This is a genomic window from Halocynthiibacter styelae (assembly GCF_016123485.1).
Lineage (GTDB): Bacteria > Pseudomonadota > Alphaproteobacteria > Rhodobacterales > Rhodobacteraceae > Halocynthiibacter > Halocynthiibacter styelae.
Window position 1 is genome coordinate 342,640 of record NZ_JADCKQ010000001.1, and the last position, 56,225, is coordinate 398,864.

Below are 56,225 nucleotides of genomic sequence, written 5' to 3' on the forward strand. Positions count from 1 at the left end.
ATCCAGATGGCCAATCACGCAATAGATCAATGTGATCATAACCAGGGCCAGCCCCAGCCAACCCAACACCCGATGGATGGCCCAGAGAACCAGCAGTACACCGGCCAATCCGAACCAGACCATCGCACCCCGGGCACGCCCGCCAGCCGCTGCAATGTCACTTGCGAAAATAAGAGGCGTCAGCATGACAACACAGGCGACAAAAGCCAGGCCGGCTCTCTGCCACACAAGCGACCCTGGAAAGCTGAGCAAACAGGTTGATCCAATCACAAAGGCCAGCATGATTGCCCTGTCGTTCGTGAGAATCCAGCCAGGCAGAAGCCCGTAAGCCCAGGGGGATGCGATCAATAACAGAAATCCCCCCCAGATCAGGGCGATCAGAGAAAACAGACGGGGCCGGTCACTGTAACGTATCAACAGATTACCTCTGAACTTTATAGGATCCCGACATCAACAGGCGGCCAGAGCATCCTCCAGCACCGATTTCACAACGGCGCGATCCACATCAGCGGTCACAAAAGCATCGCCAATACTGCGCGCCATGATGAAACGCAGCTGGCCTTCGACCACCTTTTTGTCCTGGCCCATCAGCGTAATCAGCGCATCGGCATCCGGCAGGTCACCGGGAATGTCAGCAAGATCCACTTTCATCCCCATATCGCGCAGATGCGCACGCACGCGCGATGGTGCTTCCTGCGCACACAGGCCCAGACGGGCTGAAGTTTCAAAAGCCAGGGCGCAACCAATCGCAACACCTTCGCCGTGCAGCAAGCGATCAGAATAGCCCGTTGCGGCTTCCAGCGCATGGCAGAATGTGTGGCCCAGGTTCAACAGCGCGCGATCGCCCTGTTCGGTTTCATCCCGTGCAACGATGTCGGCTTTCATCTGGCAGGAACGGCGCACAGCTTCGATCCGCAGGGCTTCATCCCCCGCTGCCAGCGCCGGACCATTCTGTTCCAGCCATTCAAAGAAACTTTCATCACCCAGCATGCCGTATTTCACAACTTCACCGTACCCGGCCAGGAGATCACGTGCGGTCAATGTGCCAAGCACGCCCACATCTGCCAGCACAAGCGATGGCTGATGAAACGCCCCGATCAGGTTCTTGCCCTGGGGTGCGTTAATGCCGGTTTTACCACCAACAGAGCTGTCGACCTGCGCCAGAAGAGACGTCGGGATCTGCACAAAACGCACACCCCGGCGCAGCACAGAGGCCGCAAATCCTGTCAGATCGCCAATCACCCCGCCGCCAAAGGCAACAACGATATCGCCTCGTTCCACCTGCTGATCCAGCAGCCATTCCACAGTGCGGGTGAAATGCGGCCAGGATTTGGTGGCTTCACCTGCAGGCAAGGTCAAAGCTGTCATCGCGATGCCTTCCGCCGCAAGACCGGATTGAAGCGCATCAAGATGCAGTGCCGCGACGTTTTCATCTGTAATCACCGCAACACGTTTGCGTTTCAGAAGCGGTGCGATCTCTGCACCTGCCTGGGCAATCAACCCTGAACCGATCCGGATATCATAGGCGCGTTCGCCCAGTTCAACGCGGAGTGTCTCGATCATGCCGTTCACCTTCTTATTTATTTTCAATCACATCCGGGCGTGTCTTCAGGCAACCAACAACCCGTTCGGCCATATCAGGAATACTGTAATCTTCACGGCTGTCCACCACCAGATCAGCGTTTTGATAATGCGGTTGACGGGCGGTCAGAAGTTCGGTCAGCGTTGCTTTCGGGTCCGGGGTCCGCAGCAACGGACGCGTATCTTTGTGCCGCACGCGCGACCACAGCAGTTCCAGATCCGCACGCAGCCAGACAGAGACGCCTTTCTCAGAAACCACATCACGATTGCGTTCCGCCAGAAATGCCCCGCCACCAGTCGACAGGATACAAGGGCCTTCTTCCAGAAGACGTGAGATGACCTCATGTTCACGATCGCGAAAAAAACCTTCGCCATCCCGTTCAAATATCTCAGAAATTTCCATCTGTGCTGCACGCACGATTTCTTCGTCGCTGTCCATGAAAGGCACGCCCAGAACGTCTGCAACCGCCCGGCCAATGGCGGTTTTTCCAGCCCCCATCATCCCCACCATTACCACGGTTTTCTTCAGCTGCAGCGCCATTCCGGCCATTCCCCGCTTAATTTCACATCTTGTGACACTGAATGACGTGAAATTCGGGAAAAGACCATATATAAGTTGCACAGAGACCACCTGAAGGTGGCAAAAACTGACGATCCCTGGGGGCACACAATGATGGCACGACTGATAAAACTTCTGATTTTTCTGGTAATTCTTGGTTTTATTGGACTACTGGGCTTTGCTTATCTCGGTGATCTGAGACCGGCACAAACCGATGTAGCCGAACCCGTGACGCTGGAAACAAACTGATATGGGCCGCAAAGGCACATCAATCGGCCAGCTGACGCGTGCATGTTCTGTCGTTGCAATTCTGGCGGCAGCCGCACCCGCATTGCAGGCGCAGACAGCGCCCACAGAAAACGGCCCCATGTCCGCCATTGACTGGCTGTCAGATTCTCTTGCGGACCCGCAGGAATTCACGCTGGATGAACCTGCGACATCAACCAGCGCTGCCGTGGAAAGCATTTCTGTCCAAAGCCTTGATGCCCCCAGCCCTGACGCCGCCGGGCTGCTGCCGCCATCTGTAACCGGTTTTCCGGCCCGCCTTTGGGGCAGTGCAGAAACAAATCAGATCATTGAACAGATTGTCACCAGCCCACGCACGCCGCTGCCGGCTTTGTCTGCGCTGCGCCGCGAAATTCTTCTGGCAGAAGCGGCGGCACCTGAAAATGGCAACGGACGTTTGCTGCTTGCGCGCATTGATAAACTTCTTGAACTGGGCTTCCTTGAGGATGCCCACGCCTTGCTATCTTCAATAGAGACACGCAATGCCGATCTGTTCAGGCGTGAATTTGACATTGCCCTGCTTTTGGGGCGCGAAACCGAAGCCTGCAATGACATCCGGTCCGCCGGGGGGGTCGCGCTGTCTTATCAGGTGCGTGTCTTCTGTCTTGCCCGCAATGGCGATTGGAACGCTGCGGTTCTGACGCTGAACAGCGCTGACATTCTCGGGGAACTCAACCCCGGTGAATATGACCTGATTGCACGTTTTCTGGATCCTGAGATGTTCGAAGGTGACCCCGATCTTCCGGTGCCGTCCCATCCTTCGCCGCTGGTCTATCGCATGTACGAAGCTCTGGGACAGCCTATCCCGACCCGCATCCTGCCCCTCGCCTTTTCCCAGGCAGATCTGCGTGAGGTAACCGGCTGGAAGCTGCGAATTGAAGCAGCTGAACGCCTGGGCCGGATTGGCGCTGTGCCTGATAATCGCCTTCTGGGTATCTATACCGAACGCCAGGCCGCTGCCTCCGGTGGGGTCTGGGACCGGGTGAAAATTGTGCAGAATATGGATGTTGCCCTGCGCAGCGGTGACACGGATGCAATCAGCCGACAGTTGCCTGCCCTCATAGAGGTCATGCAGGAGAATGCCCTGCAAAGACCGCTGGCCAATATCTTTGCCCCCAGGCTGACAGAATTGATCAATCCGGAAGTGGATGGCGAAGAAGCGACTGTACCTCTGGTTTTCACTGACGAAAGCCTTTCTCTGATCCGACAGATTTCCTTGTTATCAGACACATATGAAACTGTTCCTGCAGGGTTCAGCCCCACCACCCCAAGGGAAGCCTTCCTGGAATCCCTTGCGCAAGGGCTGCCTGCAGCAGACACACCCGGCGACCCTGCCATTCAGGCTGTGATTGACGGATTTGACGGGGCTGCGCTGACGGCTGCGGATCAGGTGCTTTTGGATGACGGGCGCGTGGGTGAACTGCTTTTACACGCGATATCACGTTTTGGGTCTGGCACTGAAGGCGATCTGAGCCAGGTCACATCTGCCCTGCGGCTTTTACGCAGCCTGGGTCGCGAAGATACCGCCCGCCAAGCCGCCTTGCAGTTTCTTCTGATCTCTGAAAACGGGGCATCTTACTGATGCACCCCTGGATCAACAGTTTTCTGGAAGCCCAGGCTGCAGAACTGAATGCTGCGCGCAATACGCTGGATGCCTATGCACGTGATCTTCAGGATTTCATGACCTGGATGGAAAATCAGGCCTGTGCCCTGGACGATTGCGTCCGCGATGATATTGAAAACTACCTGATCGATATTGACACCCGGGGCCTGTCAAAAGCCACACGCGCGCGGCGTCTGTCTGCGATTAAACAGCTGTACCGGTTTGCTTTTGAGGAAGGCCTGCGCAGCGATCATCCGGCGCTGAAGATCCGGGGGCCGGGTCGCAGCAAGCGTCTGCCGCATGTTCTGAACGAAACCGATGTCAGCAAGCTGATCGGGGTATCAGAAGAATTTGGGCGCACCGCCAGTGATCAATTGCGCAATGCCTGCCTGATCGAACTGCTTTATGCCACGGGAATGCGTGTGACAGAACTTGTGTCCCTGCCCCTGACGGCCGCGCGCGGCAATCCCAAGATGTTGCTGGTTATGGGGAAAGGCGGCAAGGAACGTATGGTGCCGCTGTCCCCGCCTGCCCGTCGCAAAATGGCAGAATGGCTGACAGAAGCGGATCGTCTGAACACAGTGGCGCGCAAAGAAGGCAATCAGGAAGCAAAATTCCTTTTCCCGTCCCGCAATCGAAAAACCCATATGACCCGACAGGCCTTCTTTGTAATGATCAAGGCCATGGCGCTAGACGCCGGAATTAACCCCGATGACGTCACACCGCATAAGCTGCGCCATGCTTTTGCGACCCACCTTCTGGCGAACGGTGCCGATTTGCGGGCGATCCAGGTTCTGCTGGGTCATGCCAATCTGTCAACGACGGAAATTTACACACATGTCCTGGAAGCCCGGCTTCAGGAACTGGTTATGGATCATCACCCTCTGGAAAATGACGGCTGATCCGTTACATTAGACCAAACGAACACCTTCAGGATATTCCACACCATGGAAAACTTCACCTTTGATCAGGCCTTCTGGTTCAGCTGCGCATCCATTGCGTTGCTTCTGCTTTGCTCGGCTTTTTTCTCGGGCTCCGAAACCGCGCTGACGGCGGCATCCCGCGGCAAGTTGCGTGCTCGTGCCGACAAGGGAGAAGGTGGCGCAACCGCAGCTCTGAAAGTGACAGAAGACACCGAACGCCTGATCGGTGCGGTGCTGCTGGGCAATAACCTTGTGAATATCCTCGCGGCATCGCTTGCAACGGCCCTGTTCACCCGGATCTTTGGTGAAAGCGGCATCGCAATGGCGACACTTGTGATGACCCTTCTGGTTCTGGTGTTCGCTGAAGTTCTTCCCAAAACCTGGGCCATCACCCGGCCTGAGGAAGCCGCAGCGCGGGTGTCCCCTGTGATTTCCGTGATTGTCATGGTGCTGACCCCGTTTGTCATGCTCGTGCGGATGATCGTGCGGTTGATTTTACGTCTCTTTGGGATGAAGGACACGGACGGTCAGATGCTTGCGGTCCGTGAAGAAATTGCCGGTGCAATCAGCCTTGGCCATTCTGAAGGCACGGTTGAAAAAGAAGATCGCGACCGGATCCTTGGCGCGCTTGATCTGGGGGATCGCACGGTTGAGGAAATCATGCTGCACCGTTCGCAGATTGAGATGATTGACGCGGATAAAGACCCGGGTGAAATCCTGACACAATGTCTGGAAAGCAATCACACCCGCCTGCCCGTCTTCCGTGATGATCCCGAAAACATCATCGGGGTGGTTCATGCGAAGAACCTGCTGCGCGCGGTCAATAAACTGCGCGATGGTGATGCGTTGAAAGAAGGTGCAATGTCCGGGTTTGACCTGATGGAGGTGGTAAACGAACCGTATTTTGTGCCCGAAACCACCACGCTGGATGATCAGATGCGTCAGTTCCTGCGTCGTCATACCCATTTCGCCCTGGTGGTGGACGAATATGGCGCGCTTCAGGGGTTGATCACACTTGAAGACATCCTGGAAGAAATCGTGGGTGAGATTACCGATGAATTTGACGAAGGTGAAGATCAGGCAATCCGCGCAGCTGACAACGGGAACTACATCGTGGATGGTGCCATGACGATCCGCGATCTCAACCGCGCGGCCGACTGGTCCCTGCCCGATGAGGAAGCCAACACCATCGCGGGTCTCGTGATTCACGAAGCCCAGATGATCCCGGTTCCGGGCCAGGTGTTTTCCTTCCATGGGTTCCGCTTTGAAATTGCGGCGCGGGAAGCCAACCGGATTACAGAACTGAAGATCAGACCATTGGCCTGATCAGCCTGGTGAAAAATTTGACAGGGCTGATCCAATCATGTTTCCGATCAGCTCAAGAACTTTTGCGGTGATATAACCTTTCAGGAAAAGCAGATCACACAACCAGAGAAAGACAAACCCGGCGAAGCCTGCATAGGCCCAGCCGGTAAAATCATTGGTCAACAAGACCATCCCCCAATCTTTCCCGCGCAGGAAAAACCAGCATCCTGCGGCGACAGTACCGACAAGAGCCATCTCAAGCCGCAGTAACAGACTGGCACGCGATGGCTGAAACTTTGCGGTCAGAAGAACCATGATAAACAGCAGTGCATTTGTGCCGGTGAATATCTTTGCATCCAGCAGAAACCCGTTCAGTGCCCTGTCATAGCGCATGTTGATAAAATCATAGACCGATCGCCCGCCCGGCCCTTTGATGGTAAGAAGACGCTCTGCCGTATTCACCGACAGCCCGGCAGGTGCCTCAAGACAAGACTTCCCGCACCGATCTGCAAGCGCGACCGACACAAGCTGTTCTGCATTCTCCGATATTTTTGTCAGAAGTCCGGCATGTTCTTCCGCCTCCCCGGCCAGACGTAGAGCAAGACGTTGGCGCATGGTCAGATCCCGGCGTATTTCATCTGACGGCGGTGCGCCCGCCAGAGACACCAGCCGGTTTTCGACCTCATAGACTGCAAACCGCTGCAATCCTGCATCAATCGTATTGCGCCCAGTCAGAACCGCAAGGAAAGCAAGGGTGAAACCAATCGCCCCCACAACCGAAACCACATAAACAAAATTTCGTAGAGATTTATAATCACTCATTAAAATATCTTTATTTAGGGGCGATTACCGCCCCTTAAACAAGCCCCCGAGGATACCACGCACGATGCGCCGTCCAGTGGTGCCGGTCAGTTCCTTTTTCAGCATAGATCCGATGGATTCACCCCAGTCTTTTTCCCGCGAAGTACGACGACGGGTCTGTTGAACACGGGATGTGGATCGCCCGACAGTTTTGCCGGAATAGCGCCGTGCGGCCCGGAATTCACGTTCGGCCAGAGATGCTTCCTCTTCCTGGCGCTCGGATGCTTCCGCTTCTGTCGCTGCCTTGTCTGCACGCCCTCTCAGGATCTCATAGGCGCTTTCACGGTCAACCTTGTTTTCATATTTCCCGGCCAGCGGAGAGGTCGCAACGAACCCCGCGCGCTCCTGCGCTGTGATTGGGCCAAGTTGCGAAGATGGCGGGCGGATCAACGTGCGTTCAGCCACCCCCGGAATGCCTTTCTTTTCAAGGAAGGATGTCACTGCCTCGCCCACCCCGACCTCACGGATCGCATCTTCGATCTCAAACCGCGGATTGTCGCGATAGGTTTCCGCTGCCAGTTTCAGTGCCTTACGATCACGCGCGGTAAAGGCCCGCAATGCATGCTGCACCCGATTGCCAAGCTGCCCGAGAATATCCTCGGGTACATCCGCCGGATTCTGCGTGATGAAATAAACACCAACGCCTTTGGACCGGATGAGACGCGCGACCTGTTCAACCTTATCAACCAGGGCCTTGGGGGCGTCTTCAAACAGCAGATGTGCTTCGTCAAAAAAGAACACAAGTTTCGGTTTATCCGGATCGCCGACCTCTGGCAGTTCTTCAAACAGTTCAGACAGCAACCACAGCAGAAAAGTTGCATAAAGCCGGGGCGATCCCATCAGCTTATCCGCCGCCAGAATATTCACATGCCCGCGCCCATCGGGCGCAGATTGCATAAGGTCCGACAGGCCAAGCGCTGGTTCCCCGAACAGATCTGCCCCGCCCTGATTTTCCAGAACCAGAAGGCGTCGCTGAATGGCGCCAATGGAAGACGCCCCGACATTGCCATAGCGCAAAGACAGATCTTTCGCGTTTTCCCCGACCCAGACCAGAATTGCCTGCAGATCTTTCAGATCCAACAGGGCCATTCCCTGTTCATCTGCCACGCGGAAAGCAATGTTCAGAATACCTTCCTGTGCTTCCGTCAGCTCCAGCAGGCGGGCAATCAGCAAAGGCCCCATTTCCGCAACGGTCGTGCGCACCGGATGCCCCTGTTCCCCAAACAGATCCCAGAATACCGTCGGGAAGGAACTATATTGATAATCGGAAAAGCCAATCTTTTCCGCACGCGAGACAAACGCATCATGTAACTTGAAATCAGCGCTGCCGGATTTGGCCAATCCCGAAAGATCCCCTTTCACATCCGACAGAAAAACCGGCACCCCCTGGGCAGAAAAGCTTTCCGCCAGTATCTGCAGCGTAACTGTTTTCCCGGTTCCGGTTGCCCCGGCGACAAGACCGTGCCGGTTGGCATATTTCAGAAGGAGTTCCTGCGGTGCCGCATAATTTTCACCACCACCACCTGTAAAGATCCGATCACCGCCCATAATTGATTCCCTCATTTATCCGTTTCATACGAAAATACTCTTTTAACACTTTCATGCCAGTATCTGTTTGTCCGGGTGTCCTGTCCTCGTTCACCCGGCACTTCCTCCCTGTTAGACTGGCCGTGCCTTGTGCACGGTCTTTTTTTTGCCACCTGCCGCCCGGCAAGCTGAAAATCCCAGTCAAAGGCGAAATATTACAGATTCTTACAGATTCACTGTTGACCACTGCACAAGGCACGGATTAGGGTTCCTGCAATAATAAGTCGGCCAGTCCGACAGGGAGAGAGAATAGAAAAAGGGTCGTCTTCGGCCCTTTTTCTTTTTCGTATTTTTTCCTTGAAATCTGCTCTCCGGCAATGGCTTGCCTGGTTCCCCTATTCTTCTGATTTTCCGGCCTGACACTGGCTTTCAGTCATGTTAGATGCAGGTAAATCTATGGAGTAGTGCCAGATGAAAACCATTTTTACACACTTTGCAGCCCTGACATTTGCGGCAGCAATCAGCACCCAGGCTTTCGCTCAGGAAACAACCACTGATGAGGCAGCTGAAGCGGAAGCCGCTGCAACTGCCCAGGAAGCCGCGACAGCGGAAAGCTTCCCAACTGGCACCCCGGTTGCGCCAGAAGTCTATTCCCGCGAAAAACATGGCGACTGGGATGTACGTTGTGTGCGCGGAACAGAAGGCGAAGAGCCTTGCCAGCTGAATATCACTCTTCTGAACCAGGAAGGTGGTCCGGTTGCAGAAGTAACCATGTTCCGTCTTCCGGAAGGTCGCCAGGCAGTTGCTGGTGGTCTGATTTCCGTCCCTCTCGGCACCCATCTGCCGGATGGCGTTCGTATTTCCGTTGATGGCAGCAACCCACTGGGCTTCCAGTTCACAACCTGTGATCCGCAGGGGTGCTTTGCCCGCGTTGGGTTTACCCAGGAAGTAATCAACCGCCTTAAAAACGGTGCAGATGCAGTTGTTACAATCGTACCTGCCGCTGCACCTGATCAGCGCCTTGATCTGCCAATGTCGCTGACTGGTTTCACCGCGGCCTTTACCGCGCTGCCAGTTCCTGCACAGTAAAACCGGGACACATTCCCAAATCAGAAAAGCCACCCAATTGGGTGGCTTTTTACTTGTCAGTTGTACTTTGTTTAAGGTGCCTTACGCAGGGCCAGCACAGCGTTCAGCCCGCCAAAAGCAAATGCGTTCGACAGCACCACGTCAACATTTGCCTCACGTGCAACATTTGGAACAACATCCAGCGCACATTCCGGATCCGGTTCTTCGTAACCGATGGTTGGCGCGATCACCCCTTCGCGCAGCGCCATAATACAGGCCAGAAGTTCCACAGCCCCCGTGCCGCCAATCAGATGGCCGTGCATGGATTTGGTGGAAGACATCATCAGGTGATCTGCGTGCGCACCGAATACATCCGCAACAGCGGCGCATTCGGTTTTGTCATTCGCGGCGGTCCCCGTGCCATGGGCGTTGATATAACAGACGTCAGACGGGTTCAGGCGCGCATCTTTCAAAGCACCGGAAATCGCGCGTGCAGCCCCCTGTTTTGATGGCATCACAATGTCTGACGCATCAGACGTCATAGCAAAGCCAATGACTTCTGCCAGGATCTCTGCACCTCTGGCTTTGGCGTGGTCATAGTCCTCAAAGACAAAGACACCCGCGCCTTCGCCCTGCACCATACCGGAACGACCCAGCGAAAACGGACGACAGGCATCACGGGACATGACCCGCAGGCCTTCCCATGCCTTCACCCCACCAAAGCACAGCATGCTTTCTGACCCGCCGGTCACCATGACATCACACATGCCCGTGCGGATCATCTGGAAGGCCTGGCCCATCGCGTGATTGGACGACGCACAGGCAGTGGCCACGGTAAAGCTTGGCCCTTTCAGGTTGTATGCCATGCTGACATGACTGGCGGCCGCATTGTTCATAAGCTTGGGAACAACAAACGGGTGCACCCGGTTTTTACCTTCCTCATACACAGAGCGGTAGTTTTCATCGAGCGTCTGCATACCGCCGCCGGATGTGCCCAGAACCACACCGGATCGCTGCGCAAGTTCGCCATTAAACGTCAGGCCCGATTGCCCCACAGCCTCACGTGCAGCCAGCAGAGTGAACTGAGTGTAACGATCATATAGTGCGATCTGCTGGCGATTGAATTCAGCTTCGGCGTCGTAATTCTTGACCTGCCCGCCGATCTTAATCGACAGGCGATCCACATCCTGAAATTCCAGTTCAGAAATGCCGCAACGGCCTTCACGAAAGCCTTCCAGCGTTTCCGCAACAGAACGCCCCAGGGAATTGATTGTGCCCTGCCCGGTGATAACCACGCGTTTCATGGTTATTTCTGTTCCGACACAAGGGCGCTGACAGCCTTTGTGATTGAAGCCACGGAAGAAATGTCAAAGTCACTTTCCGAGGGGTCATTCGCGTTAAAAGGCACCTGTATGTCGAAGGCTTCTTCAATTGCGAAAATGCTTTCCACCAGGCCCAGGCTGTCAATGCCAAGATCTTCCAGCGTTGAGGTCGGCGTCACGTCAGAAACCTCCAGAACCGCTTGTTCTGCGATGATTTCAATGACTTTCGCTTCGATCGTGTCGGACATCAATTTTACCTCAATTTACCTTGTCGCAGATTTACTTGTTTTCGTCGGTTTTTGAAACAGTTTCTTGAAGGCTGGCAAAAGCCGTCTTCAGATCCGCAAGTTGTTTCAGCGCCCGTGGCAGACGGCGCAGGCTTTTGTTGATTTCAACCTGAGTTTCCATCTTCACCGCAGGAGATCCCAGGATCACACGGCCCGCAGGCACTTTGGTGAAGATCTTTGAGGCTCCACCCGCCACGACATCATCCCCGATAAAGATGTTGTCAGACGCGCCACACTGCCCGCCCATAACCACACGATTGCCAATCTTTGTCGATCCGGCAATGCCAACCTGGCCGCACAGCAGGCAATCTTCACCCACCTGCACGTTATGGCCCAGATGCACCTGATTATCGAGCTTCGTGCCCCGGCCAATCCGTGTCGCGCGGATCGTGCCGGAATCGATCGTGACATTGCCGCCGGTTTCTACATCATCCCCGATCTCAACGCCGCCCAGTGAATGAATACGGATCCAGGCCTGGCCTGCACCTTCATTGGCAACGTCGCCCTGATCGCCAAGGCTTTCACGGGCTTTTTCCACACCGGATTTCTCAGGCGTGACAAAAGAGAACCCATCCGCCCCGATCACACCACCTGCCTGGGCAATAAACCGATCCCCAATACGCACATTTGCGCCAATGCGAACGCCAGGGTGGATCAAACAGTTGTCACCAATTGTGCTGTTGCGTCCAACCGAAGCATGACTGGCGATCTGCGCATTTTCGCCGATCACCACGCCCGCATTGATCACCACAAACGGACCAATCGCGGCATGCGCGCCAATCTGCGCGGTGGAATCAATCACAGCCGTTGGGTGAACGCCCGGCACAAGATCCAGCCCGTGATCCAGCATCTGTGTCAGGCCGGACATCGCAAATCGTGGACGCGGTGCGAAAATCGCAGCCTTCAACCCCAGCGCCTGCCAGTCCGCCCCTTCCCAGAGCATGGCAACCTGTGCCGCGCCCTGTGACAGACCCTCTGCATATGCAGGGTTCATCGCAAGCGCCAGCGCATCAGCAGCAGCCCCCACAGGTTCAGCGGCATGGGTGATTTCAAAAGAAACAGCGCCGGCGGCTTCAAGCCCCAGCGCTGTTGCAATGTCTTTTACTGTGTGACGCATTCTATTCCCTCTGGGCGGATGATCCGCCCTTTGGGTTTAGTTTTAGCTGCGTTGCGCCCGCAGTTCCACCCCGGCGTTGCTGAGGTGATCCCAGATCTTGCGATCCCGGCCATAAATATCGCGGCGGAAGTTGATGTTGCCACGTGGTTGGGTCACCGCGGTGCGGTAAATCAGATGCACAGGCACCTGGGTTTCCAGTGGCACCACACGTTCCTGACCGCTGTTCAGACGTTCCTGGAAGAAGGCTTCCGGATTGCTCATCTGCGCTGCAAGCAGTGCATAGGCGAAATCAAACGGGTCATTCAGACGGACACACCCATGAGAGAACGCACGTGTTTCGCGGGAAAACAGGTTCTTCGCCGGGGTATCATGCAGATAAATGTTGTACCGGTTCGGGAACATGAATTTCACCAGACCCAGCGCATTCCGGCGTGACGGTGGTTGCTTCAGGTTAAACGGGAAGGTCCGCTCATTATACTGGGTGAAATCCACAGTTGAACGATCCACAGTCTGACCACGGGCGTTCACCAGACGCAGATGGCCGGCAGCCCCCGGGTTCCGCTGCATCATCGGCAGGTATTCGTTGACAGCGATTGAGCGCGGCACATTCCAGGTCGGGTTAATGACCATATGTTCCATGACATCAGAAAACTCTGGTGTGCGACGATCACTGTCATTTGCACCGACAACAGAACGGGTTTCAAAGGTCACCTGCCCGTTATCAATGATCTTCGCCTGGAAATCCGGGATGTTTACCAGAACGTGACGCTGGCCACGATCCTGGTTGAACCAGCGTTCGCGTTCCATCGCAACAAGGATAGAAGACAGACGGTTTGCGGCAGGCGTATTGATTTCACGCAGTGTACCTTCACCTGCAACGCCGTCTGGGTTCAGGCCATGATCAAGCTGGAATTGCTGAACAGCTGCCTGAATTGAGGCGTCATAAGTCTGAGTGCTGGAACGACGGATGTACCCCATGGCGATCAGACGATCACGCAGGGCCACAACGCCTGCCCCACTGTTACCCGGTTCATATTTGGAACCCGGCACAGTTGCCCCCCAGCCGCCACGGGCCAGAAGACGTTCAAAACGGGTCTTTTCTTCCATCAGACGGGTATATTCCGGTGTGCGCGGCGCAAAGCTGCGGAACAGCGCATTCGGTGCGTTTTCGATCAGCGCATTCATCAGCGCCCCGGTGGAAGGACGTGAAATCTCGCGTACAATGCCATCATCAATACGGCGTGGATTGCGAATAATACCGGATTTCAGATCTGTTGCCCAGGCGACATACATCTCTGACAGCTTCACTTCGGCCAGACCACGTTCACGCGCAGAACGCGCGCTGCGCAGCATCGAACGAATTTCATCCGGGTTATAGCGTGACACCGGCAGACCATGGTCCCCGGCTTTGTTCAGCGCAGTCAGAAACGCACGACGACGGGAACGTTCCCGGCCGGAACGCCCTGTCCAGACTGATTCATAATTTCTTGTGCGGTAAAATTCCGCCAATGCATCATCACCAGAGGCTGCTTCTGCAACCGCCTGACGAAATGCTGTATCCTGGGCAGTCGCGGTTGTGGCTGTCAGAGCCGCAACCAGCATCACGGCGCATGCAAAAACGAATGCACGGCCACTGCCGAATTGATTAAGTAAAAGTTTCATTCCTGAACCCCTGTAAGACCCTTACGCAGACTATGGGCTGTATGCGCGAAAATTCTCGGAAATGGAAGCGACGCTGTCCAATCACTTTTGTGAATAGGCCAAAACCCATTGCTGTGTCCCGTTCAACGGGTGTGAAAATACGGGGAAATTCAGGCAGCTTTTCTCATTTCAGCAAATTTCTGCCGGTTTCCCGCCTCTCACGGCAGCCTGAGAAATATGCACTTGGCCTGTGATTCGACTTATGACATAAGAAAAGCGCATCTGGGGATGAGATGAAACTCTGCCAATCCACTGCCATGGAACGCAGACAGCCGGCGAACAGCTGGGGTCGCGCTATTGGTATGGCAGAAAACGACGGGACTGACGGCCTATGGGCAAGATGACAAATTCTGAGATTTCGGGGGCGAAATCTATTCAATTCACCCGACGCGGCGTTCTCGCTGCATTTGCGGCGACTGCAACTGTCGCTTCTCCGACATTTTCCAATGCAGCAGGTATCCTGCGTGGCGCGGGCGATGTGCGTAGAATCCGCATGCATTCTGGTCGCACCGGTGAAACCATCGACACAGTTTACTGGATTGAAGGCGAATATATCCGCGAAGCCCTGACTGACATCAACTACTTCATGCGTGACTGGCGTCGGGACGAAGCCACCAATATGGATACCCGCACCATTGATATTATGGCAGCGGCGCATAATCTGCTGGACGTGAATGAACCCTACCTGATGCTGTCTGGCTATCGCTCCCCTGCGACCAACGCTATGCTGCGCTCCCGTTCCCGCGGTGTTGCGCGTAATTCTCTGCATATGCAGGGCAAAGCCGCAGATCTGCGCCTGAACTCCCGCTCTGTTGGTCAGATGTTTAACGCAGCCAAAGCCTGTGCGGCCGGTGGTGTGGGGCGTTACTCAAGTTCCAACTTCGTGCATATGGATTGCGGCCAGGTCCGCACCTGGGGCCGCTAAGCCCGACAAGATGTAAAACGATCAAACGCCCTCCGGGGCGTTTTTTTGTGTCGGTTTTCCAGAGACATATACGCCCGGCATAACTATAGTTTCCGCAACCGGTTTGGTGAGGAGTATTGATTTGGCCGTTTATATCGTTGGAACACATCCGAATGCCATTGGCGGGCATTTTGCCTGGTCAGAGACAACTCAGAAACGAAAGATAGGACCTGTTCCGGGGCGTTGGTATCCAAATTATTCAGATGATTTCCCCCTTGGACCTCTGCCGGCAGATCTGAAACAGAAGATTTCTGAACATTGGGCCGTCACCGGATCGACTGTTGATCAGGGTCTCATTTCATACCACATGCTTGATCCCATGCATTTCACGGGATTGCAGCTGGTAAATGAGACCATGGCGCAGATGTACCGGGATCTGGCCGGGGATGATCTGGAACTTTTCCGTATACCAAAGTTCTGGTCCTTAAAAGATAAGGCGGAAATCACCGAACCTTACTATTTCGCCAATGTTTACGGGGCGGAAGAAACAATTGACCTGGAACGCTCCAGCCGCATTCGGAAACGTTCTCCGGAGGCAAACGCTGGCGGAAGCGCCGAATATTCGCCCGCCACACCACTGTCCTCATTGACCAAACTCATTCCGGGTTTCCAGACCGACCGCCATGTCTGGCGGGACAGCCATACATCTGACTGGTTTTGTGATGATGTGTTTCGAGAGGCGCTGCAGAAGATCGCAAAAGGAAATTACCTGTTTGAACAGATTGAATAAGGAGACAGCCAACGGCTCTGCCCTTACTCAGCGGTTTCCCCAGGGTAGCCGCCTCCGGCCCCATTTATTCCTGCAGTAAAACTGCTGAAACCGGGGCAAGCACAGTATTTTCACCGCGATCATCCAGCGCCCACTCCTGAAGGGCACGTAATGTTTCGTCGTTTAATGTGCCGACCAGCACCACCGATCCGTCCTGACGTGCCTTGAACTCAGCCCGCTGTAGCATGCGGCGAATCCGGTGCGCATTTGCCCCCCCGGCACTCAGGTTGCGAAAAATCCGGGCATTCGGCACTCCTGCGCGGGACGCGAGCTGCCCGGCGGTGTTTAGCCCGGCATTATGAAGCACAAGGCCGTGACCGCTTTCCAGAAGTGCCGCAGATAGCTGCGCAGCAACGGATCGATCCGATGCGATCTGACCTGCCTGATTATCCAGAACAGCAACGGCATCCGGCACCATATTGCGGACACTCAGAAAGCCCGTTTCAACATCGGCTGGTGTTGCACCCGATGGCAAAGCAAGCTGCACAAGCACCTCATGCCCTGCATCCCGGACTTTTGTCGCATCCGCTCCGGCGGACGGATGTGTGCCGCTCACGGCAATGCTTACAGGGAAAGGCACCCCGGCAAGCGTTGGAAGAAGTGCGTTACTTTCCGCGGTTCCATCGTGAATCAGAATGACCGACATCATTGACTTGCCGCCAGGCAGATCAAATTCAACACCATTGCGTTCCAGGGCACCGCCCCGGACATCCGCATTTTCTGCGGCCTGTGCGTCAAACCCGGGCGTTGCCGGCTGACCGGGCAGAATCGTCTCATTTCCGGCAGCGGAAACACCCGCCCCCTCAGTCCGGGTTGTCAGGCGTCCAACAGGGTTGCCAAAGCCAGATCCGACTTCTTCGCCAATCTGCCCCTCTGCCTGACCAGTTTCTTCTGCCTCTGGCGTTTCCGGAGCAGTCGGAGAAACCACATCAGGCAGGTCCGGCTGAACAAGTTCTGGCATAGCAACATGCGGAATTTCCGGTGTCTCTTCCACCTGATCCGCGCCTGGAATCCTTACATCCACATCACCTTCCGCGATTTCAGGTATGACAACCTCTGGCGCGACAAGCGACACCTCCGGGCTTTCCACCGCATCAACCGGATCACTTTCGAGCTGCACTTCACCAGCAGGATCCGCCTGCGTCGGCGCTGAAACGATCTCTTCCGGCGCATCATTTTCCACTGTCGCTGCAAGGGCTTCGTCTACCGCAGCAATTATTGCGGTGTCGGTCGTTTCACCTTCCTCAGGCGGTGTGACACTGACTTGCGCGACTGGATCCTGAGCAACCTCTTTGTCATCAGTTTCACCTGAAACCTGGGCGTCCACGGGTTGTGCGTCCTGCACCGCCGCATCAGGTTCTGTCTGCACCGCAGATGATCCGGGTTCTTCCAGCACAGGCGGTTCAGGCACATTCGCAGGTTCATTCATAAGTGAAACCAGGGCGATACCTGCCCCGCCCACAATGGCGCCAGTTACCATACCCGCCAGATATCCACGTGCCATATCAGCCCCCGCGTTCCGCAGCACATCTTTGCCGATGCTGCTGTAAATTGATCATATGTGTGAGCCATAGTCCCTGTCGCCAATAGACACTTTCCGGTGAAATTCCCGGTGTTCGGTCCACTGTCTTGCCTGCGGGGCTTGACCCTTTGCTCTGTCTCTGAACATGTATAACGCGGTACAGACCGGGGGACACCCCCATTTACAACCAGATCGGGAATATTGGCCAAATGCTGCTGCTGATTGACAATTATGACAGTTTCACCTGGAACCTGGTGCATTACCTTGGCGAACTCGGGACCGAAGTGGTCGTGAAACGCAATGATGCGCTGGATGTGCAGGAAGCCATGGGGATGGGTGCGGATGCGATCCTGCTTTCTCCAGGTCCGAAAGCCCCTGCCGATGCCGGCATATGCCTGCCGCTGACCATGGCTGCTGCCGAAGCGAAACTGCCCCTGATGGGCGTTTGCCTTGGCCATCAGACCATTGGCGAAGCCTTTGGTGGTGATGTTGTGCGCTGCCATGAGATCGTCCACGGCAAGATGGGCAAGATGCATCACGATAACACTGGCGCATTCAAAGACCTGCCCAGCCCGTTTGACGCAACACGTTACCATTCTCTGGTCGTGGATCGTGAAACCCTGCCCGATTGCCTTGAGGTTAACGCCTGGCTGGAAGACGGCACCATTATGGGCCTGCGCCACAAGGAACTGCCTATTCACGGCGTACAGTTCCACCCCGAAAGCATTGCATCAGAACATGGGCATAAGCTTTTGAAAAACTTCCTTGATACGGTTCCGGGGCTTGCCTCAGGTGACGTGAAACAACCCGCCGCCTGAGCGTAAGACAAGACCGGAGCCACAGATATGAGTGACGCCCTCAAACCCCTGATTGACGCCGCGGCCAACGGCCCCCTGAATGCCGATCAGGCACGCAAAGCCTTCCAGATCCTGTTCGAAGGCGACGCAACCCCGTCCCAATGTGGTGGGTTGTTGATGGCCCTGCGCACCCGTGGCGAAACCGTCGAAGAATACGCCGCCGCCGCCGCTGTGATGCGCGAAAAATGTAATGCGGTGAACGCCCCTACGGGCGCGATGGATATCGTTGGCACGGGCGGCGATGGCAAAGGCACGCTGAACATTTCCACCGCCACCGCTTTTGTTGTGGCCGGTGCCGGTGTCACTGTTGCAAAACACGGCAATCGCAACCTGTCTTCCAAATCTGGCGCTGCTGATGCGCTTGGCCAGATGGGCGTGAACGTTATGGTCGGCGTGGACGTGGTCGAACGCGCGCTGGCGGATTGCGGCATCGCCTTCATGATGGCCCCGATGCACCACCCGGCGATTGCCCATGTGATGCCTACCCGCGCGGAACTTGGCTGTCGCACGATTTTTAACATTCTCGGCCCGCTGACCAACCCGGCAGGCGCAAAACGCCAGTTGACCGGTGCGTTTTCCCGCGACCTGATCGAACCAATGGCGCTGACATTGCAAAAGCTTGGCTCTGAGAAAGCCTGGCTTGTGCATGGCTCGGACGGCACGGATGAATTGTCCATCGCAGGCGTGTCCTGGGTTGCGGCCCTGGAAGACAACCGCGTTGAAATGCGTGAACTTCACCCCGAAGACGCAGGCCTGCCCGTCCATCCGTTTGAAGCCATTATGGGCGGAAGCCCCGCAGAAAACGCTGTTGCTTTCCGCGCGCTTCTGAATGGTGAAAAATCCGCGTACCGCGATGCGGTTCTGCTGAATTCTGCAGCGGCGCTTGTGGTGGCGGATCATGCAGATACCCTGAAACAGGGCGTTGAAATGGCCGCACAATCCATCGACAGCGGTTCTGCTTTGGGCAAGATCGAAGCGCTGGCAAAGATTACGTCTGCCTGATGCATTCCATACCACAATCCTGGGCGCATCTTCCATTTTTCGCAGAAAAACTACCTGCAATCGAAGCCGCTCTGGAACAGGATAACCGCGACATCCTGCCCCCTGCAGACCAGCGGTTCGCAGCGCTAGATTTCTGTGCGCCGGAAGATGTGCGCGTGGTGATCCTCGGTCAGGATCCCTATCCGACACCGGGCCACGCCCATGGTCTGGCGTTTTCTGCGGAACCCGATGTGCGTCCGCTGCCAAGATCCCTGAACAACATTTATAAAGAAATGATTGAGGACATCGGCAGCGCCCCTTTGAATGCCGACCTACGCCCCTGGGCAGAACAGGGCCTCCTGCTGTTGAACACGGTGCTGTCCGTCCCCGCAGGCGAAGCAAACGGACACAAAAAACTTGGATGGCAGACACTTGCACAAGAGGTGTTGGCTGAGGTTTCAAAACAGCCCTGCGCATTTCTTTTGTGGGGCGCACAGGCGCATAAGATGGAAGATCATCTGACGCCAGGTGATCATTTCATCCTGAAAACCGCCCATCCGTCACCGCTTTCCGCCCGCAAAGGGTTCTTTGGGTCAAAACCGTTTTCAAAGGTCAATTCCTGGCTGGAAACACAAGGCAAATTACCGATCACCTGGGCGTGACGCAACCCGTACCTTTATCCATTGCATGGGTCGCGTCAGCGGCGTAAACATTGGCCATGACACAGACTGTTCTTGATAAAATCAAAGCTTACAAGCTTGAAGACGTCGCCGCCCGCAAGGCCGTGCGTTCCATCACTGAGGTCGAGGCAAGCGCACGCGACGCCTCCCCCACACGCGGATTTTCTGACGCCCTGCACAAAGCAACCCACAGCGGCTATGCTTTGATTGCAGAAGTCAAAAAAGCAAGCCCGTCCAAAGGCTTGATCCGCGAAGACTTCAATCCGCCGGTGCTGGCAAAAGCTTATGAAGACGGCGGCGCGACCTGCCTGTCTGTGCTGACCGATACGCCAAGTTTCCAGGGCGCTGATGAATTCCTGGTTGCTGCACGCAACGCGACATCCCTGCCCGCCCTGCGCAAAGATTTCATGTATGACACCTACCAGGTGGCCGAGGCCCGCGCGCTCGGGGCCGATTGTATCCTGATCATTCTGGCGTCGACATCTGATGCCCAGGCGCAGGAACTAGAAGACGCAGCCTTTGCCTGGGGCATGGATGTGCTGCTTGAGGTTCACAACGAAGAAGAACTTGAGCGCGCCTGCAAGTTGAAAAGCCCGTTGATGGGGATCAACAACCGCAATCTCAAGACCTTTGAGACCACGCTTGATACAACCCGTCGTCTGTCGCGCCTTGTGCCGCAGGACCGTCTGATCGTCTGTGAAAGTGGTCTGAACACCCGCGAAGATCTGACGGATATGGCCCGTGTGGGTGCGCGGACCTTCCTGATCGGCGAAAGCCTGATGCGCAAAGATGACGTGGAAACCGCGACCCGGGATCTGCTGTCTGACCCGCTGATGCCAGGTGCCTGAAAGGATCGACGTGATGAGCGAAGACACACATGCATCCGGTCTGACCCATTTCAACGCAGATGGTCAGGCGCATATGGTGGATGTTTCTGAAAAAGCAGTGACATCGCGCATTGCCGTTGCTTCCGGCCACATTAAAATGGAACTGGAAACCCTTTCTGTGGTTCAGGAAAATCGCGCTAAGAAGGGTGATGTTCTGGGTGTTGCACAACTGGCCGGGATCATGGGGGCAAAGAAATGTTCTGACCTCATCCCGCTGTGCCACCCCCTGCCGATCACCAAAGTTTCAGTGGAACTGACACCGGACACAACCCTGCCTGGCGTTCAGATTGAGGCCACCGTCAAAACCACCGGTCAGACCGGGGTTGAGATGGAAGCGCTTACAGCGGTCTCCACCGCGGCGCTGACGGTCTATGACATGCTGAAGGCAATTGATAAGGCGATGGAGATCGGCGCGATTTCTGTGCGCCTGAAAGACGGCGGCAAATCCGGGCGCTACGAGGCTTCATGAGCACCGCAGGCCGATCCTTAGAACTTTTCTTCATCAACGGCCGCCCGGATGGGATGCTGACCGCAGAGGTGTTCAACTGGACCGGCCATGTTCTACGCCTGCCCCGCACACAGTTAAAACAAGCGCTGCAACGTCCGGAAACGAAATATACCGGCGTTTACGTGCTGCTGGGGGAACGCGACGGGACACCTCTGGCTTATATCGGTGAATCTGAGGATCTGGGTGAACGTCTGCGCAGCCATGCGGCAAAGAAAGACTGGTGGGATACGGCCATTCTGATCACCTCCGCCGCCAATAATCTGCACAAAGCCCATGTGAAATATCTTGAGGCCCGCCTGGTTGAGATCGCGCGCGAGGTTGGCACCATGCCACTTGATAACGGCAATACGCCGCCGCGCAGCAGCCTGTCTGAAGCCGCGACGTCTAATATGGAAAGCTTCCTTGAGACGCTGCAAATGGTCTTGCCCGCGATCCGTGTGGATATGTTCCTGAATAAAGCGCGCCCTGCTCCTGAGATGGCGGAATCGAAACCGGATGTGCCCCCTGGCGAGATCGCCTTTATTATTCAGTCCGAGCGCACAGGTGTTAATGCCCGCGCGATCCTGAAGAATGGCGAGATGGTTGTCCAGTTGGGCTCTAAAGGACGAAGGGAATGGGTAGCGGTCCCCCATAACTATTTGAGGCTATTTGAAGAGCTACGATCCGCTGGTGTCACATTGGTGAAAGAAAACCACCAGGAGTTTACACAGAACTACGCCTTTTCCAGCCCCAGCGCCGCCGCTGCTATCCTCAATGGACGCCCCTCCAATGGGCGTACCGACTGGAAGCTAGAAAGTGACGGTCGCACATACGAGCAGTGGGAAGCGGATGAACTTGCAAAGGATGACACATGATTTCTGTTTCTGAGGCGCTGGATGCCTGTTTCGCACTGATCTCGCCGCTTAACAGCGAAGTTGTCGATCTGAAAGACGCCGCTGGGCGCACGCTGATTACGCCCCATGCAGCGGCACGCAATCAACCGCCTTTCGCCGCCTCCGCCATGGATGGTTATGCGTTGAAATCTGTCGAACTTCAGCCCCAGGCGCAGTTCATGGTTGTCGGCGAAAGTGCTGCTGGCGCGCGTTACACAGGTAAGGTCCGGGCCGGACAATGTGTACGGATCTTTACTGGTGCCCCGCTGCCTGAGGGTTGTGATCACGTGATCATTCAGGAAGACACCACCCGTCAGGGCAATGTTATCACCCTGAATACTGAGATTGAAGACAAAGCCAACATCCGCCCCGCAGGCAATGATTTTGAGGCAGGGTTCGCGATGGAAGGCCCTCGCGTTCTGACACCTGGCGACATCGCCCTGCTGGCCGCTATGAATCAGCCGAAAGTCACCGTGACACGTAAACCAGTGATCGCAATCATGGCGACAGGCGATGAACTGGTGCAACCCGGCGAGACCCCGAATGAAGATCAGATCATTGCGTCAAACGGTTACGGGCTGAAGGCTTTGCTTGAGGCCAACGGTGCAGAGGTGCGTCTGCTGCCGATTGCACGGGATACAGAATCCAGCCTGCGTCAGGGATTTGAACTTTGCGCCGGGGCCGATCTGATTGTGACCCTTGGCGGTGCCTCTGTCGGTGATCATGATCTGGTGCGCCCGGTGGCAACGTCAATGGGGATGGAACCTGCGTTTTACAAAGTCGCCATGCGCCCGGGCAAACCTCTGATGGCTGGAAAGATCGGCGATACACCCATGATTGGCCTGCCGGGAAATCCTGTATCCTCAATGGTTTGCGCACAAATTTTCATTCTGCCCATGTTGCGTCATATGCTTGGGTTCAACGCGGAACCTATGGCCCGCAAAACCGCCCCGCTGACTGAGGATTTGCGCAGCAATGGTCCGCGTGAACACTATATGCGCGCGTCACTGCAGGATGGGAAACTGACCGTGCACAAACGCCAGGACAGTTCACTTCTGTCGGTTTATGCTGGTGCAAATGCTTTGGTTGTCGTGCCCCCTTTCATAGATTTGCAGCTCGCAGGAACCCCTGTCGAATATATCGACATTTGATCCCTTTCCTGGTCATCATTTGTTAAGCATTTTGCGAATGTATTGACACAAAGCAAGAACATCCCTAGAACAGGTGCTGAACGTAGACGATACGTCGGGTGCGATATGGCCCGCGTCATACACTTCTGAGGGTCTGAAATATGCTGACGAAAAAGCAACTTGAGCTGCTGTCATTCATCAACAAACGTGTTCAGCGCGATGGCGTGCCTCCCTCTTTTGACGAAATGAAAGAAGCCCTGGATCTGCGCTCCAAATCCGGAATCCACCGGCTGATCACAGCGCTGGAAGAACGTGGCTTTATCCGCCGTCTCGCCCATCGGGCCCGTGCGATTGAAATCGTAAAACTGCCGGATGCCATGGAAAATTCTGCGGGCTTTACACCACAGGTCATCAACGGTGACCGCCCGGATCAGACACCACCACAGGCACAATCTGTGCACGCGACTGCAATCGCGACGCTGCCAATTATGGGCAAGATTGCTGCCGGTGTACCGATCGAAGCCCTTGATGACGGTTCACGCGATATTGGTGTCCCCGGTCAGATGCTGACCAGCAATGATCGCCACTATGCGCTTGAGGTCAAAGGCGATTCCATGATCGATGCGGGGATCAACAGTGGTGATGTGGTTGTGATCCGCGAAACCATGTCCGCCCAGAACGGTGACATTGTCGTCGCACAGATTGAAGGCTATGAAGCCACCCTGAAACGCTTTCACCGCAATGGCGATATGATCGCGCTTGAGGCTGCAAACCCGGCCTATGAAACCCGGATGCTGCCAGCAGGTCAGGTTGAAGTCCAGGGTAAATTGGTTGGCCTGATCCGTACTTACTGATCAGCCTGACGATATCGCGTCCTGGTCGGGCGCGATGTCCACAATCTTCTGCCTGCGATTTCTTCAGCCGATACTATTTCTAGTTCTGTACCGGCCACTGTTTGCCCATATATCGCAAGACTGCCGCTTTGCCGCAAATCTCTTGCTGTTAAGAAATGGCAGTCGGCCAGATCCGGAAATCCTTCGGTCCTGCCGCCGTAAATCAGCATATTTCCCGACTGACACAGATCAAAGATTTGTGCTTTCACCCCACGCCCCGACAACAGAATGATATTCTGCCCGGCAAACCTGTACGCTTTGAAACCTGCGTAATCCTGAAACCCCGAACGGGCAGCAGCTTCTTCCTGACTGGCTGTATCCCCATCATTTTCAAGCCAGGTTCGCACGGCAAATCCATCCCCCCGGGCTTTCACCACAGCCCGGCCTTCCGGCATCAGCACCCCCATCATTCGCCCGCTTTCCGCAATCAGAATGAAGGGGCGTTCCACCAGGCCCCAGACGTAAAACCCGCTAAAAAACAAAAGGATTCCAGCCCCGCGTAGCTTGCCATTCCACAGGACAAGCCAGATTGCGCCCAATGCGATCAGCGGCAGTACCAGCGGTCCCGGCGTTGGAACCTTCCATACCGCCCCCTCCAGTCCGGACACAAAATCAGCCACCCAGAGGATCCAATTGATCCCCGCTTCCATCACAAGAAATCCGATCCAGCCCAGCCCCAGGGGTTCCAGTAAAAAGGCAAGAACCCCGGCTGGCACAACCAGCACGCCCATCACTGGCACAGACAGAACATTGGCCAAAAGCCCGTATTGTGCCACCTGATTAAAGTGTGCGGCGGCAATTGGGGCGGTGGCCGCGCCGGCGATAAAGGATGACACCAGCACGGCGAACACCGGACGCAACCATCGGGGTAGCCAAGTGTTCACTTCAATGCGTTGAAGCCCCCCAAACACAACAACCAGCGCCGTGGTCGCGGCAAATGACATCTGAAAACCCGGCCCGGGCAGCGCTTCGGGTGTGATCAAAAGAATAATCAACGCCGCCAGGGCAACGGAATTTAACGTCAGTGCACGCCGCCCCAGCAAAACAGCAATGAACAAGGCGCTGACCATAATAAATGCCCGCACCGTCGCAACATTTCCGCCCGACAACGCCAGATAGACCGCCCCAGTGATCATTGCAGCAACCGCCGCGATTTTACGGATCGGCAAGCGCAGGGCCATGCCCGGGATCAAAGCCAGAAACAGGCGGGCACTCGCAAAGACAAATCCGGTCAAAAGCCCCATATGCAGGCCCGAAATCGCCAGAAGATGGGACAGGTTTGAAGCACGCAGGGCATCTGTCGTTTCAATAGACATCGACGATCTGTCACCGGTTGTGATCGTCGCAGCGAAGGCGCCGGCTTCGCCTGAAATTCGGGTGCGGACACGTTCAGACAGCTGACCACGCAGATGGTTCACCCGCACTTGCACCCCGTTCAAACGTGGCGGGCCAATCTGCAGAATCGGCGTCCGGGTGTAGCCAATCGCGCCCAACTTCTGAAACCAGGCAAAGCGTCGGAAATCAAAGCCTCCGGGTTCGGCGGGGCCAGGGGGCGGTGAAAGATTTGCGGTCAAAACCACATGCTGGCCGGGTTCAGGCCGCAAAGCAATGTAGCCGAGATAGCGTGCTTCAGCATCGGGATCTGCATCCCCATGTAGTGAAATTCTGACTTTTTCCGGCGTACGATCTGGCGCGACCTCTGCCAGCAGGACCTGATCCAGCGTCATCCTGATTTTTCCTGTAAGGGACCGGTCCACCGCGATCACCCGTCCCTCGACCGGGCCGTAATAGCGATAGGCCAGAACCGGTGCGGCGGAAGTCCTTGCATGGGTGGCAGCAACCAAAAGCCCGGCCAGGATCAATCCCACACCAGCAAAAAGCGGCGACAGGGTTTCGCTGCTGAAAAACGGAATAGTCAGGCAGATCCCGCAGATCAGCGCCAGAAATGACAGTAAGGTGACATCCGGTTCAACGGGCCGTGCGAAATAAAGCCCGACACCGCCCCCCAGGCACACCGCAGACCAGCAAAATAAGCGCCCCCTTTGCCGCGCAATCGCTTCATTCAGACGGATGTATGCCCACACGTGTTTTCTCTTTGTTAAGACTCTGCGCTGAAAACCGTTTCGATCTTGTTTTGATGACCCCGCCCCCGTAAAACCGGGGCAACTTATCTTCATGCCTAACAGCAAGTTAATGCCAGAAAGGTTAACGCGTTATGAACGCCACCACTTCCGACCGCCCTGTTGTCACCCGTTTCGCGCCGTCTCCGACCGGTTATCTGCATATTGGCGGTGCGCGCACTGCCCTGTTCAACTGGCTTTATGCCCGGGGACGTGGCGGGAAATTCCTGCTGCGTATTGAAGACACGGACCGCGAACGCTCTACCCCTGAAGCCCACGCGGCCATTCTTCGCGGGATGAAATGGCTGGGTCTGGATTATGATGGCGAGGCCGTCAGTCAGTTTGAACGCGCGCCGCGTCACGCCGAAGTCGCCCATGACATGCTGTCAAATGGCAGAGCCTATAAATGCTTTTCCACCCAGGATGAAATTCAGGCGTTTCGCGATCAGGCAAAGGAAGACGGTCGTTCCACCCTGTTTCAGTCGCCCTGGCGCGATGTGGCTGCGGCGGATCACCCGGATCTGCCCTATGTGATCCGTGTCAAAGCCCCGCGTGACGGTGAAACTGTGATCCGCGATCAGGTGCAAGGTGATGTGACGTTTAAGAATTCCACGCTCGATGACATGATTTGTTTACGATCTGATGGTACGCCGACTTATATGCTGGCGGTTGTTGTGGATGACCATGATATGGGCGTGACCCATGTGATCCGGGGGGATGACCACCTGGCCAATGCCGCACGCCAGACGATGGTATACGAAGCCATGGGCTGGGACGTTCCTGTTTGGGCCCATATTCCGCTGATCCATGGTCAGGATGGTAAGAAACTGTCCAAACGCCATGGGGCTTTGGGTGCGGAAGAATATAAGGCCATGGGCTATCCCGCCGCTGCGATGCGTAACTATCTGGCACGTCTGGGCTGGAGTCATGGGGATGATGAATTCTTCTCTGACACGCAGGCGCTGGAGTGGTTCGATTTCAACGGCATCGGCAAAGGTGCCGCGCGCTTTGACTTTAAGAAGCTCGAAAATCTGTCCGGACAGCATATTGCAGCCGAAGAAAATGCTGCACTGCTGCATGAAATCGCAGATTGGGCCGATGTTCAAAGTGACGTTGCGTTCACTCGCGATCAGATTTCGTTGATCGAACCCGGGTTGGATGCGATTAAAGGCAACGCGAAGAAATTCGCGGATATCATTGTTAAATCACACTTTAACTTGATTTCACGCCCGATTGAGATCGAAGAGAAAGCGGCAAAGTATCTGGATGATGTATCCCGTTGTATACTGAAAGAATTGACGCCGCAGCTGCAAAATGCTAGTTGGACACGGGATGATCTTGAAGCCTGCGCAAATGATTTCTGCGCGGCGCATGAGATGAAATTCGGAAAACTTGCGGGGCCCATGCGTGCGGCCCTGGCCGGTCGGGCGGCAACACCAAGCGTCTTTGACATGATGCTGGTGCTTGGGCGCGAAGAAACATGCGCACGTTTACGTGATGCCGCTGAAGGTGGTGCCACATAAACCTATATAAGACGCAATAATATATAGAGATGTCTCCGGTCCGCGGCGACATCCACCACAGGAAAGGGAATAGAATGTCCGATACACAGAAAACCGCAAAGCTCAGCTTTGGTGATAAAGAGCTGGAATTGCCGATCTATTCTCCCACTGCCGGCCCTGATGTGATTGATATCCGTCGTCTGTATGCTGATGGCGGCGTCTTCACCTATGATCCGGGCTTTACATCCACGGCGTCCTGCGATTCGACCATCACCTTCATTGATGGTGGCAAAGGCGAACTGCTGCACCGTGGGTATCCGATTGATCAGCTGGCTGAGAAATCCCATTACCTCGAAGTCTGCTATCTGCTGCTGTATGGTGAACTGCCGTCCGCAACTGAACTGGAAGATTTTGAAGGCCGCGTGACCCGTCACACGATGGTGCACGAACAGATGCACAACTTCTTCCGTGGTTTCCGCCGTGACGCCCACCCTATGGCGACCATGGTGGGTGTTGTTGGCGCTATGTCTGCGTTTTATCACGACAGCCTTGATATTTCCGACCCGGATCAGCGCGAAGTTGCATCAATCCGGATGATCGCGAAGCTGCCGACAATCGCGGCGATGGCTTATAAATATTCCATCGGCCAGCCATTTGTTTATCCGCGCAATGATCTGGATTACGCGTCTAACTTCCTGCGCATGTGCTTTGCCGTGCCTGCAGAAGATTACGAAGTGAACCCGATCCTGTCCCGCGCGATGGACCGTATCCTGACCCTGCATGCAGATCACGAACAGAACGCATCTACATCTACTGTGCGTCTGGCTGGGTCTTCCGGTGCCAACCCCTTCGCTTGTATTGCAGCTGGTATTGCGTGTCTCTGGGGCCCTGCCCACGGTGGTGCGAACCAGGCTTGTCTTGAGATGTTGAAAGAAATCGGTTCTGTTGATCGCATTCCTGAATATATCGCACGCGCGAAGGACAAGGATGATCCATTCCGTCTGATGGGCTTTGGTCACCGTGTTTATAAAAACTTCGATCCACGCGCGACTGTGATGAAACAGTCTGCAGATGAAGTTCTGGATCTGCTGGGCGTTGAAAACAATCCGGTTCTTCAGGTGGCGAAAGAGCTTGAGAAAGCCGCACTGAATGATCCGTATTTCGCAGAAAAGAAACTTTTCCCGAATGTGGATTTCTATTCCGGCATCATCCTTGAAGCGATGGGTTTCCCGACCTCTATGTTCACACCAATCTTTGCCCTGTCCCGTACTGTCGGCTGGATTTCCCAGTGGAAAGAAATGATCGGTGACCCACAACAGAAAATCGGCCGCCCACGTCAGCTGTATCAGGGCGAAAGCGCCCGTGATTATGTGGATGTTGAGAAACGATAAGTTTCAAATTCTCATTAAAAAGCCCGCCTCTTCCGGCGGGCTTTTTTTTAATTCTTCATGGTTTCTTCAATTCCATGGAATACCCCTGTTCCACTTCTTTTATCTGAGGTGTGAACATGTCCAGTGATACCATTTTTGAAGCCATATTAAAAAGCCTTCCCGAAGCAGCGCTTCCTGATATTCCCAACAGGTTTCTGGCGCCACGTCAGATCCTTATCGTGGAAGGTTACACCATGATTTCGGCCGGGTTTCAGCATTCTGTACAAGATCCGGCATCGCAGTCTCTGTTCTCCCTGCGCCTGCATGGCAAACCCAGCCCAAGTTCTGAGGTCACCACCGGGTATATTCACTTTGCAGATCGTATGGGGCTAAAGCCCCCCAGCTGGATCGCAGAGCGAAAAGAACTGAACATCTGGATGGATCTGCGCGGTATGGATCATGTGTTGATGCAGTTAGGGCACCCTACCCGTTATATGTGGCGTGGCGAGTTTGCGAATGGTCATGTCTACGCGGATCTGCACAGCACACCATAACGGCTTGCCCCTGCCAGATATCCCGGTTAACGTCCCCATACGGTCCACAGTTCACCGAGGCGTCGCCGGGATTCACCCACGCTAAACCTGCGAGAGACACAGACAACATCGCTTCCTTCTGACAGAGATGCGCCGTTGACAAGGGCGACCATCAACACCCCAACGGGCTGCGCATGTCATGCAAAGGATGCATTATGTCTCGCGACACCACCTCGCTTTATATTGAAGATCTGTCCCATTTCGCAAAATCCCTGCGTGCCGGACTGACCGCCCGCGACGAAACACCCGGACATCTGGCCCTGCTTGGCCTGATCGCAAAATCTGCAGGTCACGCGAATTATCAGAGCCTGAAAACAAGAGCCCTTCGTCCGGATGATACGAAACAGCACAGCACACAGATGAAACGGGCCCTGCGCGTGTTTGATGATCAGGGAGTCATGATCCGCTGGCCGAAGCAGACACAGGTTCAGGGTCTTTGCCTCTGGGTGTTCTGGGCTGATCTTCCACCAGGACGCGCAATTACTGAACAAGACGTAAATGAAATTCTGAAGGAGCATAGCAGCTTCGGTGATCATGTTCTGATGCGCCGTTCACTGATTGATCACGGTCTTGCCCGGCGGGAGATCGACGGGCGTGCCTATTATCGTATCGAACAGGAACCTCATGATGAGGCCCTGCTTCTGATCCGGGAAATTCGCGGGCGGCGTTAACGTCCCTCAAAATCGGCTTTGCGGTTTTCAAGGAAGGCGACAACGCCTTCTTTGAAATCCCGGGTCTGGCCGCAACGCCCCTGCATGCTGGCCTCTGCATCCAACTGATCAGACAGGGTGTTTTCCCAGGAACCACGCAGCGCACGTTTGGTCTGGCGATAGGTCACGGTCGGGCCGCTGGCCAGCTGCGCCACACGTTTGGCCCAGTGATCTGTGAAATCCGCGTCTGCCACTGCTTCCCAGATCATACCCCAGGTTTCAGCTTTGTCCGCAGTGACGGGTTCCGCAAAAAGCGCCATGCCCATGGCACGCGCCGCACCAACCTGACGGGGCAGCCACCAGGTGCTGCCACCATCGGGCATAAGGCCAACCTGTGAGAATGCCTGCACAAACACCGCCGATTTCGTGGCAATCACCACATCAGCGGCCAGGGCAAGGCTTGCGCCCACGCCAGCAGCAGCACCATTCACCGCGGCCAGAGTCGGAATACGGCAGTTGAAGATTGCCTCAAACATCGGGTCATATTCTTCGCGCAGGGTGCGTTCCAGATCGATATCGTCGATCTTCGCCTGATCACCCAGATCCTGCCCGGCGCAAAACGTCGAACCATTGCCGGTGATCGCCAGCGCGCGCGCAGATTTTTCCACTTCTTTCACCGCATGCAGGATTTCCGCACGCATCTGAGTATTCAGCGCATTTTTCGCCCCGGGGCGGTCGAGCATGAGAATAGCAACATCATTTTCGATGCTAAGGCGAATGGTCTCGTATTGCATGTCTCTCTCCTGCCCCATTTGGCGCCTTATTCGTCCAGCAATTCTTTCAACCGCGCCTCTTCTGCGGCGCTCAGGCTGGCTGAACCGGACGGTTTAGATTTTCTTGAATATAGGAAGATTCCGCCCAACGACAAGAGCAACATCAAAGGCCCTGCCACCCAAAGGATCACATTGGATCCATTCAGTTGCGGCGTCATCAGCACACGTTCACCGTAGCGTTCAACAAAAAACTGCATGATTTCCTGATCGCCGCGCCCGTCCAGCAGCAGCTGACGCACCATAAGACGTGCATCTTTCGCCCAATCTGCGTTGGAAGATGCGATGTTTTCGCTCTGGCACTGCACACAACGAATGACTTCATCAAGCGATTGCGCCCGGGTTTCCAACAGCGGATCCGCAAGCATTTCTTCCGGCTCCACCGCGAAAGCAGGCAGCGTTAAAAACAGCAACATCAGTATAGAAAAAGCGCGCCGGATCATGCCTGTGCCCCCGTTGATTTTGCTGCACCGGATCGTTTGCCGGCAGCCACCCGCAGGCGACGGTCAAACAGCGAGAAGAACCCGCCAAGCGCCATGAAAATCGCCCCACCCCAGATCCAGTTCGCAAAAGGTTTGATGTGGCTACGCACCGTATATCCGCCACCGGCCTGCGCATCGCCTACCACAAGATAGATGTCGCGCATCAGCCCATTGCTGATACCAGCTTCTGTTGTTGGCATGCCGGCAACCGGATAACGTCGGCGTTCGGGGTGAAGCACTTCGATCAGCTCACCATCCTGTTCCACCCGCAGGCGGCCCTGGGTTGCGAAATAATTCGGCCCCTGCACTTCTTCCACCGCTTCCAGCGTCACGGAAAATGCGCCAACCTCAAAGGTTTCCCCGATTTGTGCGATGCGGATGTCTTCTTCTTCCCAGGCCACAAGCCCCGCGATGCCAAAGATCACAATGCCAAAGCCCGCGTGCGATATGAATTTGCCCCAGTCAGCACCTGACAAACGCAGCAAGCGTGCAGGTTTGCGCCCCGCCCGCTGCCAGAGTTCCGTCACAGACCCGAGGAAAATCCACAGGCCACAGAACAGCCCAACCGGACCAAGCGCGGATCTGTCCGTTTGCATCGCCCAAAGCAGGATCGCAGCGGAAACCGCCACCAGGCCAGCCAGCGCCAGTGTCTTGACCACACGACCTGCCTTGGCGCGCTTCCAGGAGAACATCGCACCAATCGGCAGAAACAGCGCAAGCCCCAGAATGAAAGGCGTGAAAGCGGTATTAAAGAAGGGCGCACCAACGGACAGCGGGCGGTCAAAGGCAAGCTCTGACACCACGGGCCAGATCGTGCCGACAAAGACCACAAAGGCTGAAACCACCAGCAGCACATTGTTCAGAACCAGGCCACTTTCACGGCTGACCAGGGCAAAAACGCCTTTGCTTTCCATCACATGGGCGCGGGCCGCGAATAGCGTCAATGCGCCGCCCATGAACAGGGCCAGGATAATCAGGATGAACATGCCCCGCTCGGGGTCATTGGCAAAAGCATGCACCGATGTCAGCACACCAGACCGCACGATGAATGTGCCCATCAAGGAAAAGCCAAAGGCCAGAATTGCCAGCAGGATCGTCCAGCTTTTCAGGGTTTCACGTTTTTCTACAACAATCGCGGAATGCAGCAGGGCTGTCGCCACAAGCCAAGGCATGAAGGATGCGTTTTCCACCGGATCCCAGAACCAGAAACCACCCCAGCCCAGTTCGTAATAGGCCCACCAGGACCCAAGCGCGATACCGATGGTCAGGAAGATCCAGGCGGCCAGCGTCCAGGGCCGCACCCAACGGGCCCAGGCGGCGTCGACACGGCCTTCAAGCAAGGCGGCGACCGCGAATGAAAACGCCATGGAAAGGCCAACATAACCAAGATACAGAAACGGCGGGTGAAAGGCCAGGCCCGGGTCCTGCAAAAGCGGGTTCAGTCCCTGCCCGTTCAATGGTGGGAATTCCAGCCGCAGGAATGGGTTAGAGGTGAAGATAATGAAAGCCAGAAAGGCCAAGCCAACTGCTCCCTGCACGGACAACACCCGTGCACGCAGGCGATCCGGCAGGTCTTTACCAAAGACCACAGCCGCCGCACCAAACAGCGCAAGGATCAGCGCCCAAAGCAGAACAGACCCTTCGTGATTGCCCCAAACGCCGCTGATTTTATAAAGCATCGGCTTCGCACTGTGGGAGTTAATCGTCACCAGTTGCAGCGAGAAATCAGAGGTCACGAACCCCCAGGTCAGCGCCAGAAAAGACAAGGTGATCAGCAGAAACTGCATCAGTGCGGCGGGGGCTGCGACACGCATCAGGACAGCATCATTGCGCTGCGCCCCGATCATGGGAAGGATCATCTGAACCAGCGCGACAGGCAACGCAAGGATCAGGGAAAGATGGCCAAGTTCGATATACATGCGGCGCAAGTTACACTGCCCACGCCCGGGCCGAAAGAGATTCCCTGGCCCCTGTCGGTGCAGCACTGTCGCAGGCTCATGTGGATTTTTGTAGTTCTTTTTCAGGCGATTTAAGGGATAGTCTTCAGAAAACGGAAAGGCATGCCATGACACATCCCACCATTGTGATCCTCACCGGTTCCGGTATCTCGGCAGAATCGGGGATTGATACGTTTCGTGGCGCGGGCGGGCTGTGGAACAGGAATGTGGTCCAGGATCTGGCCAATCCGCAGGCTTTCGCGCGGGATCCCAAAAAAGTACATGAATTCTATAACATGCGCAGACGTGGGTTGATCGGTAAAGAACCCAACGCGGCACATCACGCCCTTGCCCGACTAGAAGCGGAATATCCCGGTGATGTTTTGGTGGTGACGCAAAATGTTGATCACCTGCATGAAACGGCTGGCACGAAAAACCTGTTTCATATGCACGGCGAGCTGCGCAAAGCCTGGTGTCAGGCCTGTGATCTGCGTATGCCCTGGCAGGAAGATTTGACGATTGAAATACCCTGCCCGTCCTGTGGTGATTTCGGACAGATGCGTCCGGACATCGTCTGGTTTGGTGAGATGCCCTATCACATGGATGCGATCCTTGCGGCACTGGACGCGGCAGAGGTTTTTACCTCCATCGGCACCAGCGGTACGGTTTACCCCGCCGCCGGCTTTGTTGAAATCGCCCGTAATCGTGGCGTGCATACGGTTGAGCTGAACCTGGAACCTTCTGACAATCACTGGGATTTCTCCGAAAGCCATCACGGACCCGCGACAGAGGTTGTGCCGCAATGGGTTGATCAGATCCTAAGAACGTGAATTACGCCATTCGCTCAGCGCGGCATTCTCGTTCGCCTCCTCAGATTGTCCCGCCCCGGATTTCAGCGCCTGAAGCGCTTTTGTGTTTTCCAGGACCCGTGGTACACGTGCCATAGTCTGCGCCACCGATCTTTGAAATTCCTGGTCTTTCTGCTGGTGCCGCGCGCCAAAATAGAAAGACACAATCGCACCCAACAACCACCAAAGCGGCTCTGGCACCAGTGCAAGCCCCTGCATCCGCGCGCCAAACCACAGGGGATCCACCATAGCACTGATGAACAGGCCCAAAGTCCCAAGCGCCAGTGCCGGACGCGGCAGACGGTTCAGCGCATCCATCAGACGATCAAACATACCACGTTGAGGCTGGGCAAACTCTGTCCCATATTGCGCAAGCGCCGCCTGCTGCAAGTCCGCCCCCCGTTTTCCCGCTGCTTCTGCGTTTTCGCGGAACACCTCGGCGGTTTCCACCACCATGTTACGCCCGCTACCAAAAACCAGTCCGAAGATACGTTCCAGAAACCCCATATTACGCCCCCCATCCTGCTGTGCGTTTGCGGTGTTCATCATCAGACAGGTGGTAGCGCGGTGAAATGAACTCCTCTGCCCGGCTGATCCAGCCACCTTTGCCACCATCCCGGCGGCGGGCGTATTTGCGGCTGGCGGGACGCTGATCCGCAAGACGATAATAATAATTGCGCCGGGCAATCCCGTAGGCATCCGCCAGATGGGACGGCGCCGCTGCTTCGGCCACTTCAGCAGCCGCGATCGTCTGCGGACCAATCACACCATCCACCACAACCCATTGCCCCATCTGACGCAAAAGCCGTTGCAGAATTTTCACCGCGTTGCTGCCCGCATTCACATACATATCAAAAACGGACGGCCTCAGGCCTTCGGGCAGGCGATCAATCTTCGGGATCTGATAATAGTGGCGCATATAAATTTCGACCGCATCCGCACGGGTCAGACGCCTGACATCGGCCTCTGTCAGCCGACCGTCCCCGGTCTTATCGATCCCAAGGCGGCGCAAAGTGGCAAGCGTCACACCGTATTTCGTCGCCCCACCCGGATCATCCGGATCATTCACATAGCCACCTTCACGGGCGACAATTTCTTCGGCCAGCTGACGTACATCACGCATCGTAAAACCCCCGGGGTAATCAAAGTTACACATCGGGGATCAGGATCAGGGGGAAGTGTTAATTCACGTAAATATCACCGTACGCAGGGTTAATCAGCTGTCGCTGTCTTCACCCGCATGTTGATAAACACCCTGTTCTTTCAGCGCGTCTACAACTTCTTTTGGCATATACTCTTCGTCATGTTTGGCAAGTATTTCAGTGGCATGGAATACACCTTCTTCCCAGGATCCCGTGCCAACCATGCCCTGGCCTTCGGTGAACAGGTCCGGCAGAACGCCAACAAAACTGACCGGCACAGTCGCGCCACCATCAGTCACTGCGAAAGTCACAGCAAGCCCCTCACCGCGGATCAGCGACCCGTCTTCCACAAGGCCGCCAATGCGGAAAACCTCACCCTGGCGGGGCGGTTCGGCCATGACTTCAGACGGGGATTTGAAATACTGGAACGCGTCCTTGGGCAGAAACGCCAGGGCCACAAGAATGCCCGCAATTGCCAGGAAAGACACCAGGATCACCTGAATGCGGCGTTTCTTTTCCAGTGATTTCATTTCTCTGCCTGCCTTTATGAAAGGTTGGTCGGTATGGGGTTACGGGAAAAGCGGGGCCAGCATCAGACCGGTCGTTTCCTCTACACCAAGCATAAGGTTCGCATTCTGAAGCGCCTGGCCAGAAGACCCTTTGGTGAGGTTATCCAGCGCTGCAACAACAATTGTGCGCCCTTCAATCCGGTCTGCAACCACGCCGATATGGCAGAAGTTGGACCCACGGATATGTTTCGTGGATGGTGCTTGTCCCAGCGGCAAAAGTTCAATGAACGGTTCATCCGCATAAGCATTTTCAAAAGCTTTATGAATGACTTGCGCATCACCCTTCACGTAACACGTCGCAAGGATGCCCCGGTTCGTCGGCAAAAGATGCGGGGTAAACTGGATCTTCACTTCACGCCCTGCTATGGCGGAAAACTCCTGATCGAACTCACCCAAATGACGATGCGTGCCACCCACCGCATAGGCGTGATACCCTTCTGCCAGTTCCGCATGCAGCAGGTTTTCTTTCAGCGCACGTCCAGCGCCGGAAACACCACATTTCAGATCCATGATGATTTCATCCAGATCAATCACATCGGCTTCGATCAGCGGACGCAGAGCGAACTGTCCGGTCGCAGCATTACAGCCTGTGCCGGCCACAAGACGGGCGTTTTTAATCTGATCGCGGTAGAATTCCGTCAGGCCGTAAACCGCTTCTTTCTGCATCTCGATGGCAGAATGCGGGTTGCCGTACCATGTCTCATAGGCCTCAGGATCGCGCAGACGGAAATCAGCGGACAGATCTACGATTTTCAGATCCGCAGGCAGTGCGCTGATGACTTCCTGGCTGGTTTTATGCGGCAAAGCACAGAAACACAGATCAACCGTCGAGAAATCAATTTCGCCAATCTTTACAAGGGTTGGCAGATCAAGATGGCGCAGATGTGGAAAGACGTCGCGCATTTCCATGCCCGCTTTTCGCTCTGCCGCCAGGGCCACAATCTCCATCTCAGGATGGGTTGCGATCAAGCGAACAAGTTCCGCACCTGTGTAACCAGATGCACCGAGAATTGCGATTTTATGGGTCATTTGCGCCACCATGTCTTATCTTCCTGTTCTGGCTAGTCCTTTTACCCGGCCTCGTCAACGCGACACTCTTGTCACCCGGCCCGCGCTGCCCCTATTGTGGACAGGTAATTTGAGTGGAGTATTCATGTCCTCGTTTTCTGATGGTGCTGGTCCGGAAATTACCGGCCTTGTAGACAGCCTTCTGGCACTGGACAGCCGCAGCCTTATCGGCGCGCTGGCGGTTCTGGCAATCGGGGCGCTGATTGCGCTGACCGGCCGGGTGCTAAGCGGGTTTTGGACAAATTACCGCGCCTGGCGGGATCGTCGGCGGCATTTTCGCGAAGTCGTTATCGATATCCTAATCCACGTGGAATTTGATCGTAAAAGCGTCGAAGACACCACAGCCCCCGTCCGGCTTGAAGCCTTGAAAGCCCTGATCCGGGACAGCGGTGATGACTTCCGCCCTTTTGTCGCCTTTGAAAGCGACGACCCAACCTGGGAAGATTACCGCAGTATCCGCCGTCGTCTGGAACCATCCCAAATCGTGGCCTGCGACCGGTTCTTCGACCATTCCCGCTTGTTCTACCGTTATTACGAAAAATTGCAGAGCGATGAATTCGTGGCCCTCTCCACCCCGCGCAAGGAGGCCGCCCTGGATGGATTGCAACACATTGGTCAGGATGTTCTGCAAAGCGGTGCCGAAATGGTCCAGGCTTTGCAAGATGGCAAACGCACCGCAGATATCTATGCGCGTGTTGAAAGCGACTTGAAGAAGATTGCACCCAAAGATGGGATAGCAGAAATCAACCAACAGACTGAAAAGCCGGAAGGTTTCCTTGAAAGCAATGATTGATCAGACGATTGGGGGAAGTGGCCCTGACATGTATCTCTCCTCTTTCTGCTTTCTATATAGCATCTCTGTTAATGGAATTCAAATTCCACCCCGTGCGGCGGGTTAACCGGCCTGAAAAGTAATTTCGCGTTTCAGGAACTGCGTCGCCTTATCAGACACACGTTTCGCATCGCCTGAAGTCAGAAACATGTTCTCTTGCCCCGTGCCCAGCATGTCAGGATGACGTTTCAGATAATCCGCAAGGCTGTCCGCAACCACATCCGCCTGGGAAAACACCTTAACATCTTCGCCCAAAGCCGCCTGAAACGTGTCTTTCAACAGCGGGTAATGTGTACAACCCAAGATTGCCGCCTGGGGTTTTGGCATACGGCGTTGCAGGGCTTCCACGTGGGACCGTACCAGCGCCTGGGCCAGCATTTCATCGCCGTCCTCAATCGCATCAACAAGGCCACCACAGGGCTGCGCTTCGACATCGACACCAATCGCGCGAAACGCCAGTTCCCGCTGAAACGCACGGCTGGCAACAGTGGCCGGTGTCGCGAACAGGGCAACATGTTTCACGTCAACCTCACGTGGCGGGGAATTGTCCCCCCACTGGCGTTCGGTCAGGGCTTCGATCAGGGGCACAAAGACGCCCAGCACGCGTTTGCCTTTTGGCAAACCTTCTTCTTGCATACGACGCAAAGCCACGGCCGAGGCCGTATTGCAAGCCAGGATCACCAGATCACAGCCCGCGTCCCACAGACGTTCCGTCGCGGCTTTGGTCAGTTGGTAAATATCATCGGCCGCGCGCACACCATAAGGCGTGTTGGCGTGATCACCGTAGTAGACAAAGGCCTGATCCGGCAGATGTCTCGCAGCGCCTTCCAGCACTGTCAGCCCGCCAAGTCCACTGTCAAAAATACCTACTGCCATGATCTTTGCCTCGTATATCCGGACATTCTCAGGCCCGGTGATTTTCTTCAAATTCAAACCCTAGCACACCCGGCACAGGTTCTGGCGACAAGTCATAGGTCGCTTTGCGCAGGAAATCCATCATGCCTTTCGGATCCTGCGCGAATCTGTCCAGTTCCGCCTGGGGAATGGGCTTACCCACAACAACACGCACCGGTTCATCCACGCGGCGCCTGAATTCCTTGATCAGCAGCGCCATCCGCAGCGTATAGTGCAGATGTGACGCAATCTGGAACAAGCGCGAATTCTGGCCATCAAAATAGATCGGCACCACCGTTGCACCCGATTTCGCGATCATCTTTGCGGTGAAACTGCGCCAGACCGGATCAAGCGGCGTTGCCATCGGGGTCTGCGCTGTCGACACCGTACCACCCGGAAAAATGCCAATCGCCCCGCCATCCGCCAGGTAATTCAGCGCAGTTTTGCGGGTGTTCAGGTTGGTTTTCACGGCTTCTTTGGTTTCATCAAAACTGATCGGCAGAATGACACGGTCCAGATCTTCGGCTTTGCGGAAAATCTTATGGGCCAGAATGCGAAAATCACCGCGCACACGGGACAGGATATTGCCCATCATCATACCATCGAGAATGCCGTATGGATGATTTGCAACCAGGATCAAAGGTCCATTGGCCGGGATATTGTCCAGACTGCCGCCGACGACATCCAAGCTCAGGCCATAGCGTTCCGGGATCACATCCCAGAAATTGCGCCCCTCTGCGACCTCCGCGTCATAACCACGGGCGCGTTTGATCAGATTGATGCGTCCGGTGGCGTTTTCAAGCACCCGGATCACAGCCCGCCCACCGCGCGTCGAAGCAGAGCGCGCGTAAGTGATGTCGCGGGCGACTTCGCGTTGTTCGCGGGTGATTTTAACGCGTTTTAAAGGATTTGATTGGCGCATTTTTGATCCTCCGGGGAAGATGAAACGGGAAACTCAGAACAGTATGTCACAGATTTTTATCAGAAATACGACAGATCACCACGATTTTCCGCCCTCTCATTCCAGAAAACCAGTATTCCAGAATTCCGGAATTCTGGTTTTCCAACATTGTGAGGTTGTTAACTGTTTGCCGGGGCACTGAATTCCTCAGCCCCCGGCACGCTCAACACCTCTCAATGCTCACGCGGCTTATTCAGCAGCAACCTGCGCGGACCCGGTCAGAAACTGCGCCAACAAAGCCTCGCGCTTTTTCGCAGCCCTGGCCTCATTTTCAGCCTTCACCGGACCAAACCCGCGAATTTCCAGCGGCAGGCGGGCCAGTTCCGTGGCAACACCCAGATTGCCGTCAGTCAGCGCCGACAGGATCATCCCCATATCCGCCTCATATTGCGCAATCAGAGCCCGCTCCATACGACGCTCGGACGTACGTCCAAATGGGTCAAATGCAGTACCCCGCAGGCGTTTCATCCTGGCCAGCACACGGAAGACAGGCAGCATCCACGCCCCGAATTCGCGTTTCTTCGGGCGATCCCCATGGCCCTGCCCCATAAATGGTGGTGCGAGGTGGAAACGAGGTTTGAAATCACCATCAAAGCTGTCTTTCGCCTTGGCAACAGTCGCCAAATGCAGGCGCGCCACCTCATATTCGTCCTTATAGGTCAAAAGCTTATGATAGCCCAGCGCGATAGCCTCGCGCAGATCCCCTTCTGATGCACGCATCACAAGGTCAAAGTATGTCTTTGCCAGATGCACGTCCTGATACGCCTCAATCTGTTCCATCCGGTAGGCAATGCGATCATCCAGGGTTTTCGGCAGCTCCACCACTTTCGGGGCTGCCAGGGCCTTCACCGCATCCAGATCGTGCGCCGCCCAGCGCCCAAGATCAAAGGCACGCAAATTGCCGTCGACAGCCTGACCATTCAGGCGGATCGCGTCGTGAATGGCCCCCTCGGACAAAGGCACCAGACCGCCCTGCCAGGCCGCGCCCAGCATCATCATATTTGAGAAAATCGAATTCCCCATAGCAGCTTCGGCAATCTCAGAGGCATTCAGCACCATCAATCGATCCCGCAGACGTGCCTGCAACTGCACATGCAGCTGATCCATCGGCAGCTGAAACCCGGTATCACGGGTGAAATCGCCTGTGATGATCTCCTGGCTGTTCACAACGGCCCCTGTGCGTCCCTCTGTCATCAGGCCAATGGTCTTGGACCCGGCTGTGGTCACAAGGTCCCCGCCAATCACAGCATCCGCTTCCCCCGTCGCCACGCGAATGGCGCTGATATCTTCCGGTGTCTCGGCAATACGGCAATGGATATGCACAGCACCGCCTTTTTGCGCAAGGCCGGCCATCTCCATCATGCCAGCACCTTTACCGTCTATATGGGCGGCTTGGGCCATGATCGCACCGATGGTCACAACACCTGTGCCACCAACCCCCGTGATAATCACATTATGGGTGCCATTGATCTTGGGCAGCTTGGGCGCAGGCAGATCAGGGATGGTAAAGGCAGCGGCGGCACGTTTCTTAGGGGTTGCGCCCTCTAGCGTCACAAAGCTGGGACAGAAGCCATTCACACAAGAGAAATCCTTATTACACGAGCTTTGATCAATCGCGCGCTTGCGTCCCAGTTCGGTCTCAATAGGTACGATGGACACACAGTTAGATTGCACCCCACAATCCCCACAGCCTTCACAGACATCAGGGTTAATGAACACGCGCTTATCAGGATCGGGGAACAGCCCACGTTTGCGACGACGACGTTTTTCAGCGGCGCAGGTCTGGATATACAGGATCGCGGACACACCGTCGATCGTAGCCATACGTTTCTGCACATCCATCAGATCCGCACGCTCATAGAATTCAAGCCCGGCAGGGAACGCGGTTTTTACAACGTCTTCCTTATCGTCATAGACAACAACCAGCTTCTTCACCCCAATGGCCAGCACTTCACGGGCAATCTTAGGCGCATCAATATCGCCTTCATGGTCTTGCCCACCTGTCATGGCGACGGCATCATTATACAGGATCTTATAGGTCATCCTGGTATTCGCCGCGACAGCCGCCCGGATCGCCAGAATGCCCGAGTGGTTGTAGGTCCCATCCCCAAGGTTCTGGAACACATGATCGCGGTTGGAAAACGGCGCTTCGCCAATCCAGTTGGCCCCTTCCCCCCCCATTTGGGTAAAGCCTGTGGTCTCGCGGTCCATCCATTGCACCATATAGTGACAACCAATCCCCGCATAAGCGCGCGATCCATCAGGAACCTTAGTGGAACTGTTATGGGGACAGCCGGAACAGAAGTAAGGCAGACGGGCGGCGATATCGGGCGCGTTATCTGCGCGTTGGGCGGCATCAAGCTTTGCCAGCGCGTCTTTCACCCCATCGGTGCCGCGCCCTTCCTCACATAGGATATCCCCCAAAGCACGGGCAATCATGATCGGGTCAATCGCCATACGGGTTGGGAACAGCTCTTCGCCGTTCTTATACCACCCATAGACTCGTCGCCCTTGCCGATCATCAAAGATCGCTTCTTTGATCTGAACTTCAATCAGCTTGCGTTTCTCTTCCACCGCAACAATGACATCCAGCCCTTCAGCCCAGTCATGGAAGCCCTGCATATCCATCGGCCAGACCTGCCCGACCTTATAGGTGGTAATCCCCAGACGTTCGCATTCCTCTGCGTCCAGCCCCAGAAGTTGCAGCGCATGTGTCAGATCAAGCCAGTTCTTACCGGCCGCCACAAAGCCAATCTTTGCGCCTTTCCTCCCCCAGACGCGGTGGTTGATCTTATTGACCCGCGCGAATTCCTCAGCGGCAAAGCGTTTGTAATCAATCATCCGCGCTTCCTGCGCATGGGGCGTGTCTTGCAAACGGATGTTCAAGCCACCTTCCGGCATCTCAAAGTCAGGCGTGATGATCTTCATACGGTGCGGATCACCGTCAACCACCGCTGTGGCCTCTACCGTGTCTTTCATCACCTTCAGACCACACCACACCCCGGCGAAACGCGACAGTGCCCAGCCGTAGTGACCGTAATCAAGGATCTCCTGCACGCCAGCGGGGGACAGCACAGGCATATAGGCATCCAGCATGGCCCAGTCACTTTGGTGCAACGTGGTCGAGCTTTCCCCGGTATGGTCATCCCCCATGGCCATCAGCACACCGCCCATGGCACTGGTGCCCGCCATATTGGCATGACGCATCACATCACCCGAACGATCCACACCCGGGCCTTTGCCGTACCAAAGCCCATAAACACCGTCGTATTTGCCTTCCCCGCGCAATTCCGCCTGCTGACTGCCCCACAAGGCAGTGGCGGCAAGGTCTTCGTTCAATCCAGGTTCAAACCGCACATCGGATCCGGTCAACAGTTTCTCAGCCTTAGACATCTGCAAATCCACAGCCCCAAGAGGTGATCCACGATACCCCGTCACATAGCCAGCGGTATTCAGCCCTGCTACACGGTCACGTTCTTTCTGGGCCAGCATCAGGCGCACCAGGGCCTGCGTGCCGTTCAGCAACACAGGGGTTTTCTCCAGATCAAATCTGTCGTTCAGGCTGATTTTCGGCTGGCTCATCGCGTGCTTCTCCCTATGCTGCCCACTCCCCATGGGCATATGTCCAATGTAACACAAATATTAGGTCACATTTTCTGACCTACCAAGAAGAAAAACCACACAACTCAGATTGTTTCGTCTAGGGTAACAACTGAAAAGAAAAAGCGCGTATCAGGGTAGAGTAGCAAAAAATGGATTGGGATAAGTTAAGAATATTTCACGCAGTTGCAGACGCAGGCAGCCTGACACATGCAGGCGATACGTTGCATTTGTCACAATCTGCAGTGTCGCGGCAGATCCGGGCCCTGGAAGAGAGCCTGGATGCCACATTATTCCACCGTCACGCACGCGGACTGATTCTCACGGAACAGGGTGAATTGCTGTTTGACGCCACCAAAGCCATGTCCAAACGCCTTGATGCGGCCTCTGCACGCATTCGTGACAGCGATGAAGAAATGTATGGCGAGCTGCGCGTCACCACCACGCTTGGCTTTGGCCTGATGTGGCTTGCCCCCCGCCTGCACCATTTCTATGAGAAATACCCCAACATCAAAATTGACCTGATGCTTGAGGAACGCGTGCTGGACCTGCCCATGCGCGAGGCAGACGTTGCCATTCGTATGAAAGAGCCGTCCCAGGCGGATCTGATCCGCAAACGCCTGATGAGCGTCACCATGCAGCTTTATGCAAGCCAGGGCTATCTGGAACAGAACGGCACGCCCGCGGAACTGGCGGATCTGAAACACCACCGCCTGCTGTGTCAGCGCACAACATCCAAACAGGTCAACGCCGCCGCCAGCTTTGTGCAGCGCCTGCTGGCCTATAATGTGCCCTCTATGCTGACGGTGAACAATTACTTCGGCGTGCTTCAGGGCGTAAAACATGACCTGGGCATCGGTGTTCTGCCAGATTACGTGACACAGGACGTGCCAGACCTTGTGCCAGTGCTGCCAGATGAGAAAAGCGTCGAAGTGCCGGTCTACCTCGCCTACCCCGAAGAATTGCGCGCTTCCAAGCGTATCTCTGCTTTCCGGGACTTTGTGCAGGAAGAGATCATCATTCACCGCAAAGGCATTCTGGTCGAACAGGCGATGTAATACGCAGTTCTCCCCCCTGATCAGGTAAACTTATTGTTAAGTTCGGACTTAGCCCGTTGCTTCTGAACCATTGTGGTCCACATATCATCCTGACCCAATGAATCAGGATCCCTGCAATGCAGCCGAAAATTGTAATATACACCAAAGGTTACTGCCCTTACTGCAAAGCAACCAAGACGTTGCTGAACGCGAAAGGTGTCGCCTTTCTGAATCATGACATCACAAATGATCCCGATTTGCGCCGTGAAATGATCGCACGCAGCAATGGTCGAACCACCGTGCCTCAGATCTTTATTGATGATTTTCATGTGGGCGGGAACAGTGAACTGACCGCATTGGATCGGGCTGGAAAACTGAATCCTTTGCTAAACCCCGCATAGAAACGTCAATTGCTCTCGGACCACCGCGTATTGAGAACATTCCACGATCATCAAAAACCGCTGGCCTGGACTATAACTTTATCTGACATGCACCCCGGGCCTCAAATAATTCAGAAAGAGACATCATGAGCTGGACAAAATTCCTGAACGAGACCGTCGGTCGTATTGGCACGCTTCAAAAAGAAACCCCTGACATGTTCGCAGGCTTTACCGCGATGGGGACCGCTGCCAAAAAACCTGGTGTTCTTGACGAGAAAACCAAAGAACTGATCGCATTGGGCATCGCTGTTTCAACCCGCTGTGACAGCTGCATTGGCTTTCACGTCAAATCATTGGTACGCCTTAAAACCACCCGCGAAGAAATCTGTGAAGCCCTCGCAATGATCGCTTACATGGGCGGTGGCCCGTCTGTGGCCTATGGTGCCAAAGCACTGGAAGCTTATGACGAGTTTACTAAAAAATAAGCTGTAGAAACTTCATTTGACCGAACCTGTCAGATGAATGGAAACATGTCTGAATCTGACTTGTGACGATAGTTCGCTATATCCACAGGTCAGGCTTATTCACCGGGTGGCACCTTAAGGCGTGCCGCCCGGAAACCATACAAACAGCTGTCATCGCCAATACCTGGCCAAATTTCAGGCAACTTGAGGCAGGGCGGTGAATGTGCCGCAAACTGCTTCAGGCCCCTTCTTATTAAGCCACCCCACGCAAGCCATGCAAAAACTGCATATCCGGTATGTCACGTTTTTGCATTTTTTTCCTTGATTGCATGCAGCTGCACACCTAAATCAGTTCTCGAAGGCGATGGTTGATACTTATCCCATAACCTTCACCTCCCTGTTGGACTTCGCCGGGCCTTGTGCCCGGCATTTTTTTTGCCTGCACGAAACTTCACTCAATGCGCTGACATATCCGGAAATGTATATACGCCAAATGAACTGTGTGGCACCGGGACTTCACGCAATACGGCATCGCAGGCAAGGTCCAGCCGTCGCGCCAGATCACGCAGAAAAGCTGCCTTCCAACGTCGGGTTTCTCTGCCCGGTTCCGGGGCATAGCTTTCAATAAACTCCAATGCGGCAGACACATCCTGTTTTAGCAAAAGTTGCTCTGCGTAAATTTTTGCCTGCGCCAGGGGCATTTCCGCGCCCTCTTCCTGCTCTCCTGCAATCTGTTGCGCAGTTGCCGTCCACAGGTCCCAATCAAACCCGGCACTGATCCCCTCGGGTCGCAAAACAGGCACTTCCCCATTCCCTTTCAGATAGTCCACACTGATGGCACGCGCCTGCACCCAGTCAAACAGATCAAAAAAACCTCCCTCACCTTGCAGAAAATGACCCAGAACAGGGGGCACCTGCATAGAAGACAGGATCTCTTCAAGCTGTGTGGTCCATTCATGTGCGTCCGGTTCGGCAGTCATTCCGAGGACTTCAATGTACTTTTGGTCATCAGGATAAAAATGCAGATATTCTTCGCGTGTCAGACCTGAACGAAGAATATCCCAGGCATGCAACCAAACCGCATCGCTGTTGGCACGCATATTGATCTGCCCACTCTCAAATCCGGCCTGCATCTCGCGGAAAAAATGCACGTTCAGTTGATGAGGGCTACCGGAATTTGTTAACAGCGTCACAAGCCCTGAATAATGCATGGCGTTTTGTACGGTAATCGAGCTTCTGACGGCGTGATTTACGTTATATCTCTCATCCTCATAGGCCTCCCGAAACTCCTGAAAGGATCCATCCGGATTGTAAACGACAGCCTTATCGAAGATGTCATACCCACTGGTCACACGCAGACTGATCAGAGGCCACAATACACCATCATCCAGAATACCTTCGCTGATAGGGCCCCACAGGGCATCTTTTGAATGCCGGGAAATCAGCGCCTCTATCGGTGCTGTATCTTCAACTGTCGCCAGTACCGCGACCGCCAGGCGATAAAATCCCGCCGCTTCTGCGTCTTCGGCGAACTGCAACCGGAATGTTTCATCCTGATCCAACAGCACACTGGCAAACTGACGCCCCATAAGCCGGTCAAACCATACACTTCGCTGCGTATCGCTCTGCGCGATCAACCCGCGCATCAGATCGAAAAAACGCTGGTTACCCTCTGTCAGGATGACGGCGCGCCCCAGGTCCAGCGGGGCTTCTGTCATCGCCTGCTCTGCATCCACATCATTCAAAAGCAAAGTTGCGTTCAGCCCTATCGCGGTGGTCGCCATGCTATATTGAATATTTTTCACCCGGGAATCCCGGTGGTCCGGTCGGCTGGTCAGTTCTTCCAGAAAATCGCGCGCACCAGCACCCGCGTTTTCCCAGGGCATGTTCTCATAACGGATCTTCAGATAGGCAGCGTCAGCAACCTGGCGACGGTAAAATCGCGGCCCCTGAGGTTCAGCCAGTGTCATATCTACCGTTTCCAGAAGCATCATACGATCGCATTGCAAAGGTGGTGCAGCACGGGTCTCTGCGATTCCACTTGCGGGATACAAAACACAAAGCGCCCCGCTCAAAACAATTACAGCCTGTGAAATGAAACGCGGCAAAATACACGTCATAATTGATTCCCCTAAAGATATTCACCTTAATCTAGGGCGGGCCTCTCCTTCCTGTCCACAGCAACACGGTCGCAGGCATCAGGCAGATCACACAATGTCCGTCGATAACACTCTTCCATTCCGCCCCCCTTTCGCCTAAGAGGTGCGCAACTGCCAAAGCTGCGCATCCCGACGGGGACGCACCACAGGGGATAGACCACATGCAAGAGCCCGCCATCACCGAAGATCTGATTGCCTCCCACGGGTTCACACCCGATGAATATGCGGAAGTGAAAAACATTCTGGGCCGCGAGCCGAACTATACCGAGATGGGTATTTTCTCTGCGATGTGGAACGAGCATTGCTCATACAAATCTTCCAAGAAATGGCTACGCACCCTGCCGACAGAAGGCCCGCAAGTGATCTGTGGCCCAGGAGAGAATGCCGGTATCGTTGATATTGGTGACGGTCAGGCCGTTGTTTTCAAAATGGAAAGCCACAACCACCCGTCCTACATCGAACCCTATCAGGGCGCGGCCACCGGCGTTGGCGGCATTCTGCGTGATGTGTTCACCATGGGCGCACGCCCTATTGCGTCTATGAACGCGCTGTCCTTTGGCGAACCTTCTCACCACAAGACCACACAGCTGGTCAACGGCGTGGTTGAAGGCGTTGGCGGCTACGGCAATTGTTTCGGTGTCCCTTGTGTTGGTGGCGAAGTGCGTTTCCATCCGGCCTATAACGGCAACTGCCTTGTGAACGCTTTTGCGGCTGGCCTGGCTGATGCGGATAAAATCTTCTACTCTGCCGCCTCCGGCGTCGGCATGCCTGTTGTCTATCTTGGCGCAAAAACCGGCCGTGACGGTGTTGGTGGCGCAACCATGGCGTCTGCTGAATTCGACGACACGATTGAAGAAAAACGCCCCACCGTTCAGGTTGGTGACCCGTTCACCGAAAAACGCCTGATGGAAGCGACGCTTGAGCTGATGGCAACCGGTGCTGTGATCTCAATCCAAGATATGGGCGCCGCTGGCCTGACCTGTTCCGCCGTTGAAATGGGCGACAAAGGCGGCCTTGGCGTCAAGCTGAACCTTGAAGACGTGCCACAGCGCGAAGAGAATATGACTGCGTATGAAATGATGCTGTCTGAATCTCAGGAACGTATGCTGATGGTTCTGAAACCGGAACTGGAAGAAGAAGCCCGCGCGGTTTTCGTGAAATGGGATCTTGATTTCGCCATCGTCGGCGAAACGATTGAAGAAGACCGCTTCCTGATCATGCACAACGGCGAAATGAAAGCCGACCTGCCCCTGTCCAAACTGTCATCCACTGCACCTGAATATGACCGCCCATGGGTGGAAACCCCGGCTGCAGAAGCTATGGACGATGTTCCGGAAATCGACGCAATTGACGCTTTGCGCGCCCTGATTTCCTCGCCAAACTACGCGGGCAAACAGTGGGTCTATGAGCAATACGACACATCCGTTATGGGTGACTCTGTGCAGACACCAGGTCTTGGTGCCGGCGTGATCCGCGTGCATGGCACCGATAAACTGCTGGCGTTCACCTCTGACGTGACCCCGCGCTATGTGAAAGCCAACCCGGTTGAGGGTGGCAAACAGGCGGTGGCCGAAGCCTTCCGCAACCTCTGTTCTGTTGGTGCCAAACCACTGGCGACCACCGACAATATGAACTTCGGCAACCCGGAAAAGCCCGAAATCATGGGCCAGTTCGTTGGTGCGATCAAGGGCATCGGCGCGGCGGTTTCCGCGCTTGATATGCCAATCGTTTCCGGCAACGTATCGCTTTACAATGAAACCGACGGTCAGGCGATCCTGCCGACACCAACCATCGGTGCTGTTGGTCTGATTGATCACGCCGATGATCTGATTGCCGGTGAAGTGCGCGACGGCCATGTGGCGATTGTCATTGGCGCAAGCCAGCATGAGGTCGGTTCCCACCTTGGCCAATCCGCCCTGCTGGCCGAAGTTTTCAACCGCGAAGATGGCGACGCGCCTGCCGTTGATCTGGATGCGGAACTGAAAGCTGGTCTCTTCATTCGCGAAAACCGCGAGATGATCCGCGCCTGTTCTGATCTGTCCGACGGTGGCCTTGCGCTGGCAGCCTTTGAAATGGCGGAAACCGCTGGTGTTGGTGTATCTCTTGACCCAACCACTACTGCAGAACTTTATGGCGAAGATCAGGGCCGCTACCTGGTGGCCTGTAACTTTGACCAGGCCGAAGCCCTGTTCATCGCTGCTGGTCAGGCCGGTGTGCCTGTGGCTTCCGTCGGCAGCTTTGGCGGCGACAGTGTGACCATGGGCGGCAACAGCGCAGATCTGGCGGAACTCTCTGCGATCTATCGCACAGGCTTTGCCGACGCCGTCGCCTGATGGTTGCGCATATTGAAAACCTGCTGACGCCTGACTGTGAAAACTGTCAGGCGTTGTGCTGTGTGGCGCTGGCCATCGATAAAGGGCCGGAATTTGCGCTTGATAAACCCGCAGGCATGCCCTGCCCCAATTTGCGCACAGACCACCGCTGTAAAATCCACGAAAACCTGACAGATCTGGGCTTTGGCGGCTGCGTCAGATATTCCTGCCTTGGTGCGGGTCAATGGGTCAGCGCGCTTTATGGCCGGGAAACCTGGCGCGCAAATCCACAGAACGCCCGCCCGATGATGGATGATTTCGCCACTGCCCGTGAGATGCGCGCAGCCCTCGAACTTCTGATCGCCGCCGCCCGCCTGCCTCTGCCGGATGCGCTGGAAGAGGAACGCCAGGCCCTGATCACCACAATCACCCCCGGCCCCGAAGAAAGCCGCGCGGCCCTCGCCCGTTGGCCCGAGACAACCAAACCCCGCCACCAGGCCTTCCTGGTCTCTCTGCGCGCTGTGGTCTCACACTGATCTTCATCTTGCTGAAAATACTCCCGCCGGAGGCATCCTGAGCCAGCAACACACGCAAATCTCCTTGCAGATCACCCCGCCCGCCCCTAAATCTTACGTAAGACATATGACCAGAGGAGCCCCCATGGCCGTTACCGCACAGGATATCGAAGACCTGATCCGCGAAAGCTTCCCCGAAGCACAAATCACCGTTGTTGGTGATGATGGCGTGCATTTTAATGCCGAAGTGGTGGATGAAAGCTTCCGTGGCCAGAATCGCGTCAAACAGCAACGCGCTGTTATGGCGGCCCTGAAGGGCAAAATGGATGGCTCTCACGGAGAAATCCACGCTTTGGGCCTGACCACACGGGCACCGGAATAATGGGGTTCTGGGGCTGGTGGGTACTGCTTTCTGCTCTTGCGGTGATGGCCTTCATCGCAAAGGCTGTCCGCGACATTCGCTACCCCAAAGCCAGCCAATCCCGTGGCACGGTTCCTGGACATGGCAATAGTATTATTGACAGCGGCACCGGAGAGTTAACTTACACTCCAACCCTAAGCGTCACCAAAGATCCACAGGAATACGCAAAAGGCATGATGCCCGGAGGCCGGACATGACCTTCAAACTGATCCTTCTGGGCGGAATTATATTGTTAGCTCTGTTAGTCTCAGCCGAAGCCTGGCTAAAACGAAAGAAAAAGCGGCCTCTCTCCCGACATGCGATCAATGAGCGTCGCTGGGACGACAACGAACGGGGCGCGGAAACTGTTCACATTATGCATTCCGCCTGGCACGACAGCCGGACGGGAGCAACAACCGAAAAAAGCTGGAGTATCTCCAGAAATCCACATGACCAGGCCAAAGCACTGATGCCGGGTCACGCCAAACAAAAGAAAGACCAAACATGACCGACGCGAAAACAGCAATCGACGAAACCGTCAAAGCCAATGACGTTGTGCTTTTCATGAAAGGCACAAAATCCATGCCGCAATGCGGGTTCTCTTCCCGCGTGGCTGGCGTTCTGAACTTTATGGGCGTGGACTACCAGGACGTGAACGTGCTGGAAGACGAAACCATTCGTCAGGGCATCAAGGATTATTCCGACTGGCCGACCATCCCCCAGCTTTACATCAAAGGCGAGTTTGTTGGCGGGTGCGACATCATCACCGAAATGACCCTGTCCGGTGAACTTGACGGCATGTTTGATGAAAACGGCGTGATCTATGACAAAGACGCTGCCGATAAGATTCGCGAAGCTAACGCCTGAGGGCATGCGTATCTAAACGATCCTCACAACGCGTTGCCCGACCTTTTTAACTGAAGGAGGCAACGCGCTATGAGCGATAAAAAGACTGCAAGTGAACGCCGGGCACAACTTGAGAAACGCCTGGCGGAACTGGATACCCGCGTTCACGACATTGAACACACCCTTGATGCCCCCGTCCCAAAAGACTGGGAAGAAGCAGCCCAGGAAGCGGAAGACACCGAAGTTCTGGAAGCGATGGGAAATCAGGGACTTGTTGAAATCCGACTGATTGATATGGCGCTGAAACGCATTGAAACCGGCGAATATGGTGCCTGTGACACATGCGGTGATGACATTGCCGAAGCACGGCTTGATCTGGTGCCACACGCCCCGCTGTGTGCCCGCTGTGCGCGCTGACAACAGTGTCTGCGGTATGAAAGGTGATCCGGCGCCCCAGATCTCAGTGAACGGCGAAACAATACTGCCTCTGCGATCCCAGTGCCGGATATACATGGTCAGAGTGCCAGGACCTGCTATCCCTGCCCGATCATAATATCCGATCCGGCAACCAGTTCACCTTTCATTTGCAGAGACACCATATCTCTGCAGTCCACGACGACCTATTTAGTGTGGTCATTTTTATGCATCATTTCTGTGCCCTGGGACACAAAACCTGTGGTAAAAAAATTTGTCCGGGTTTCATCCGTGACACCGCCAATCAATCCGCTATATCTGAAATATGTCTGATACTGCCTTCAATCCGGTTTCTTCCTTACGTAATCTTGGCCCGGCCATGGACGAAGCCTGCGCCCGTGCAGGCATTCATTCGGCGGAACAGCTGAGCGCGCTTGGCACCGATAAAGCCTATGCCCGCCTGCTGCAAAATGGCACGCGCCCGCATTTCATCGGCTACTATGTACTTGAGATGGCACTTCAGGAGCGCCCCTGGAACGACTGCAAAGGCGAAGAAAAGAAGGCCCTGCGGAAACGTTTTGACGCAATCAAAGCCAGTTCCTTTGACCCCGATTTATCAGAGTTTGAAAACATGATGAATCAAATCGGTCTGCCGTCCAGATCCTGATCTGACACAATCCCAAACGCAAAATGCCGCCTCAGAACCGGCGGCATTTATTTCTGTGCGTGGGCTCAGCTGCCTGCGGCTTTGGTCTCTGCTTCCAAAGCGATTGCTTCGGCACGTTTCGCCAGCGATTCCAGCGTATCGGTCACGATGTCCGGTATCACAGCGACTTCGACTGTTTCCGGCTCAGGTGTTTCAGGGGCCTGATTGCGGATCTCGTCCAGAAGCTGTTCCTGATCAGCCAGCTTTTTTTCAAGCGTACCGATCTTATCCTCAAGCCCTGCAGTCTTGTCAGCCAGCATCAGTCCAGACATCAAAAGCATGCGTTCTTCGGGCATACGTCCGATCTGCTTCAGCAAAACCTGGGCCTCTGTGTTCAGCATTTCTGCGGCAGATTGCAGGAAATGTTCTTCTCCATCCTGGCAGGACACAGAAAAATCACGTTCGCCGATCTTAATCGTTACCTCAGGCATTATTCTGCTCCCTGGCTGTCAGCGGCTGGTTGCGCAGCACTGATGGCCGGGCGTAATTCCGCAAGGATCGCGTCCAGTTCAACACGATCTGCCTGCATTTGCGCACGCAGCATATCAATCTCCGCCTGCAAACCGCTGTTAATCAGGCTCACATCCCCGCCACCCGCAGCATTGGAATCGCGCAGCTGATTGTTGTTCTCACGCAGACGGTTACAAACCTCGCGCAAATTGGCCAGTTCGGTCTGTTGTTCCGCTGAACGCTTGCCAAAACCAATCACACGATCTTCCAGTTCCTGCATCGCACCGGCCTGGCGGCTCTGCATCTGCTGAAGACGGTCTTCCAGGTTAAGGGTCTTTGCACGTTCCTCTTCCAAAGCAGAGCTCAGTTCCGCAAGTTCGGTATCATCCCCGTTGCCAAGCGCGCCAAGGGCCGTGTTGATCCGGCCAAAAGCAGCTGTGACCCGCTGTTCAAGCGCGGCGACATTGGCAACCTTATCGTCATTTTCACTGATATCCTGGCTGTGGTCGTTCATACCACTTTCACTCCTGCGTCTGTCCTGCACCACCGGTTTGTCCGGCTTACTCTCATACAAGGTCCGGGATAGCCCGGAAACCACCGGAAAGCGAATCAAGCGCCCCGGCTTTATGACAGTTTACTGAAATCTTCTGCGGATTGCTTCCCTTTCCGCATGATCCCCCCTCCATCTTGGGGAAATCCGCCAGGATAAATCCCCCGGGTCCGGGGGATTGGCCGGTTTTCTTCATCCATCCCCCGGAATCCCTTCCTGACAGGCTTCCAGGACCATCCACGCCTTGAAATCACCCCAAGGGCTGTTATGAGAGGGCAACAGCTTACCAACGCCAGAGGACTATACCTTGGAACAACAGCCAGTGGATATCGCCGCCCTTCGCTCTGCCAACCCGGATCACTGGAACAAGGCCACCGCTATTCGCGCCCTTGCTCTTGATGCGGTTGCCGCTGCCAACTCCGGCCACTCCGGTGCGCCGATCGGTCTTGCCGATGTGGCAACAGTCCTGTTCGAAAAGCACCTGAAGTTTGACCCGAAGGCCCCGCGCTGGCCTGACCGTGACCGGTTTATCTTGTCCGGTGGTCACGCCTCTATGCTGATCTATTCCCTGCTGCATCTCACCGGTTACGAAGATGTCACCCTGGATCAGATCAAAAACTTCCGTCAGTGGGGCGCGATCACAGCCGGTCACCCGGAATATGGTCACGTGTCCGGCGTTGAAACCACCACAGGTCCTCTGGGCCAGGGCATCGCAAATGCCGTTGGTTTCGCCATGGCCGAAGAAATTCAGCGCGCCCAATACGGCAAAAAGATCGTTGATCACCACACCTATGTGATCGCGGGCGACGGTTGCCTGATGGAAGGCATCAGCCAGGAAGCCATCGGTCTTGCCGGGCGTCACAAGCTGAGCAAGCTGATCGTTCTCTGGGATGACAATGACATTACCATCGACGGTAAAGTATCCCTCTCCGACATCACCGATCAGAAGAAACGTTTTGCGGCTTCCGGCTGGTCCACACATGAATGTAACGGTCATGATCCTGCGGACATCGATCGCGCGATCTCCGAGGCCAAAGCCACCGGCAAACCGGCGCTTGTTGCCTGTAAAACCCATATTGCTCTGGGCACCTCTGCGCAGGATACCTCCAAAGGCCATGGCGCATTGACCGCACCTGACCTGATGGCAGACGCCAAGAAAGCCTGGGGCTGGGATCAGGACGCATTTGTTGTGCCTGCGGACATCAAAGCACAATGGGAAGCCATTGGTGCACGCGGTGCAACTGATCACGCCGAATGGAAAACCCGTTTTGAAAGCGTATCTGAGCGCAAACAAGCGGAATTCAACCGTGCCTATGCGCTGGAAGTTCCAAACAAACTGTCTTCCGCGATCAAACGCCTGAAGAAGAAGATCTCTGAAGAGCAGCCAAAGGTTGCAACACGGAAATCCGGTGAAATGGCGCTTGAAGTCATCAACCCGATCATGCCGGAAACCGTGGGTGGCTCTGCTGATCTGACAGGCTCCAACAACACCAAAACCGGTGAAATGGAAGCCTTTGATCTGGACAACCGCGGTGGCCGTTACGTGTACTGGGGCATCCGTGAACATGCGATGGCAGCAGCCATGAACGGCATGGTGCTGCACGGTGGTATCCGTGCATACAGCGGCACCTTCTTCTGCTTCACCGACTATGCGCGCCCAAGCATGCGCCTGGCCGCTCTGATGCAGATCCCGACCGTGTTTGTCATGACCCATGATTCAATCGGCGTGGGCGAAGATGGCCCGACACACCAGCCTGTTGAACACCTGGCAATCTGTCGTGCGACACCAAATTCCTGGACCTTCCGCCCTGCTGATACTGTCGAAGCAGCAGAAGCCTGGGAAATGGCTGTGACCACCAAGACAACCCCGTCTGTGATGGTCATGTCGCGTCAGAACCTGCCAACTGTCCGGACTGAACATAAGAACAAAAACCTGGTTGCTCAGGGTGCTTATGTTCTGGCTGACGCGGAAGAAAAGCGTCAGGCGATCATCATGGCATCCGGTTCCGAAGTTGAAATCGCTCTGAAAGCGCGTGATCTGCTTCAGGCCGAAGGCATCGGCACGCGTGTTGTTTCCGTACCATGTATGGAACTGTTTGATGCGCAGGACGAAGCCTATCGCAAACGCGTTCTGCCAGGTGGCCCGGTGCGTGTTGCCGTGGAAGCGGCAGTTCAACAGCCATGGGACAAATACCTGACCGGCGAACGTGGCAAATCCACCAAAGCTGGCTTTGTTGGCATGACCGGCTTTGGCGCATCAGCCCCGGCAGCCGTTCTGTACGAACAATTCGGCATCACCGCCGAAGCCGTCGCCCAAAAGGTCAAAGACCTGCTGTAAGCAATTGCAATATCCAGGAAAAGGCGGCCTTTACGGTCGTCTTTTTTTGTTGCA

Annotated in this window: 58 protein-coding genes (2 of these 58 only partly in view); 34 read left to right on the forward strand and 24 right to left on the reverse strand. The window is 55.2% G+C overall.

Going from position 1 to position 56,225, the window contains the following annotated elements; genetic code table 11:
• The 3 genes in view from H1D41_RS01670 to H1D41_RS01680 are tightly spaced (at most 33 nt apart) and all read right to left on the reverse strand, a layout consistent with a single transcriptional unit that may run on beyond the window.
• Positions 1-417: the beginning of a hypothetical protein gene (locus H1D41_RS01670; RefSeq protein ID WP_228847269.1), read on the reverse strand. 801 nt of this gene lie to the left of the window's left edge; 417 of the gene's 1,218 nt are visible here — the first part of the coding sequence; it begins with the start codon at positions 415-417; the stop codon falls past the left edge of the window.
• Positions 418-450: 33 nt separating this feature from the next.
• A complete protein-coding gene (gene aroB / locus H1D41_RS01675; RefSeq protein ID WP_228847270.1) occupies positions 451-1,563 on the reverse strand; it encodes a 3-dehydroquinate synthase in 1,113 nt (370 codons plus the stop codon).
• 13 nt (positions 1,564-1,576) lie between these two features.
• Positions 1,577-2,122: a shikimate kinase gene (locus H1D41_RS01680; protein WP_228847271.1), complete on the reverse strand. Its 546-nt coding sequence runs from the start codon at positions 2,120-2,122 to the stop codon at positions 1,577-1,579.
• 129 nt (positions 2,123-2,251) lie between these two features.
• On the opposite strand from H1D41_RS01680, the gene H1D41_RS01685 reads away from it, so the two are divergent.
• The 4 genes from H1D41_RS01685 to H1D41_RS01700 are packed head-to-tail and all read left to right on the forward strand — an operon-like array spanning position 2,252 to position 6,277.
• Positions 2,252-2,389 carry a hypothetical protein gene (locus H1D41_RS01685; protein WP_228847386.1) on the forward strand — a complete coding sequence of 46 codons (138 nt, stop codon included), beginning with the start codon at positions 2,252-2,254 and terminating at the stop codon, positions 2,387-2,389.
• Position 2,390: 1 nt separating this feature from the next.
• A complete protein-coding gene (locus H1D41_RS01690) occupies positions 2,391-4,007 on the forward strand; it encodes a hypothetical protein (protein WP_228847272.1) in 1,617 nt (538 codons plus the stop codon).
• Positions 4,007-4,930, forward strand: coding sequence for a tyrosine recombinase (locus tag H1D41_RS01695; RefSeq protein WP_228847273.1), 924 nt, complete (start codon positions 4,007-4,009; stop codon positions 4,928-4,930). Before H1D41_RS01690 ends, H1D41_RS01695 begins: the two co-directional genes overlap by 1 nt.
• A gap of 45 nt (positions 4,931-4,975) precedes the next feature.
• Positions 4,976-6,277, forward strand: coding sequence for an HlyC/CorC family transporter (locus H1D41_RS01700; protein ID WP_228847274.1), 1,302 nt, complete (start codon positions 4,976-4,978; stop codon positions 6,275-6,277).
• On the opposite strand, the gene H1D41_RS01705 is transcribed toward H1D41_RS01700, so the two are convergent.
• Positions 6,278-7,078 carry a hypothetical protein gene (locus tag H1D41_RS01705; protein WP_228847275.1) on the reverse strand — a complete coding sequence of 267 codons (801 nt, stop codon included), beginning with the start codon at positions 7,076-7,078 and terminating at the stop codon, positions 6,278-6,280.
• Between the two features lie 24 nt (positions 7,079-7,102).
• The gene (locus tag H1D41_RS01710) at positions 7,103-8,680 is read right to left on the reverse strand and encodes a helicase HerA-like domain-containing protein (protein ID WP_394355374.1); all 1,578 of its coding nucleotides are present in this window, start codon (positions 8,678-8,680) and stop codon (positions 7,103-7,105) included.
• A 435-nt stretch (positions 8,681-9,115) separates the two neighbouring features.
• On the opposite strand from H1D41_RS01710, the gene H1D41_RS01715 reads away from it, so the two are divergent.
• Positions 9,116-9,733, forward strand: a complete 618-nt coding sequence (locus H1D41_RS01715) for an invasion associated locus B family protein (RefSeq protein WP_228847276.1) — start codon at positions 9,116-9,118, stop codon at positions 9,731-9,733.
• Positions 9,734-9,804: 71 nt separating this feature from the next.
• On the opposite strand, the gene H1D41_RS01720 is transcribed toward H1D41_RS01715, so the two are convergent.
• The 4 genes from H1D41_RS01720 to H1D41_RS01735 are packed head-to-tail and all read right to left on the reverse strand — an operon-like array spanning position 9,805 to position 14,100.
• Positions 9,805-11,016 (reverse strand): beta-ketoacyl-[acyl-carrier-protein] synthase family protein, encoded by a 1,212-nt coding sequence (locus H1D41_RS01720; protein WP_228847277.1) that lies wholly within the window; start codon positions 11,014-11,016, stop codon positions 9,805-9,807.
• A 2-nt stretch (positions 11,017-11,018) separates the two neighbouring features.
• Positions 11,019-11,282 carry an acyl carrier protein gene (locus H1D41_RS01725; RefSeq protein WP_228847278.1) on the reverse strand — a complete coding sequence of 88 codons (264 nt, stop codon included), beginning with the start codon at positions 11,280-11,282 and terminating at the stop codon, positions 11,019-11,021.
• A 31-nt stretch (positions 11,283-11,313) separates the two neighbouring features.
• A complete protein-coding gene (locus H1D41_RS01730; protein WP_228847279.1) occupies positions 11,314-12,438 on the reverse strand; it encodes a UDP-3-O-(3-hydroxymyristoyl)glucosamine N-acyltransferase in 1,125 nt (374 codons plus the stop codon).
• A gap of 42 nt (positions 12,439-12,480) precedes the next feature.
• A complete protein-coding gene (locus tag H1D41_RS01735) occupies positions 12,481-14,100 on the reverse strand; it encodes a L,D-transpeptidase family protein (RefSeq protein ID WP_228847280.1) in 1,620 nt (539 codons plus the stop codon).
• A 370-nt stretch (positions 14,101-14,470) separates the two neighbouring features.
• Between H1D41_RS01735 and H1D41_RS01740 the strand changes: the two genes are divergently transcribed.
• Both H1D41_RS01740 and H1D41_RS01745 read left to right on the forward strand, forming a co-directional pair.
• Entirely contained in the window at positions 14,471-15,064 is a 594-nt protein-coding gene (locus H1D41_RS01740; protein ID WP_394355375.1) for a YcbK family protein, read from the forward strand.
• Positions 15,065-15,185: 121 nt separating this feature from the next.
• A complete protein-coding gene (locus tag H1D41_RS01745; RefSeq protein WP_228847281.1) occupies positions 15,186-15,833 on the forward strand; it encodes an imm11 family protein in 648 nt (215 codons plus the stop codon).
• Positions 15,834-15,897: 64 nt separating this feature from the next.
• Here H1D41_RS01745 and H1D41_RS01750 read toward each other — a convergent pair whose 3' ends face one another.
• Positions 15,898-17,376, reverse strand: a complete 1,479-nt coding sequence (locus H1D41_RS01750) for a divergent polysaccharide deacetylase family protein (protein WP_228847282.1) — start codon at positions 17,374-17,376, stop codon at positions 15,898-15,900.
• A 227-nt stretch (positions 17,377-17,603) separates the two neighbouring features.
• Between H1D41_RS01750 and H1D41_RS01755 the strand changes: the two genes are divergently transcribed.
• The 8 genes from H1D41_RS01755 (at position 17,604) to lexA (ending at position 24,163) form a co-directional block, all read left to right on the forward strand.
• Complete coding sequence (locus H1D41_RS01755) at positions 17,604-18,212, forward strand: aminodeoxychorismate/anthranilate synthase component II (protein WP_228847283.1); 609 nt, start codon at positions 17,604-17,606, stop codon at positions 18,210-18,212.
• A 27-nt stretch (positions 18,213-18,239) separates the two neighbouring features.
• Positions 18,240-19,253, forward strand: coding sequence for an anthranilate phosphoribosyltransferase (trpD, locus tag H1D41_RS01760; protein WP_228847284.1), 1,014 nt, complete (start codon positions 18,240-18,242; stop codon positions 19,251-19,253).
• A complete protein-coding gene (locus tag H1D41_RS01765) occupies positions 19,253-19,894 on the forward strand; it encodes a uracil-DNA glycosylase (protein ID WP_228847285.1) in 642 nt (213 codons plus the stop codon). The genes trpD and H1D41_RS01765 overlap by 1 nt, the downstream gene beginning before the upstream one ends.
• Positions 19,895-19,950: 56 nt before the next feature.
• Entirely contained in the window at positions 19,951-20,760 is an 810-nt protein-coding gene (trpC, locus tag H1D41_RS01770) for an indole-3-glycerol phosphate synthase TrpC (RefSeq protein WP_228847286.1), read from the forward strand.
• Positions 20,761-20,773: 13 nt separating this feature from the next.
• A complete protein-coding gene (gene moaC / locus H1D41_RS01775; RefSeq protein WP_228847287.1) occupies positions 20,774-21,268 on the forward strand; it encodes a cyclic pyranopterin monophosphate synthase MoaC in 495 nt (164 codons plus the stop codon).
• Positions 21,265-22,161, forward strand: coding sequence for a GIY-YIG nuclease family protein (locus tag H1D41_RS01780; RefSeq protein ID WP_228847288.1), 897 nt, complete (start codon positions 21,265-21,267; stop codon positions 22,159-22,161). The genes moaC and H1D41_RS01780 overlap by 4 nt, the downstream gene beginning before the upstream one ends.
• Positions 22,158-23,330 (forward strand): molybdopterin molybdotransferase MoeA, encoded by a 1,173-nt coding sequence (locus H1D41_RS01785; protein ID WP_228847289.1) that lies wholly within the window; start codon positions 22,158-22,160, stop codon positions 23,328-23,330. Before H1D41_RS01780 ends, H1D41_RS01785 begins: the two co-directional genes overlap by 4 nt.
• A 140-nt stretch (positions 23,331-23,470) precedes the next feature.
• The gene (lexA, locus tag H1D41_RS01790; protein ID WP_228847290.1) at positions 23,471-24,163 is read left to right on the forward strand and encodes a transcriptional repressor LexA; all 693 of its coding nucleotides are present in this window, start codon (positions 23,471-23,473) and stop codon (positions 24,161-24,163) included.
• Here the strand turns inward: lexA and H1D41_RS01795 are convergent.
• Complete coding sequence (locus H1D41_RS01795; RefSeq protein ID WP_228847291.1) at positions 24,157-26,286, reverse strand: ComEC/Rec2 family competence protein; 2,130 nt, start codon at positions 26,284-26,286, stop codon at positions 24,157-24,159. The two genes, lexA and H1D41_RS01795, sit on opposite strands and share 7 nt — an antisense overlap.
• A gap of 131 nt (positions 26,287-26,417) precedes the next feature.
• Here H1D41_RS01795 and gltX point away from each other — a divergent pair, with 131 nt between their 5' ends.
• From gltX to H1D41_RS01815, 4 genes are all read left to right on the forward strand, one after another.
• Complete coding sequence (gene gltX / locus H1D41_RS01800; RefSeq protein ID WP_228847292.1) at positions 26,418-27,845, forward strand: glutamate--tRNA ligase; 1,428 nt, start codon at positions 26,418-26,420, stop codon at positions 27,843-27,845.
• A 74-nt stretch (positions 27,846-27,919) separates the two neighbouring features.
• Complete coding sequence (gene gltA, locus H1D41_RS01805) at positions 27,920-29,215, forward strand: citrate synthase (protein ID WP_228847293.1); 1,296 nt, start codon at positions 27,920-27,922, stop codon at positions 29,213-29,215.
• A gap of 116 nt (positions 29,216-29,331) precedes the next feature.
• Complete coding sequence (locus H1D41_RS01810; protein ID WP_107496136.1) at positions 29,332-29,748, forward strand: hypothetical protein; 417 nt, start codon at positions 29,332-29,334, stop codon at positions 29,746-29,748.
• A gap of 194 nt (positions 29,749-29,942) precedes the next feature.
• Entirely contained in the window at positions 29,943-30,458 is a 516-nt protein-coding gene (locus H1D41_RS01815) for a DUF2087 domain-containing protein (RefSeq protein ID WP_228847294.1), read from the forward strand.
• Here H1D41_RS01815 and H1D41_RS01820 read toward each other — a convergent pair.
• The 3 genes from H1D41_RS01820 to H1D41_RS01830 are packed head-to-tail and all read right to left on the reverse strand — an operon-like array spanning position 30,455 to position 33,668.
• Positions 30,455-31,231: an enoyl-CoA hydratase-related protein gene (locus H1D41_RS01820; protein ID WP_228847295.1), complete on the reverse strand. Its 777-nt coding sequence runs from the start codon at positions 31,229-31,231 to the stop codon at positions 30,455-30,457. The two genes, H1D41_RS01815 and H1D41_RS01820, sit on opposite strands and share 4 nt — an antisense overlap.
• A 26-nt stretch (positions 31,232-31,257) precedes the next feature.
• Positions 31,258-31,710, reverse strand: coding sequence for a cytochrome c-type biogenesis protein (locus H1D41_RS01825; RefSeq protein ID WP_228847296.1), 453 nt, complete (start codon positions 31,708-31,710; stop codon positions 31,258-31,260).
• Positions 31,707-33,668: a heme lyase CcmF/NrfE family subunit gene (locus H1D41_RS01830; protein WP_228847297.1), complete on the reverse strand. Its 1,962-nt coding sequence runs from the start codon at positions 33,666-33,668 to the stop codon at positions 31,707-31,709. Before H1D41_RS01830 ends, H1D41_RS01825 begins: the two co-directional genes overlap by 4 nt.
• Positions 33,669-33,814: 146 nt before the next feature.
• Between H1D41_RS01830 and H1D41_RS01835 the strand changes: the two genes are divergently transcribed.
• Positions 33,815-34,516, forward strand: coding sequence for an NAD-dependent deacylase (locus tag H1D41_RS01835; RefSeq protein ID WP_228847298.1), 702 nt, complete (start codon positions 33,815-33,817; stop codon positions 34,514-34,516).
• On the opposite strand, the gene H1D41_RS01840 is transcribed toward H1D41_RS01835, so the two are convergent.
• The 4 genes from H1D41_RS01840 to argC all read right to left on the reverse strand — a co-directional run bounded on the left by H1D41_RS01840 (position 34,505) and on the right by argC (position 37,274).
• Positions 34,505-35,041, reverse strand: coding sequence for a holin family protein (locus tag H1D41_RS01840; protein ID WP_228847299.1), 537 nt, complete (start codon positions 35,039-35,041; stop codon positions 34,505-34,507). The genes H1D41_RS01835 and H1D41_RS01840 overlap by 12 nt on opposite strands.
• Before the next feature lies 1 nt (position 35,042).
• The gene (locus H1D41_RS01845; RefSeq protein WP_228847300.1) at positions 35,043-35,657 is read right to left on the reverse strand and encodes a holin-associated N-acetylmuramidase; all 615 of its coding nucleotides are present in this window, start codon (positions 35,655-35,657) and stop codon (positions 35,043-35,045) included.
• Positions 35,658-35,750: 93 nt separating this feature from the next.
• Entirely contained in the window at positions 35,751-36,206 is a 456-nt protein-coding gene (ccmE, locus tag H1D41_RS01850; RefSeq protein WP_228847301.1) for a cytochrome c maturation protein CcmE, read from the reverse strand.
• Between the two features lie 39 nt (positions 36,207-36,245).
• On the reverse strand, positions 36,246-37,274 hold the full coding sequence (argC, locus tag H1D41_RS01855; RefSeq protein ID WP_228847382.1) for an N-acetyl-gamma-glutamyl-phosphate reductase: 1,029 nt from the start codon (positions 37,272-37,274) through the stop codon (positions 36,246-36,248).
• 124 nt (positions 37,275-37,398) lie between these two features.
• Here argC and H1D41_RS01860 point away from each other — a divergent pair, with 124 nt between their 5' ends.
• The gene (locus tag H1D41_RS01860; protein ID WP_228847302.1) at positions 37,399-38,106 is read left to right on the forward strand and encodes a hypothetical protein; all 708 of its coding nucleotides are present in this window, start codon (positions 37,399-37,401) and stop codon (positions 38,104-38,106) included.
• A gap of 102 nt (positions 38,107-38,208) precedes the next feature.
• On the opposite strand, the gene murI is transcribed toward H1D41_RS01860, so the two are convergent.
• The 3 genes from murI to H1D41_RS01875 all read right to left on the reverse strand — a co-directional run bounded on the left by murI (position 38,209) and on the right by H1D41_RS01875 (position 43,582).
• The gene (gene murI / locus H1D41_RS01865; protein WP_228847303.1) at positions 38,209-39,021 is read right to left on the reverse strand and encodes a glutamate racemase; all 813 of its coding nucleotides are present in this window, start codon (positions 39,019-39,021) and stop codon (positions 38,209-38,211) included.
• 28 nt (positions 39,022-39,049) lie between these two features.
• Positions 39,050-39,961, reverse strand: a complete 912-nt coding sequence (locus H1D41_RS01870; RefSeq protein ID WP_228847304.1) for a lysophospholipid acyltransferase family protein — start codon at positions 39,959-39,961, stop codon at positions 39,050-39,052.
• A 228-nt stretch (positions 39,962-40,189) separates the two neighbouring features.
• Positions 40,190-43,582, reverse strand: a complete 3,393-nt coding sequence (locus H1D41_RS01875; RefSeq protein ID WP_228847305.1) for an indolepyruvate ferredoxin oxidoreductase family protein — start codon at positions 43,580-43,582, stop codon at positions 40,190-40,192.
• 170 nt (positions 43,583-43,752) lie between these two features.
• On the opposite strand from H1D41_RS01875, the gene H1D41_RS01880 reads away from it, so the two are divergent.
• From H1D41_RS01880 to H1D41_RS01890, 3 genes are all read left to right on the forward strand, one after another.
• Positions 43,753-44,658, forward strand: coding sequence for a LysR family transcriptional regulator (locus H1D41_RS01880; protein ID WP_228847306.1), 906 nt, complete (start codon positions 43,753-43,755; stop codon positions 44,656-44,658).
• 116 nt (positions 44,659-44,774) lie between these two features.
• Positions 44,775-45,038, forward strand: coding sequence for a glutaredoxin 3 (grxC, locus tag H1D41_RS01885; RefSeq protein WP_228847307.1), 264 nt, complete (start codon positions 44,775-44,777; stop codon positions 45,036-45,038).
• A gap of 125 nt (positions 45,039-45,163) precedes the next feature.
• Positions 45,164-45,502 carry a carboxymuconolactone decarboxylase family protein gene (locus H1D41_RS01890; RefSeq protein ID WP_107496150.1) on the forward strand — a complete coding sequence of 113 codons (339 nt, stop codon included), beginning with the start codon at positions 45,164-45,166 and terminating at the stop codon, positions 45,500-45,502.
• Positions 45,503-45,936: 434 nt separating this feature from the next.
• On the opposite strand, the gene H1D41_RS01895 is transcribed toward H1D41_RS01890, so the two are convergent.
• Entirely contained in the window at positions 45,937-47,601 is a 1,665-nt protein-coding gene (locus tag H1D41_RS01895) for a hypothetical protein (protein WP_228847308.1), read from the reverse strand.
• Positions 47,602-47,801: 200 nt separating this feature from the next.
• On the opposite strand from H1D41_RS01895, the gene purL reads away from it, so the two are divergent.
• From purL to H1D41_RS01935, 8 genes are all read left to right on the forward strand, one after another.
• On the forward strand, positions 47,802-49,973 hold the full coding sequence (gene purL, locus H1D41_RS01900; protein WP_228847309.1) for a phosphoribosylformylglycinamidine synthase subunit PurL: 2,172 nt from the start codon (positions 47,802-47,804) through the stop codon (positions 49,971-49,973).
• Positions 49,973-50,488, forward strand: a complete 516-nt coding sequence (locus tag H1D41_RS01905; RefSeq protein WP_228847310.1) for a hypothetical protein — start codon at positions 49,973-49,975, stop codon at positions 50,486-50,488. Before purL ends, H1D41_RS01905 begins: the two co-directional genes overlap by 1 nt.
• A 124-nt stretch (positions 50,489-50,612) precedes the next feature.
• Positions 50,613-50,849, forward strand: a complete 237-nt coding sequence (locus tag H1D41_RS01910) for a BolA/IbaG family iron-sulfur metabolism protein (RefSeq protein ID WP_228847311.1) — start codon at positions 50,613-50,615, stop codon at positions 50,847-50,849.
• A complete protein-coding gene (locus tag H1D41_RS01915) occupies positions 50,849-51,085 on the forward strand; it encodes a hypothetical protein (protein ID WP_228847312.1) in 237 nt (78 codons plus the stop codon). Before H1D41_RS01910 ends, H1D41_RS01915 begins: the two co-directional genes overlap by 1 nt.
• Positions 51,082-51,375, forward strand: coding sequence for a hypothetical protein (locus H1D41_RS01920; RefSeq protein WP_228847313.1), 294 nt, complete (start codon positions 51,082-51,084; stop codon positions 51,373-51,375). Before H1D41_RS01915 ends, H1D41_RS01920 begins: the two co-directional genes overlap by 4 nt.
• On the forward strand, positions 51,372-51,734 hold the full coding sequence (grxD, locus tag H1D41_RS01925) for a Grx4 family monothiol glutaredoxin (RefSeq protein WP_107496155.1): 363 nt from the start codon (positions 51,372-51,374) through the stop codon (positions 51,732-51,734). Before H1D41_RS01920 ends, grxD begins: the two co-directional genes overlap by 4 nt.
• A 69-nt stretch (positions 51,735-51,803) precedes the next feature.
• Entirely contained in the window at positions 51,804-52,130 is a 327-nt protein-coding gene (locus H1D41_RS01930) for a TraR/DksA family transcriptional regulator (protein WP_228847314.1), read from the forward strand.
• 322 nt (positions 52,131-52,452) lie between these two features.
• Positions 52,453-52,794: a TfoX/Sxy family protein gene (locus H1D41_RS01935; protein WP_228847315.1), complete on the forward strand. Its 342-nt coding sequence runs from the start codon at positions 52,453-52,455 to the stop codon at positions 52,792-52,794.
• Between the two features lie 65 nt (positions 52,795-52,859).
• On the opposite strand, the gene H1D41_RS01940 is transcribed toward H1D41_RS01935, so the two are convergent.
• Both H1D41_RS01940 and H1D41_RS01945 read right to left on the reverse strand, forming a co-directional pair.
• Positions 52,860-53,264, reverse strand: a complete 405-nt coding sequence (locus H1D41_RS01940; protein WP_228847316.1) for a cell division protein ZapA — start codon at positions 53,262-53,264, stop codon at positions 52,860-52,862.
• Positions 53,264-53,797 (reverse strand): hypothetical protein, encoded by a 534-nt coding sequence (locus H1D41_RS01945; RefSeq protein ID WP_107496159.1) that lies wholly within the window; start codon positions 53,795-53,797, stop codon positions 53,264-53,266. Before H1D41_RS01945 ends, H1D41_RS01940 begins: the two co-directional genes overlap by 1 nt.
• Before the next feature lie 358 nt (positions 53,798-54,155).
• Between H1D41_RS01945 and tkt the strand changes: the two genes are divergently transcribed.
• Positions 54,156-56,171 carry a transketolase gene (gene tkt / locus H1D41_RS01950; protein WP_228847383.1) on the forward strand — a complete coding sequence of 672 codons (2,016 nt, stop codon included), beginning with the start codon at positions 54,156-54,158 and terminating at the stop codon, positions 56,169-56,171.
• A gap of 4 nt (positions 56,172-56,175) precedes the next feature.
• A protein-coding gene (locus H1D41_RS01955; protein WP_228847317.1) for a hypothetical protein crosses the window boundary here: on the forward strand, positions 56,176-56,225 show its 5' end (the start). 475 nt of this gene lie beyond the right edge of the window; only the first 50 of its 525 coding nucleotides appear in the window; the start codon lies at positions 56,176-56,178; the stop codon falls past the right edge of the window.

What these genes read in the sequence shown, in the direction of transcription:
- H1D41_RS01915 (WP_228847312.1), top strand. Translation starts at nt 50,849, where the DNA reads ATGGGGTTCTGGGGCTGGTGGGTACTGCTTTCTGCTCTTGCGGTGATG.
- H1D41_RS01680 (WP_228847271.1), bottom strand. Translation starts at nt 2,122, where the DNA reads ATGGCGCTGCAGCTGAAGAAAACCGTGGTAATGGTGGGGATGATGGGG.
- murI (WP_228847303.1), bottom strand. Translation starts at nt 39,021, where the DNA reads ATGGCAGTAGGTATTTTTGACAGTGGACTTGGCGGGCTGACAGTGCTG.
- H1D41_RS01785 (WP_228847289.1), top strand. Translation starts at nt 22,158, where the DNA reads ATGATTTCTGTTTCTGAGGCGCTGGATGCCTGTTTCGCACTGATCTCG.
- H1D41_RS01905 (WP_228847310.1), top strand. Translation starts at nt 49,973, where the DNA reads ATGGTTGCGCATATTGAAAACCTGCTGACGCCTGACTGTGAAAACTGT.
- H1D41_RS01740 (WP_394355375.1), top strand. Translation starts at nt 14,471, where the DNA reads ATGGGCAAGATGACAAATTCTGAGATTTCGGGGGCGAAATCTATTCAA.
- H1D41_RS01720 (WP_228847277.1), bottom strand. Translation starts at nt 11,016, where the DNA reads ATGAAACGCGTGGTTATCACCGGGCAGGGCACAATCAATTCCCTGGGG.
- argC (WP_228847382.1), bottom strand. Translation starts at nt 37,274, where the DNA reads ATGACCCATAAAATCGCAATTCTCGGTGCATCTGGTTACACAGGTGCG.
- moaC (WP_228847287.1), top strand. Translation starts at nt 20,774, where the DNA reads ATGAGCGAAGACACACATGCATCCGGTCTGACCCATTTCAACGCAGAT.
- H1D41_RS01725 (WP_228847278.1), bottom strand. Translation starts at nt 11,282, where the DNA reads ATGTCCGACACGATCGAAGCGAAAGTCATTGAAATCATCGCAGAACAA.
- H1D41_RS01870 (WP_228847304.1), bottom strand. Translation starts at nt 39,961, where the DNA reads ATGCGCCAATCAAATCCTTTAAAACGCGTTAAAATCACCCGCGAACAA.
- H1D41_RS01715 (WP_228847276.1), top strand. Translation starts at nt 9,116, where the DNA reads ATGAAAACCATTTTTACACACTTTGCAGCCCTGACATTTGCGGCAGCA.
- gltA (WP_228847293.1), top strand. Translation starts at nt 27,920, where the DNA reads ATGTCCGATACACAGAAAACCGCAAAGCTCAGCTTTGGTGATAAAGAG.
- H1D41_RS01710 (WP_394355374.1), bottom strand. Translation starts at nt 8,680, where the DNA reads ATGAGGGAATCAATTATGGGCGGTGATCGGATCTTTACAGGTGGTGGT.
- H1D41_RS01845 (WP_228847300.1), bottom strand. Translation starts at nt 35,657, where the DNA reads ATGCGTGATGTACGTCAGCTGGCCGAAGAAATTGTCGCCCGTGAAGGT.
- H1D41_RS01765 (WP_228847285.1), top strand. Translation starts at nt 19,253, where the DNA reads ATGCATTCCATACCACAATCCTGGGCGCATCTTCCATTTTTCGCAGAA.
- H1D41_RS01825 (WP_228847296.1), bottom strand. Translation starts at nt 31,710, where the DNA reads ATGATCCGGCGCGCTTTTTCTATACTGATGTTGCTGTTTTTAACGCTG.
- H1D41_RS01755 (WP_228847283.1), top strand. Translation starts at nt 17,604, where the DNA reads ATGCTGCTGCTGATTGACAATTATGACAGTTTCACCTGGAACCTGGTG.
- H1D41_RS01860 (WP_228847302.1), top strand. Translation starts at nt 37,399, where the DNA reads ATGTCCTCGTTTTCTGATGGTGCTGGTCCGGAAATTACCGGCCTTGTA.
- H1D41_RS01895 (WP_228847308.1), bottom strand. Translation starts at nt 47,601, where the DNA reads ATGACGTGTATTTTGCCGCGTTTCATTTCACAGGCTGTAATTGTTTTG.
- gltX (WP_228847292.1), top strand. Translation starts at nt 26,418, where the DNA reads ATGAACGCCACCACTTCCGACCGCCCTGTTGTCACCCGTTTCGCGCCG.
- H1D41_RS01820 (WP_228847295.1), bottom strand. Translation starts at nt 31,231, where the DNA reads ATGCAATACGAGACCATTCGCCTTAGCATCGAAAATGATGTTGCTATT.
- H1D41_RS01875 (WP_228847305.1), bottom strand. Translation starts at nt 43,582, where the DNA reads ATGAGCCAGCCGAAAATCAGCCTGAACGACAGATTTGATCTGGAGAAA.
- H1D41_RS01935 (WP_228847315.1), top strand. Translation starts at nt 52,453, where the DNA reads ATGTCTGATACTGCCTTCAATCCGGTTTCTTCCTTACGTAATCTTGGC.
- H1D41_RS01830 (WP_228847297.1), bottom strand. Translation starts at nt 33,668, where the DNA reads ATGTATATCGAACTTGGCCATCTTTCCCTGATCCTTGCGTTGCCTGTC.
- H1D41_RS01700 (WP_228847274.1), top strand. Translation starts at nt 4,976, where the DNA reads ATGGAAAACTTCACCTTTGATCAGGCCTTCTGGTTCAGCTGCGCATCC.
- H1D41_RS01810 (WP_107496136.1), top strand. Translation starts at nt 29,332, where the DNA reads ATGTCCAGTGATACCATTTTTGAAGCCATATTAAAAAGCCTTCCCGAA.
- H1D41_RS01690 (WP_228847272.1), top strand. Translation starts at nt 2,391, where the DNA reads ATGGGCCGCAAAGGCACATCAATCGGCCAGCTGACGCGTGCATGTTCT.
- trpC (WP_228847286.1), top strand. Translation starts at nt 19,951, where the DNA reads ATGACACAGACTGTTCTTGATAAAATCAAAGCTTACAAGCTTGAAGAC.
- H1D41_RS01730 (WP_228847279.1), bottom strand. Translation starts at nt 12,438, where the DNA reads ATGCGTCACACAGTAAAAGACATTGCAACAGCGCTGGGGCTTGAAGCC.
- H1D41_RS01930 (WP_228847314.1), top strand. Translation starts at nt 51,804, where the DNA reads ATGAGCGATAAAAAGACTGCAAGTGAACGCCGGGCACAACTTGAGAAA.
- grxC (WP_228847307.1), top strand. Translation starts at nt 44,775, where the DNA reads ATGCAGCCGAAAATTGTAATATACACCAAAGGTTACTGCCCTTACTGC.
- H1D41_RS01685 (WP_228847386.1), top strand. Translation starts at nt 2,252, where the DNA reads ATGATGGCACGACTGATAAAACTTCTGATTTTTCTGGTAATTCTTGGT.
- H1D41_RS01750 (WP_228847282.1), bottom strand. Translation starts at nt 17,376, where the DNA reads ATGGCACGTGGATATCTGGCGGGTATGGTAACTGGCGCCATTGTGGGC.
- H1D41_RS01815 (WP_228847294.1), top strand. Translation starts at nt 29,943, where the DNA reads ATGTCTCGCGACACCACCTCGCTTTATATTGAAGATCTGTCCCATTTC.
- ccmE (WP_228847301.1), bottom strand. Translation starts at nt 36,206, where the DNA reads ATGAAATCACTGGAAAAGAAACGCCGCATTCAGGTGATCCTGGTGTCT.
- H1D41_RS01880 (WP_228847306.1), top strand. Translation starts at nt 43,753, where the DNA reads ATGGATTGGGATAAGTTAAGAATATTTCACGCAGTTGCAGACGCAGGC.
- grxD (WP_107496155.1), top strand. Translation starts at nt 51,372, where the DNA reads ATGACCGACGCGAAAACAGCAATCGACGAAACCGTCAAAGCCAATGAC.
- H1D41_RS01910 (WP_228847311.1), top strand. Translation starts at nt 50,613, where the DNA reads ATGGCCGTTACCGCACAGGATATCGAAGACCTGATCCGCGAAAGCTTC.
- H1D41_RS01840 (WP_228847299.1), bottom strand. Translation starts at nt 35,041, where the DNA reads ATGGGGTTTCTGGAACGTATCTTCGGACTGGTTTTTGGTAGCGGGCGT.
- H1D41_RS01735 (WP_228847280.1), bottom strand. Translation starts at nt 14,100, where the DNA reads ATGAAACTTTTACTTAATCAATTCGGCAGTGGCCGTGCATTCGTTTTT.
- H1D41_RS01705 (WP_228847275.1), bottom strand. Translation starts at nt 7,078, where the DNA reads ATGAGTGATTATAAATCTCTACGAAATTTTGTTTATGTGGTTTCGGTT.
- trpD (WP_228847284.1), top strand. Translation starts at nt 18,240, where the DNA reads ATGAGTGACGCCCTCAAACCCCTGATTGACGCCGCGGCCAACGGCCCC.
- H1D41_RS01920 (WP_228847313.1), top strand. Translation starts at nt 51,082, where the DNA reads ATGACCTTCAAACTGATCCTTCTGGGCGGAATTATATTGTTAGCTCTG.
- H1D41_RS01835 (WP_228847298.1), top strand. Translation starts at nt 33,815, where the DNA reads ATGACACATCCCACCATTGTGATCCTCACCGGTTCCGGTATCTCGGCA.
- H1D41_RS01890 (WP_107496150.1), top strand. Translation starts at nt 45,164, where the DNA reads ATGAGCTGGACAAAATTCCTGAACGAGACCGTCGGTCGTATTGGCACG.
- H1D41_RS01695 (WP_228847273.1), top strand. Translation starts at nt 4,007, where the DNA reads ATGCACCCCTGGATCAACAGTTTTCTGGAAGCCCAGGCTGCAGAACTG.
- purL (WP_228847309.1), top strand. Translation starts at nt 47,802, where the DNA reads ATGCAAGAGCCCGCCATCACCGAAGATCTGATTGCCTCCCACGGGTTC.
- H1D41_RS01940 (WP_228847316.1), bottom strand. Translation starts at nt 53,264, where the DNA reads ATGCCTGAGGTAACGATTAAGATCGGCGAACGTGATTTTTCTGTGTCC.
- aroB (WP_228847270.1), bottom strand. Translation starts at nt 1,563, where the DNA reads ATGATCGAGACACTCCGCGTTGAACTGGGCGAACGCGCCTATGATATC.
- H1D41_RS01780 (WP_228847288.1), top strand. Translation starts at nt 21,265, where the DNA reads ATGAGCACCGCAGGCCGATCCTTAGAACTTTTCTTCATCAACGGCCGC.
- lexA (WP_228847290.1), top strand. Translation starts at nt 23,471, where the DNA reads ATGCTGACGAAAAAGCAACTTGAGCTGCTGTCATTCATCAACAAACGT.
- H1D41_RS01945 (WP_107496159.1), bottom strand. Translation starts at nt 53,797, where the DNA reads ATGAACGACCACAGCCAGGATATCAGTGAAAATGACGATAAGGTTGCC.